Annotated in this window: 50 protein-coding genes (1 of these 50 running past the window's edge); 31 read left to right on the top strand and 19 right to left on the bottom strand. The window is 67.4% G+C overall.

The genetic code is table 11. The features are described 5' to 3' along the window. Positions 1-260, top strand: partial view of an LD-carboxypeptidase gene (locus tag PMI02_RS24300; RefSeq protein ID WP_007688018.1) — the 3' end only. The gene continues 817 nt to the left of window position 1, outside the view; 260 of the gene's 1,077 nt are visible here — the last part of the coding sequence; its start codon lies off the left edge, out of view; it ends in the stop codon at positions 258-260. A gap of 4 nt (positions 261-264) precedes the next feature. Here PMI02_RS24300 and PMI02_RS24295 read toward each other — a convergent pair whose 3' ends face one another. Beyond that, a complete protein-coding gene (locus PMI02_RS24295) occupies positions 265-654 on the bottom strand; it encodes a hypothetical protein (protein WP_007688015.1) in 390 nt (129 codons plus the stop codon). A 324-nt stretch (positions 655-978) separates the two neighbouring features. On the opposite strand from PMI02_RS24295, the gene PMI02_RS24290 reads away from it, so the two are divergent. From PMI02_RS24290 to PMI02_RS24265, 6 genes are read left to right on the top strand one after another with little or no spacing between them, the layout of a single operon-like run. Further along, positions 979-1,347: a hypothetical protein gene (locus tag PMI02_RS24290; RefSeq protein WP_007688014.1), complete on the top strand. Its 369-nt coding sequence runs from the start codon at positions 979-981 to the stop codon at positions 1,345-1,347. After that, the gene (locus PMI02_RS24285; RefSeq protein WP_007688012.1) at positions 1,347-2,099 is read left to right on the top strand and encodes a cellulose synthase operon protein YhjQ/BcsQ; all 753 of its coding nucleotides are present in this window, start codon (positions 1,347-1,349) and stop codon (positions 2,097-2,099) included. Before PMI02_RS24290 ends, PMI02_RS24285 begins: the two co-directional genes overlap by 1 nt. Beyond that, a complete protein-coding gene (gene bcsA / locus PMI02_RS24280; protein ID WP_007688011.1) occupies positions 2,096-6,544 on the top strand; it encodes a UDP-forming cellulose synthase catalytic subunit in 4,449 nt (1,482 codons plus the stop codon). Before PMI02_RS24285 ends, bcsA begins: the two co-directional genes overlap by 4 nt. Next, positions 6,541-10,071, top strand: coding sequence for a cellulose biosynthesis protein BcsC (locus PMI02_RS24275; RefSeq protein ID WP_007688010.1), 3,531 nt, complete (start codon positions 6,541-6,543; stop codon positions 10,069-10,071). Before bcsA ends, PMI02_RS24275 begins: the two co-directional genes overlap by 4 nt. Then, positions 10,068-10,529 (top strand): hypothetical protein, encoded by a 462-nt coding sequence (locus PMI02_RS24270; protein WP_007688009.1) that lies wholly within the window; start codon positions 10,068-10,070, stop codon positions 10,527-10,529. The genes PMI02_RS24275 and PMI02_RS24270 overlap by 4 nt, the downstream gene beginning before the upstream one ends. Next, a complete protein-coding gene (locus PMI02_RS24265; RefSeq protein WP_007688008.1) occupies positions 10,519-11,553 on the top strand; it encodes a glycosyl hydrolase family 8 in 1,035 nt (344 codons plus the stop codon). Before PMI02_RS24270 ends, PMI02_RS24265 begins: the two co-directional genes overlap by 11 nt. A gap of 40 nt (positions 11,554-11,593) precedes the next feature. On the opposite strand, the gene PMI02_RS24260 is transcribed toward PMI02_RS24265, so the two are convergent. Both PMI02_RS24260 and PMI02_RS24255 read right to left on the bottom strand, forming a co-directional pair. Next, entirely contained in the window at positions 11,594-12,850 is a 1,257-nt protein-coding gene (locus PMI02_RS24260; RefSeq protein WP_036505335.1) for an MFS transporter, read from the bottom strand. 112 nt (positions 12,851-12,962) lie between these two features. After that, on the bottom strand, positions 12,963-13,694 hold the full coding sequence (locus PMI02_RS24255) for a tRNA (guanosine(46)-N(7))-methyltransferase TrmB (protein ID WP_036505333.1): 732 nt from the start codon (positions 13,692-13,694) through the stop codon (positions 12,963-12,965). Positions 13,695-13,831: 137 nt separating this feature from the next. Here PMI02_RS24255 and PMI02_RS24250 point away from each other — a divergent pair, with 137 nt between their 5' ends. Further along, complete coding sequence (locus PMI02_RS24250; RefSeq protein ID WP_007688005.1) at positions 13,832-14,188, top strand: CidA/LrgA family protein; 357 nt, start codon at positions 13,832-13,834, stop codon at positions 14,186-14,188. Positions 14,189-14,199: 11 nt separating this feature from the next. Then, positions 14,200-14,883, top strand: a complete 684-nt coding sequence (locus PMI02_RS24245; RefSeq protein ID WP_007688004.1) for an LrgB family protein — start codon at positions 14,200-14,202, stop codon at positions 14,881-14,883. 79 nt (positions 14,884-14,962) lie between these two features. Here the strand turns inward: PMI02_RS24245 and ctrA are convergent, their stop codons facing one another. The 3 genes from ctrA to PMI02_RS24230 all read right to left on the bottom strand — a co-directional run bounded on the left by ctrA (position 14,963) and on the right by PMI02_RS24230 (position 17,510). Beyond that, entirely contained in the window at positions 14,963-15,658 is a 696-nt protein-coding gene (gene ctrA / locus PMI02_RS24240) for a response regulator transcription factor CtrA (RefSeq protein ID WP_007688003.1), read from the bottom strand. A gap of 276 nt (positions 15,659-15,934) precedes the next feature. Beyond that, positions 15,935-17,302, bottom strand: coding sequence for a putative O-glycosylation ligase, exosortase A system-associated (locus tag PMI02_RS24235; protein WP_007688002.1), 1,368 nt, complete (start codon positions 17,300-17,302; stop codon positions 15,935-15,937). Next, positions 17,295-17,510, bottom strand: a complete 216-nt coding sequence (locus PMI02_RS24230; RefSeq protein ID WP_007688001.1) for a hypothetical protein — start codon at positions 17,508-17,510, stop codon at positions 17,295-17,297. The genes PMI02_RS24235 and PMI02_RS24230 overlap by 8 nt, the downstream gene beginning before the upstream one ends. A gap of 66 nt (positions 17,511-17,576) precedes the next feature. On the opposite strand from PMI02_RS24230, the gene PMI02_RS24225 reads away from it, so the two are divergent. From PMI02_RS24225 to PMI02_RS24205, 5 genes are all read left to right on the top strand, one after another. Further along, positions 17,577-18,824: a TIGR04063 family PEP-CTERM/XrtA system glycosyltransferase gene (locus PMI02_RS24225; RefSeq protein ID WP_007688000.1), complete on the top strand. Its 1,248-nt coding sequence runs from the start codon at positions 17,577-17,579 to the stop codon at positions 18,822-18,824. 38 nt (positions 18,825-18,862) lie between these two features. Further along, the gene (locus PMI02_RS24220; protein ID WP_007687999.1) at positions 18,863-20,722 is read left to right on the top strand and encodes a hypothetical protein; all 1,860 of its coding nucleotides are present in this window, start codon (positions 18,863-18,865) and stop codon (positions 20,720-20,722) included. A gap of 276 nt (positions 20,723-20,998) precedes the next feature. Continuing rightward, the gene (gene gltB, locus PMI02_RS24215; RefSeq protein ID WP_007687998.1) at positions 20,999-25,636 is read left to right on the top strand and encodes a glutamate synthase large subunit; all 4,638 of its coding nucleotides are present in this window, start codon (positions 20,999-21,001) and stop codon (positions 25,634-25,636) included. Between the two features lie 18 nt (positions 25,637-25,654). Further along, positions 25,655-27,088 carry a glutamate synthase subunit beta gene (locus PMI02_RS24210; RefSeq protein WP_007687997.1) on the top strand — a complete coding sequence of 478 codons (1,434 nt, stop codon included), beginning with the start codon at positions 25,655-25,657 and terminating at the stop codon, positions 27,086-27,088. Positions 27,089-27,233: 145 nt separating this feature from the next. Beyond that, on the top strand, positions 27,234-27,542 hold the full coding sequence (locus PMI02_RS24205) for a putative quinol monooxygenase (protein WP_007687996.1): 309 nt from the start codon (positions 27,234-27,236) through the stop codon (positions 27,540-27,542). Positions 27,543-27,641: 99 nt separating this feature from the next. Here PMI02_RS24205 and ung read toward each other — a convergent pair whose 3' ends face one another. Beyond that, the gene (ung, locus tag PMI02_RS24200; RefSeq protein WP_007687995.1) at positions 27,642-28,331 is read right to left on the bottom strand and encodes a uracil-DNA glycosylase; all 690 of its coding nucleotides are present in this window, start codon (positions 28,329-28,331) and stop codon (positions 27,642-27,644) included. 83 nt (positions 28,332-28,414) lie between these two features. Here ung and PMI02_RS24195 point away from each other — a divergent pair, with 83 nt between their 5' ends. From PMI02_RS24195 to PMI02_RS24185, 3 genes are read left to right on the top strand one after another with little or no spacing between them, the layout of a single operon-like run. After that, positions 28,415-29,038 (top strand): ribonuclease D, encoded by a 624-nt coding sequence (locus tag PMI02_RS24195; RefSeq protein WP_007687993.1) that lies wholly within the window; start codon positions 28,415-28,417, stop codon positions 29,036-29,038. Between the two features lie 28 nt (positions 29,039-29,066). Next, complete coding sequence (gene lptC / locus PMI02_RS24190; RefSeq protein WP_007687991.1) at positions 29,067-29,714, top strand: LPS export ABC transporter periplasmic protein LptC; 648 nt, start codon at positions 29,067-29,069, stop codon at positions 29,712-29,714. Then, entirely contained in the window at positions 29,711-30,238 is a 528-nt protein-coding gene (locus PMI02_RS24185) for an LptA/OstA family protein (RefSeq protein WP_007687989.1), read from the top strand. Before lptC ends, PMI02_RS24185 begins: the two co-directional genes overlap by 4 nt. Before the next feature lie 92 nt (positions 30,239-30,330). Here the strand turns inward: PMI02_RS24185 and PMI02_RS24180 are convergent, their stop codons facing one another. The 5 genes from PMI02_RS24180 to PMI02_RS24160 form a co-directional block, all read right to left on the bottom strand. Continuing rightward, positions 30,331-31,731, bottom strand: a complete 1,401-nt coding sequence (locus PMI02_RS24180; protein WP_007687986.1) for a sugar transferase — start codon at positions 31,729-31,731, stop codon at positions 30,331-30,333. Positions 31,732-31,873: 142 nt separating this feature from the next. Then, positions 31,874-32,929 (bottom strand): DNA polymerase III subunit delta, encoded by a 1,056-nt coding sequence (holA, locus tag PMI02_RS24175; RefSeq protein ID WP_007687985.1) that lies wholly within the window; start codon positions 32,927-32,929, stop codon positions 31,874-31,876. 6 nt (positions 32,930-32,935) lie between these two features. Then, positions 32,936-33,448, bottom strand: coding sequence for an LPS assembly lipoprotein LptE (lptE, locus tag PMI02_RS24170; RefSeq protein WP_007687983.1), 513 nt, complete (start codon positions 33,446-33,448; stop codon positions 32,936-32,938). Continuing rightward, positions 33,445-35,964, bottom strand: coding sequence for a leucine--tRNA ligase (gene leuS / locus PMI02_RS24165; RefSeq protein ID WP_007687981.1), 2,520 nt, complete (start codon positions 35,962-35,964; stop codon positions 33,445-33,447). Before leuS ends, lptE begins: the two co-directional genes overlap by 4 nt. Before the next feature lie 74 nt (positions 35,965-36,038). Continuing rightward, positions 36,039-36,506 carry a DUF3576 domain-containing protein gene (locus PMI02_RS24160; RefSeq protein WP_007687979.1) on the bottom strand — a complete coding sequence of 156 codons (468 nt, stop codon included), beginning with the start codon at positions 36,504-36,506 and terminating at the stop codon, positions 36,039-36,041. 313 nt (positions 36,507-36,819) lie between these two features. On the opposite strand from PMI02_RS24160, the gene PMI02_RS24155 reads away from it, so the two are divergent. The 3 genes from PMI02_RS24155 (at position 36,820) to PMI02_RS26680 (ending at position 39,947) form a co-directional block, all read left to right on the top strand. Further along, on the top strand, positions 36,820-37,569 hold the full coding sequence (locus PMI02_RS24155; protein WP_007687977.1) for a hypothetical protein: 750 nt from the start codon (positions 36,820-36,822) through the stop codon (positions 37,567-37,569). A 167-nt stretch (positions 37,570-37,736) separates the two neighbouring features. Continuing rightward, positions 37,737-38,459: an acetoacetyl-CoA reductase gene (gene phbB / locus PMI02_RS24150; protein ID WP_007687975.1), complete on the top strand. Its 723-nt coding sequence runs from the start codon at positions 37,737-37,739 to the stop codon at positions 38,457-38,459. 195 nt (positions 38,460-38,654) lie between these two features. After that, entirely contained in the window at positions 38,655-39,947 is a 1,293-nt protein-coding gene (locus tag PMI02_RS26680; protein WP_007687973.1) for a sulfatase-like hydrolase/transferase, read from the top strand. A gap of 561 nt (positions 39,948-40,508) precedes the next feature. On the opposite strand, the gene rpsI is transcribed toward PMI02_RS26680, so the two are convergent. From rpsI to PMI02_RS24130, 3 genes are all read right to left on the bottom strand, one after another. Next, complete coding sequence (rpsI, locus tag PMI02_RS24140; protein ID WP_007687969.1) at positions 40,509-41,033, bottom strand: 30S ribosomal protein S9; 525 nt, start codon at positions 41,031-41,033, stop codon at positions 40,509-40,511. Then, on the bottom strand, positions 41,033-41,512 hold the full coding sequence (gene rplM, locus PMI02_RS24135) for a 50S ribosomal protein L13 (protein ID WP_007687966.1): 480 nt from the start codon (positions 41,510-41,512) through the stop codon (positions 41,033-41,035). The genes rpsI and rplM overlap by 1 nt, the downstream gene beginning before the upstream one ends. Positions 41,513-41,665: 153 nt before the next feature. Further along, positions 41,666-42,736, bottom strand: a complete 1,071-nt coding sequence (locus PMI02_RS24130) for a COX15/CtaA family protein (protein WP_007687965.1) — start codon at positions 42,734-42,736, stop codon at positions 41,666-41,668. 132 nt (positions 42,737-42,868) lie between these two features. On the opposite strand from PMI02_RS24130, the gene PMI02_RS26675 reads away from it, so the two are divergent. The 4 genes from PMI02_RS26675 to PMI02_RS24110 all read left to right on the top strand — a co-directional run bounded on the left by PMI02_RS26675 (position 42,869) and on the right by PMI02_RS24110 (position 44,997). Then, on the top strand, positions 42,869-43,240 hold the full coding sequence (locus tag PMI02_RS26675) for a MerC domain-containing protein (RefSeq protein WP_007687963.1): 372 nt from the start codon (positions 42,869-42,871) through the stop codon (positions 43,238-43,240). An 18-nt stretch (positions 43,241-43,258) separates the two neighbouring features. After that, the gene (thiS, locus tag PMI02_RS28125; RefSeq protein WP_007687961.1) at positions 43,259-43,471 is read left to right on the top strand and encodes a sulfur carrier protein ThiS; all 213 of its coding nucleotides are present in this window, start codon (positions 43,259-43,261) and stop codon (positions 43,469-43,471) included. Positions 43,472-43,528: 57 nt separating this feature from the next. Further along, the gene (locus PMI02_RS24115) at positions 43,529-44,323 is read left to right on the top strand and encodes a bifunctional sulfur carrier protein/thiazole synthase protein (RefSeq protein ID WP_007687959.1); all 795 of its coding nucleotides are present in this window, start codon (positions 43,529-43,531) and stop codon (positions 44,321-44,323) included. Positions 44,324-44,469: 146 nt separating this feature from the next. Further along, positions 44,470-44,997, top strand: coding sequence for a hypothetical protein (locus tag PMI02_RS24110; protein WP_007687957.1), 528 nt, complete (start codon positions 44,470-44,472; stop codon positions 44,995-44,997). 3 nt (positions 44,998-45,000) lie between these two features. Here PMI02_RS24110 and PMI02_RS24105 read toward each other — a convergent pair whose 3' ends face one another. Then, complete coding sequence (locus PMI02_RS24105) at positions 45,001-46,113, bottom strand: putative zinc-binding metallopeptidase (RefSeq protein WP_007687956.1); 1,113 nt, start codon at positions 46,111-46,113, stop codon at positions 45,001-45,003. A 157-nt stretch (positions 46,114-46,270) separates the two neighbouring features. Here PMI02_RS24105 and PMI02_RS24100 point away from each other — a divergent pair, with 157 nt between their 5' ends. Then, on the top strand, positions 46,271-47,377 hold the full coding sequence (locus PMI02_RS24100) for a calcium:proton antiporter (RefSeq protein ID WP_052025721.1): 1,107 nt from the start codon (positions 46,271-46,273) through the stop codon (positions 47,375-47,377). Between the two features lie 7 nt (positions 47,378-47,384). Here the strand turns inward: PMI02_RS24100 and PMI02_RS24095 are convergent, their stop codons facing one another. From PMI02_RS24095 to PMI02_RS24085, 3 genes are all read right to left on the bottom strand, one after another. Beyond that, on the bottom strand, positions 47,385-49,205 hold the full coding sequence (locus tag PMI02_RS24095) for a long-chain fatty acid--CoA ligase (protein WP_007687954.1): 1,821 nt from the start codon (positions 49,203-49,205) through the stop codon (positions 47,385-47,387). Positions 49,206-49,290: 85 nt separating this feature from the next. Then, positions 49,291-51,006: a gamma-glutamyltransferase gene (gene ggt, locus PMI02_RS24090; RefSeq protein ID WP_007687953.1), complete on the bottom strand. Its 1,716-nt coding sequence runs from the start codon at positions 51,004-51,006 to the stop codon at positions 49,291-49,293. Between the two features lie 11 nt (positions 51,007-51,017). After that, positions 51,018-52,076: a quinone-dependent dihydroorotate dehydrogenase gene (locus tag PMI02_RS24085; protein WP_007687952.1), complete on the bottom strand. Its 1,059-nt coding sequence runs from the start codon at positions 52,074-52,076 to the stop codon at positions 51,018-51,020. A 426-nt stretch (positions 52,077-52,502) separates the two neighbouring features. On the opposite strand from PMI02_RS24085, the gene PMI02_RS24080 reads away from it, so the two are divergent. The 6 genes from PMI02_RS24080 to PMI02_RS24055 form a co-directional block, all read left to right on the top strand. Next, complete coding sequence (locus PMI02_RS24080) at positions 52,503-52,955, top strand: Rrf2 family transcriptional regulator (RefSeq protein WP_007687951.1); 453 nt, start codon at positions 52,503-52,505, stop codon at positions 52,953-52,955. 1 nt (position 52,956) lies between these two features. Next, positions 52,957-54,462 (top strand): Fe-S cluster assembly protein SufB, encoded by a 1,506-nt coding sequence (sufB, locus tag PMI02_RS24075; protein ID WP_007687950.1) that lies wholly within the window; start codon positions 52,957-52,959, stop codon positions 54,460-54,462. A gap of 44 nt (positions 54,463-54,506) precedes the next feature. Continuing rightward, positions 54,507-55,001, top strand: a complete 495-nt coding sequence (locus PMI02_RS24070) for an endonuclease domain-containing protein (protein WP_007687947.1) — start codon at positions 54,507-54,509, stop codon at positions 54,999-55,001. 7 nt (positions 55,002-55,008) lie between these two features. Beyond that, the gene (gene sufC / locus PMI02_RS24065; protein WP_036505343.1) at positions 55,009-55,761 is read left to right on the top strand and encodes a Fe-S cluster assembly ATPase SufC; all 753 of its coding nucleotides are present in this window, start codon (positions 55,009-55,011) and stop codon (positions 55,759-55,761) included. Beyond that, positions 55,758-56,495: a SufD family Fe-S cluster assembly protein gene (locus PMI02_RS24060; RefSeq protein ID WP_007687943.1), complete on the top strand. Its 738-nt coding sequence runs from the start codon at positions 55,758-55,760 to the stop codon at positions 56,493-56,495. The genes sufC and PMI02_RS24060 overlap by 4 nt, the downstream gene beginning before the upstream one ends. Next, positions 56,492-56,702: aminotransferase class V-fold PLP-dependent enzyme (locus PMI02_RS24055; RefSeq protein ID WP_007687941.1), on the top strand; the 211-nt coding region annotated here is incomplete at its 3' end. The genes PMI02_RS24060 and PMI02_RS24055, both read left to right, overlap by 4 nt.

Here is a 56,702-nt window from a genome sequence, read left to right as displayed (position 1 = left end):
TCGCGCAGGCTGGCGTTCTGGGCAAGCTGGCCGGAGTGGTCTTCGGGCAATGCACCCACTGCGAGAACCCGGAGGGCGGCTTCTCCAACTTCACCGTCTACGAAGTGCTCGACCGGCGTTTCGCAGGTCTGGGAGTCCCCGCGTTCCAAGGCGCGATGATCGGTCACATCGCGGGCCAGGTCAGCATCCCGGTGGGCGCCATGGCCGAGATCGATGCCGACGCCGGCACGATCCGCCTGCTGGAACCCGCGGTATCGTGAGCCGTCAGGTTGCAAGCTTCTCCCCGCTGAGGCCATAGCGGGCGACCAGCTCGGCGAACAGCGGACCCGCCAGCGGCTCGACGAACTCCAGCCCCGCGCAGTGCTCGTTGGCCCAGGCGACGAATGCCAGCGAGGGACGACAGCCGGGCAGCGAGAGGGTAACCATCTCGTCCACCTCCAGCGCGCCCACGCCTTCCACCCGCGCGCCGAAGCGGGTGAGGTCCTTGAGCATGACGGTGGTGCTGGTGATGTCGCGCCGGAAACGCGCCATCATCTCCACCTGCTCGCGGTGGGTAAGGCGCTCGCCCGTCGTGGCCAGGCCGCCCGTCTGCGCGACCTCGACGGACGCCTGTGAAGACGCCCGTTCCTGCGGCTGAGGCGAAGGTTCAATCATGCCGCGAATCCTTCGTCGGTATTAACCGGTTCCATTGAGCAAGGGTTTTACGCGGCCATTCCTTGCCGCTCCGCCCAGCAATGCTTTCCGTATTTCACCTGATTCGCAGGTTTCGACCTGTTATTTGACGGTTACATCGTGTGACAAATATGCAAAGGATTGCACGCTTCACCATCGCGCCAAGCCGCCGCGGTGGCGGAAATCCGCCGAATTGGTGGATTTTCAGCACTCGCGCGGGCCTTCAATCGGCGAGCCGTTTTTGTGTCGGCAATGCTTTCTTAACCATTGTTTGTGCACAAAATACGTGTTGATACGGGGGTTCCTATGCGCATCGATGCCCGAAATCTGCTCGACCGACTTGGCAGGAATGATTTTGCCTACAAGGAATTCGAGGACCGCTTTACCGAGCTCGAGCTGTGGCCGATCCTCGAGGCTCTGTTGCGCGATCCGCGCATGCAGGCGATCGACCAGGCCGAGGCCGCGCAGCTCGAAGCCGCCGCTGCCGACCTGGCGGCGCCGGTCGAGACGGCGATGACCGGCCCCGCCGCCGCCGAACCGCTCAGCGCACTGTTCAGCCGCTACGGGGGTGAGCCTGTCGCCGCCCCGGCGCCCGTCGACCGGCGCACCGCGCCGCAGGACGTGCGAGCCATGCTGCGCCACTTGTCCGATCTCGGCTCGCGGGGAGAAATCTGATGGCCGTCATCGTCTGCCACGGGCTCAAGGGCGGAGCCGGCATCACCTTCACGTCGGCGCACATCGCCATGGCCCTGTCCGAGGCCGGAGCCGAAGTCACCGTGCTGACCGTCGCCCCGCGCGACAGCATGCCGCTCCACTTCGGCCTGCAACCCTCGATCACGCTGCCTTCGCTGTTCGCGCCCGCCGAGGACGCCGTCCTCGCCAGCGGGATCAACCTGCGCAGCCACGTCAGGGCGGTCGACGATCCCGACTTCGTGCCCACCCTGCTCGACCTCGGCTATCTCGAGGCCGGAGCCGACCGGGTCATGGTGATCGACGTTCCCGCCCACGAATTCGCCTTCGCCCGCCGCATCATTCCCCACGCCAGCGCCAACCTGTGCGTGCTCAACGCCGCTCCCGACACCCTGGCACTGCTTCCCCAGGCGCTGGGCGAGGCCAGCCCCGAGAACATCGCGCGCACCACCTTCGCGATCAACGCGCTGGACGAGACGCGCCGCCTCTCGCGCCACGCCTCCGCCTTCATCCGCGAACTGGTGGGCCCGCGCCTGCTCGGCCGCATCCGCCTCGACGAGGCCGTGCCCGAGGCGATGGCCATGCTCCAGCCGCTCGAGCGCTACGCCCCCTCCAGCGCCGCGCTCAGCGACGTGCGCGCCATCGGCGCCGCCCTCGTCCCCGCGCTCGAGACGCCGGGCCGCCCCTGGGTGGCGCGCGGGCAGCAGAGCGCGCCTTCGACGAGCCGCGCCGCATGATCGCCAACCTCACCTCGACCAAGGCCTTCCGCTACGCGGCGATCGTGCCCATCGTTCTGATCGCCGCGCTGGTGATCGGCGTGCCGCTGGACGGCAAGGCACAGTGGGTCTGCGCCGGGGTGACCATGGTGGGCGCGCTCGTGCTCAAGCGCTGGAAGGGCCGCAAGGGCGCCCTCGCGCTCGGCGTCCTCGCGATCCTGGTGTCGACCCGCTACATCTTCTGGCGCACCACCCAGACGCTCTCGTTCGGCACCTTGCCCGAGTTCGCGTTCGGGGGCGGGCTCTACCTGGCCGAGCTCTACGCCTGGGTCATCCTCATGCTCGGCTTCCTCCAGACCAGCTGGCCGCTCGAGCGCCCGGTCATCGAGCCCGAGGGCACGCCCGACACCTGGCCCACCGTCGACATCTACATCCCGACCTACAACGAGAGCCTCGAGATCGTGCGCAACACGGTCTTCGCCGCGCAGGACCTTGACTACCCGGTCGACCGCTACCGGGTGTTCATCCTCGACGACGGCAAGCGCGCGGAATTCCGCGCCTTCGCCAAAGAGGCGGGCTGCGGCTACATCACCCGCGACAACAACCTGCACGCCAAGGCGGGCAACCTCAACGCGGCGATGAAGAAGACCGACGGCGAGCTGATCGCCATCTTCGACTGCGACCACGTGCCGACCCGCGCCTTCCTCCAGCTCAGCGTCGGCTGGTTCCAGCAGGACGCGCGCCTGGCCCTGATCCAGACCCCGCACCACATGTATTCGCCCGATCCGGTGCAGCGTAACCTCGCTTCCACCATGGGCGACATGGCGGGCGAGGGCGACCTGTTCTACGGCGCCGTCCAGGGCGGCAACGACCTGTGGAACGCCACCTTCTTCTGCGGTTCCTGCGCGATCATCCGCCGCGAGGCGCTGATGGAGACCAACGGCTTCGCGGGCGAGACCGTGACCGAGGACGCCCACACCGCGCTCAAGCTGCAGCGCACCGGCTGGAACACCGCCTACATCAGCGCGCGCCTGTCCGCCGGCCTCGCCACCGAGCGCCTCGTCCTCCACGTCGGCCAGCGCATCCGCTGGGCGCGCGGCATGACGCAGATCCTGCGCATCGATAATCCGCTCAGGGGCCGCGGCCTGACCTGGCAGCAGCGCCTCTGCTACCTGAACGCGATGCTGCACTTCCAGTACCCGCTGCCGCGCATCGTGTTCCTGACCAGCCCGCTCGCCTATCTGATCTTCGGCCAGAACATCATCCAGGCCTCGGCCTCGCTGATCTTCGCCTATGCCATGCCGCACCTTTACTGCTCGGCCGTGGCCAACGAGCGCACGCAGGGCTCCGACCGCCCGCCGTTCTGGGGCGAGGTCTACGAGACGATCCTGTGCTTCCACCTCGTCAAGCCCACGGTCATGACCTGGTTCCAGCCGCGCAAGGGCAAGTTCAACGTGACCGACAAGGGCTCGCTGCTCGACAAGACCTACTTCGACTGGGGGATCGTCAAGCCGCACATCATCTGCATCGCGCTCGTCATCTTCGGGATCGCGCTGTCGGTCGTGAAATGGGCGTTCTTCCCTTACCTGTTCAACATCCAGACCGACACGCTGGTGCTGAACGTCGCCTGGGCCACCTTCAGCCTCATCATCCTGCTGGCCGCCGTCTCGGTCGCCCGCGAGACGAAGCAGGCGCGCGTCGACATCCGCATCCCGGTCGACCTGCCGGTCTCCGCGTACCTGACCTCGGGCCACGTGGTGCCCGCGCGCACGATCGACATCTCGATGGGCGGCGCCGCCCTGGCGCTCCCCGCCGAACTGCCGACCAAGGACCGCACCGTGCGCCACATCACCCTGGCAATGGGTGACGAGGTCCTGTCGATCCCGGTGGAGACGATGCGCACCAGCGGCGAAAATTCCTACGTGCGCTTCGAGAAGCTCGACATTCTCGCCGGCCGCCACCTCGTGCGCGCTGTCATGGGCCGCGCCGATGCGTGGCAGGCCGCCGGCCCTCGCAAGTCGGTTTCCGGCCTGCGCTCCCTTGCAGATATCATCCGGGTGGACATGGTGACGCTGAAGCGCATGCTGGGACTGAACTTCGCCGAACGCCGCGTGATGCGAAAGGTCGACGCCGCCCGCAAGGCCGCTGCCGAGGCGCAGGCAAAGGAGGCGGCCAAGGAAGCCGCGAAGGACGGCAAGTCCTGGGCCCCGACCGCCAAGGCCGCCGCGCTGGCCGCCGCCGTCGTGATCGGCGCCGCCGGGCTGATCCTGGGCACCGCCGAAGTCCACGCCCAGCCGGCCCGCGAAGCTGCCGCGCCCGCTGCAGCCACCGCCCCCCCCTCGGGCGGCGTGGCCGAGCGCCTGACGCTCAAGGACCTGCGCATTTCCCGCCCGATCCGCCTGCAGGGCACGCGCGGCGAGATCGGCATTCCCTTCGGCATGCGCCAGGACCGCGTCGTCACCGGCGCCGTGCTGCGCCTGCAGCTGGCCTGGTCGCCCTCGATGCTCGACGACCTCAGCCAGATGGTCGTGATCGTCAACGGCGAGGTCGTCCAGACCATCCGCCTGACCCGCGCCATGGCGGCCGGACAGGTCGTCGACGTGCCCGTCAACCCGGCGCTGTTCCTGCCCGGAGACAACCAAGTCAACCTGCGCCTGATCGGCCACTACGCCCGCGACTGCGAGGACCCGTTCCACTCCGCGCTCTGGGCGAACATCAGCAACACGCGCTCGTGGTTCGACTTCAACTATCAGCCGTTGCCCTACGGCCCGGACCTCGCACGCCTGCCGCTGCCCTTCTTCGACAAGGGCCAGAACGTGCCGCTGCGCATGCCCTTCGTCTTCGCCGGCCAGCCGCGCGCGGGTGAACTGCAGGCCGCCGCCGCGACCGCCAGCTGGCTCGGCTCGCTGGCCAGCTACCGCGGCTTCTCGTTCAAGCCGGTCGTCGGCCAGATCCCGCGCGGCAACGCCATCGTCTTCCTGAAGGGCGGACAGTCGATCCCGGGCCTCAACATCCCCGGCCCCTCGGGCGCCTCGGCCGCCGCCGTGCGCAACCCGAACGACCCCAACGGCACCCTGCTCGTCATCATGGGCCGCAACGACGAGGAACTGCGGACCGCCGCAGCCGCCGTCGCGCTCGGGCGCGGTGTGTTCGGCGGTCAGCGCATGTCCTTCGACGGCGTTCGCATCCCCGCCTGGCCGCGCTACGGCGCGCTGCGCTGGCTCTCGACCGAGAAGGCGGTCCAGCTCGGCTCGATCATGGAGCCGTACCAGATGCAGGGCATGGGCCTGCCGCCCGGCCCGCTCTCGACCCAGTTCCGCGTCTCGCCCGACCTGTTCTTCTGGCCGCGCGAGGGCGGCAAGCTCAACCTGACCTACCGCTACCCGATCGCGCAGTGGCTGGACCGCCGCGCGTCGCGCCTCGATGTCTCGATCAACGGCCAGTACCTCAAGACCCTGCCGCTCGGCGCCAAGTGGTGGAGCGGCCTGTTCAGTGCGACGGGCGCCAAGAGCTACGATTCGGACGCCTCGGTGATCCTCCCTCGCTACAACCTGTTCGGCCAGAACGAGTTGACGATGGACTACAACCTGATCATCGCCGACAAGAAGAAGTGCACCGGCACCCTGCCTGAGAACGTGCGCGTCTCGATCGACCCGACCAGCACGATCGACCTCACCAGCGCCTATCACGCGATCATGATGCCCGACCTCGCGACTTTCGCGGGCGCCGGCTTCCCCTTCACCGCGAGCCCCGACCTCGCGCAGACCACCGTGGTCGTCGCCGAGAACCCGTCGATGGCTTCGGTCGAAGCATTCCTGACGCTGATGGGCCGCTTCGGCGACTCCACCGGTGTGCCGGTGACGGCAGTGACGGTCACCTCCACGATCGACGCCGACCAGCTTTCCACGCAGGACGTGCTCGTCGTCGGCGGCACCGGCCTTGCGGGCGCGGACATGTTCGCCAACGCCCCCGTGCGCTGGGAGAACGGCCGCCTGCGCGTCGCCGAGCGCTCGCCGCTGCAGTACGTGACCTCGCTGTTCGGCGGCACCCAGGAGGACGACCCGATGGCCGCCGCCCCGCTCGTCTACGACGCGCGCGGCTTCTCGGGCATCATCAGCTTCCGCTCGCCCTATGCCTCCGACCGCACGGTCGTGGCGCTGCTGGCGGACGACGGCGGCGCGCTGCCCGACCTCGTGAACGGCCTCGCCGACACCAAGGTCAACGCCTCGGTGCAGGGCGACCTCGCCGTCACCCGCGGCGACGGCATGACCAGCTTCGAGATCACCGAGCGCTACTGGGTCGGATCGCTTCCGATCTGGATGAAGGTCGCGTACTGGACGAGCCAGCGCCCGATGCTGCTGGGCCTGTTCACCCTCGTGCTGGCAGCGATACTCGCCGGTCCGGCCTACCTCTACTTCCGCCGTCAGGCACAACGCCGCCTGGGCCGCAAGGACGACCACGCATGAGCAGTCCCTCCACCCTGAAGCGCCCCGGCAAGCTGGGCCTGGCCCTGTTGCTCTCGACGACCGCCACGGGCCTCGTGGCCACGGCGCTGCCGGTCAGCGCGCAGGCGCAAGGCGCGGGCGTGGAAGCCCTGGTCAAGCAGGCCCAATACTGGCGCTCGAAGGGCCGCGAGGATCTCGCCCAGCAGGCGCTGCGCCGCGCCCGCGCGCTCGATCCCAACCATCCGGCGCTGAAGAGCGCGGCGGCCCCTGCGCCGGCCCCGAAGGCCGCGCCCAAGCCTGCCCCGAAGCCCGTCGCGGCAAAGCCCGCTCCGGCGCCGACGCCCGCCCGCGTCGCGGTCGCTTCGCCGCGGCCCGCGGCGGCCAAGCCCGCCGCCCCCGCGCCGGTCTCGGCCTCCGACCGCGCCGGCCGCGCCCGCGTTTCCGGCTTCGACGCGCTGAACGACGGCAACCTCGCTTCCGCCGCCTCGCAGTTCCAGCGCGCGCTCGCCGTCAACCGCCGCGATGCCGACGCGCTCGGCGGCCTGGGCCTCGTGCGCCTGCGCGAAGGGCAGTTCGCCGAAGCCGCCAGCCTGCTCGAGCAGGCATCGCAGGCCGGCAAGGCCAGCCAGTGGGCCGAGGGACTCGCCTCCGCGCGCTTCTTCGCCGGAGCCGACGAAACCCGGAACCTGGTGGCCCAGAACCGCCTCGCCGATGCGCAGGTCAAGGCCGAGGCGCTCGTCCGCTCCGGCTACAAGGAGCCCGGCCCGGCGCTCGAACTGCTCGCCGACATCTACGAACGGCAGGGCCGCTACGCCGACGCCGCCGACCTCTACCGCCAGGCCGGCAGCGCCGGGGGCGGCAGCGCGGCGGACGACAAGCGCCTCCAGCTGCGCGCCACGCGCGGCCGCGCCCTCGCCGCCGCCGAGCGCGGCGACGACCTCGGCGCTACCCGCGAATTCCAGAGCGGCCTCGTCCTCGATCCGAGCGACCCCTGGATCCGCTACGAGTTCGCCCAGTTCCAGATCGAGCGCGGCCGCGTGCCCGAGGCGGAATCGCTGATCCGCTCGCTGGCGTCGAGCGGCCAGCCCGATTCGATCTACGCCGCCGCCCTCCTCAACAACGACCTCGGCCGCGCCGCCGAGGCCGATCGCCTGATCTCGATGATCCCCGAAGCGCAGCGCACCGCGCCGATGCGCAACCTGGCAATCAGCGTGAAGACCGATTCCGCCATCGCCCGCGCCCGCGCCATGGCGGCGAGCGGCCAGCAGGCGCAGGCGATCTCCGCGATGCGCCAGCTAGGCTCGATGGCCTCGGTCCCGGCCGGAAAGCAGGCCGCCGTCGCCAACGCCCTGTTCGACATGGGCGACACGCAGGGCGCCTCGCAAGTCGCCGAAGCGGCGATGAACGGCCGCATCGACACCGTCGACGACTACGAAGGCCTCATCGGCGTGCTCGCCCGCACCGGCCGCGACGACCTCGCCCAGCTGGCACTCCAGCGCGCGGGGCAGCTGGCGGGCACCTCGCCCGAGGGCCAGCGCGCCTATGCCCGGATCAGCGCCGGGCTCATGGTCAGCCAGGCCGACGCCGCGCGTACGGGCGGCCGCTATGCCGAAAGCTTCGACATCCTCCAGCAGGCTTACTCCGCCGCGCCGGACAACACCGAAATCCTCTCCGGGCTCGCCCGCCTCTACCAGACCGGCGGCATGCCCGCGAAGGCGGCGCAGAGCTACCAGCTCGTGCTGGCCCGCAAGCCCGGCGACAAGGACGCGCTGCTCGGCCTAGCCGACACCGCGCAGGCGGCAGGCGACAGCGACCTTTCCAAGCAGGCCCAGCGCCAGGTCCTCCAGTCCTACGGGCAGGACTACCGCGTCCACATGGCCCTCGCCAACGTCGAGCGCGCCCGCGGCAACGACCGCGCGGCGGTGAGCATGCTGAAGGAAGCGCGCGAACTCTACGCCCGCCAGAACGGGGCCGGCATGGCGATGGGCGGCAATCCCTTCGCCAACGCGACCGTGCAGGGCGGGGCCAACCCGTTCCGCAATCAAGCGCCTGCCGCCCCCGCGCAGGTCAATCCCTTCGCGCTCGGCGGCGGCACCCGCCTGCCCGCAGCTTATCCGCAGGCCGCCCCGACCTCGGGCTTCGGCTACGCGGCGCCGCAGGCGAGCTACGCCGCGCCTGCCCCCGCCCTCGCCGCAGCCCCCCTCCCCGGCGCGCAGAGCGGTTTCGGCGGCTATGGTGCCCAGCAGCAGACCTCGTTCTCGGCGCCCGACCGCTATGCCTCGCCCACCAGCATCGCCGCGGCCGCGCCCCCGCCGGCGCAGGTCGGGTTCCCGGTGAGCGGCGGCGGCTACGCCCCGCAGGTCCCGGTCGCCTATGCCGGCGATCCGGTGATGACGCAGATCCAGACCGAGATCGATAGCCTCGCCCACGACAGCGGCCCCCGCGTCGACGTGCAGACCGCCTACCGTTCCCGCTCGGGCGAAGAGGGCCTCTCGCAGCTCGACGAGATCAAGGGTTCGGCCAAGGTCTCGACCGGCGCGCTCCATGGCCGCGTCTTCGCCAAGGCCGAGGCCGTCGTCGTCGACGCCGGCCGCCCGACCGGCTCGGGCCTCGCGCGCTTCGGCCGCAACGGCACGATCGAGGCGCAGTCGATCGTCGACGCGGTGCCCTCGCCGCTCGTCAACGCCGACAGTCAGCAGGAATCGGGCGTCGCCTTCTCGGTCGGGTACGAGAGCGATGCCGTCCAGGTCGAGGCCGGCACCACGCCCGTCGGCATGGGCAAGACCAAGTTCGCCGGCCGCGCCTCGGTCAGTCCCGAACTGAGCCCGGGCCTGCGCGCCACCGCCTTCGCCGAACAGCGGCCGGTCACCGATTCGGTCGTCTCCTACGCCGGCACCCGCGATCCCGTCACGGGCGAGCGCTGGGGCCAGGTCATGCGCACCGGCGCCGGTATCGGCATGTCCTACGACGAGAACGGCAGCGGCGTGTACGGCGAAGGCCGCTACTACCGCTTCCGCGGCACCAACGTCGCCAAGAACGACGGCTTCGAGGCCAACGTCGGCGGCTACCTGCAGGCCTATCGCGGCGTCCACTCGGCGGTCACCGTGGGCCTCAACGTGAACTACCAGGGCTACGACAAGAGCCAGAACTACTTCACCTTCGGCAACGGCGGCTACTTCAGCCCGCAGAGCTTCATCTCGGTCGGCTTCCCGGTGAACTACACCATGAACGACGAGCGCTGGGACGCAGCCGCCTCGTTCACGCCCGGCTTCCAGAGCTACAAGGAAGACGCAAGCCCGCTCTACCCGACCGACCTGCTCGCGCAGGCCCAGCTCGACGCGCTCAAGGCCCAGAACGACGACGTGCGTTCCGAGTACGACAGCCTGAGCAAGACCGGCTTCGCTCTCTCGGCGCAGGGCTCCCTATATTACAAGCTGACCCCGGGCACCCGCATCGGCGGCGACCTGAGCTATAATACTTTCGGCAGTTACGACGAATTCCGCAGCATGCTCGGCGTCCGCCAGAGCTTCGGGAGCACCAGTAAATGAAGATGCAGGCATTCCCCCAGGCGCGCCAGGGCGCCGGCGACACCGGCGTGGGCGGTCTCGCGCTGATGGCGATCTCGATGGCGGCCGAAGTCTGCGAAGGCGTGCCCGCCGCGCAGGCGCACGGCTTCTTCCTCGCCATCGGCCGCCGCATGGCCGATCTGGAGCCGCTCGAGGGCGTCAACGACGCCTCGGTTCTGGCCGCGCGGATCAACGCGTTCTGGCAGGCGCTCGACTGGGGCGAGATCGAACTCGCACTCGGCAACGAGGCCATCGTCGTGCGCCACCGCGAGCTGCCCACCAAGATTGCCCCGGACCCTCAAGGCCACTGGGCACGGATGCTGCTCGGGGTGCTGGAAGGCGCCTACGACAGCTGGTTCCGCGTGCTCGGCAGCGGCCCGGCGCTGCGCACTACCGCAGAGTGGAAAGGGGACACGCTCGAGCTTCGTCATGGTCGTTGATAAAAGGAAGCTCCTGCCCGCCGTCGATCGCCGCACGTTCTCGCTGGGGATGCTGATGGCCCTCACTGCCGCCTGCAACACCGGCACCAGCCAGGGCCGCACCCAGCAGGCCGTCGATCCGTTCTGGACCCAGTGGCGCGACCGCTTCGTGGCGCCCGAAGGCCGCGTGGTGGATACCGGCAACGGCGGCATCAGCCACAGCGAGGGCCAGAGCTACGGCATGATCCTCGCCCTGCGCGCGGGCGACCGCGACGCTTTCGAGCGCATCGCCAAGTGGACGCAGGACACGCTCGGCCGGCAGGACATGGCGCTGCACTCGTGGCGCTACGACGCGCGCGAGGCGGTACCCGTCTCCGATCCCAACAACGCCACCGACGGCGACCTCGTGATCGCCTGGGCCCTCGCGCTTGCAGGGCAGCGCTGGTCGCAGTCGGCCTGGCTCGACCGCGCCGCGCAGATCCGCGCGGCGATCCACAGCCACTGCGTCGTCTCGCGCTTCGGGCGCCAGCTGCTGCTGCCGGGCATCGTCGGCTTCGACGAGCCGGGACAGATCACGCTCAACCCCTCGTACTTCGTGTGGCCCGCGCTCGACCATTTCGCCAAGCTCGACGGCGCGGGGGCTTGGGGCGGCGTGATCCGCGACTGCGAGGCGATCACCCAGCTCTCGCGCTTCGGCACGCACCACCTGCCCGCCGACTGGATCGAGTTGACCGGCAAGAACGACGTCGCGCCCGCCCCCGCCAAGCCGCCGCGCTTCGGCTACGATGCCATTCGCATTCCGCTCTACGCCGTCGTCGGCGGACGGGCAGGCCTGGTCCAGCCGGTGAGCGAGTGGTGGAAGTCGTGCATCGCGCAGCACCGCCCGATCCCCGCCTGGATCGACGTGGTGACGGGCGAGGAGGCCAACTACGCGCTGTCGAACGGCGGCGCGGCGATCGCCTCGCGGCTCGTGGGCGGTGCGGCGCCGGCGGTGTTGGACAGCGACTACTTCTCCGCCTCGCTGCAGATGCTGGCGCGCCTCTGACCTGATCGCATCGGCCCCGGCTGACCGGAGGGCGATGCGCTCAGTCCTTCACCCGGATCGCGAACAGACCCGCGAGGCTCAGCAGCGCCGCGCCCGAGATGTAGAGCCCCACGAACAGCACGCCGCCGCTGTCGGCCAGCCACTGCGCGATGGCGGGCGCGAAGCCGCCGCCGAAGATGCCGCCGACGTTGAAGGCGATCGAGGCGCCGGTATAGCGCACGCGCGCATCGAACAGGCGGGGCAGCAGCTCGGCGATCGGCCCGTAGACCAGTCCCATCGTGAACAGCGCGAGGCACAGGAACACGCCGATCATCGTCAGCGACCCGGCCGCGAACATCAGTCCCATGATGACGCCGATGACGATCGCGAGGAAGCACCCGACCATCAGCACCCCGCGCGAGGAATGGCGGTCGGCGGCGTACCCTGCGAAAATGATGCCCACCGCCATGAACAGGATCGCAAAAAGCTGGACGCTGAGGAAGGTTTGGCGGTCGTAGCCCAGTGTACCGGTGCCGTAGCCCAGCGCGAAGGTCGTCGCGAGGTAGTAGAGCGCGAAGCAGGCGATCACCGCCAGGGTGCCCACGATCGTCTCGCGCATATGGGTGCGGAACAGCTCGACGATGGGGATGGAGCGGTGGAGGTCCGCTTCGTTCTCGGCCTCGAACACCGGGCTCTCGCTCAGGCGGAAGCGTATCCACAAGCCAAGCCCCACCAGCACGGAGCTGAGCAGGAACGGGATGCGCCAGCCCCAGGCGATGAAGTCCGCCTCGCTCAGCAACGCGCTCAGGATCAGGAACAGGCCGTTGGCGGCGAAGAAGCCGACCGGCGCGCCCAATTGCGGGAACATGCCGAAGCGCGCCTCGTAACCTTTCGGGGCATTCTCCACCGCCAGCAGCGCCGCGCCGCCCCATTCTCCGCCAAGGCCGAGCCCCTGCGCGAAGCGCATCGTGCACAGCAGCAGCGGCGCCAGCCACCCGACCGAGGCGTAAGTCGGCAGCACGCCGATCAGCACCGTCGCGCCCCCCATCAGCAGCAGCGAGGCGACCAGCGTCGATTTGCGCCCCACCCGGTCGCCGAAGTGCCCGAAGAGCGTCGCGCCCACCGGCCGGGCGATGAAGGCAATGGCGAAGCTGGCATAGGCCGCCAGATGCTGCACCGTCGTCGAATCGGAGGGGAAGAACAGCGGCCCGAACACGAGCGCGGCGGCGGTCGCATAGATGTAGAAGTCGTAGAACTCGACGGCGGTGCCGACCAGGCTCGCCGTGAGTACGCGGGCATTCTGGCGGTAGACCTGCATGCCCCCGGCTCCGGCCGTCTTCGTCTGCACCACTTAGCGCCCTCCCTGCGGTCCCTTCGAGTGTCTGTCCTAACCACGGGTCCCGGTGATGGCGAGGGCTTGCGGGCGTCCCTTACCTGCGGCGGTAGCGGAAGTACCAGACCTCGTGGCCGTAGACGGTGCGGGCCTTGTTCTCGTAGCGGGTTTCCGGCCAGCCGCCGGGGCGGACCTGGAAGTCGCCGGGCTTGTCGCAGAGCCACTCGAACTGGTCGGTGTGGCGCTGCATCACCATCAGCGCATGGCGCAGGTAGACCGCATGGTCGGTGCCGAAACGGAACTCGCCGCCGGGCCTGAGCTTGGCGGCGATCATGTTGACCGGCCCCTCGTTCATCATCCGCCGCTTGGCATGGCGCGCCTTGGGCCAAGGGTCCGGGTGGAGGAGGTAGACGAACGACAGCGACCCATCCGGGATGCGCGCGAGCACTTCAAGCGCGTCGCCATGGTGGATGCGCACGTTGCCGATCGGCGGGTGCTCGCCCCCCCTTCCCTCGGGACTCCCGCCGCTGACGTGGAGCAGGGCCTGCGCCACGCCGTTGAGGAACGGTTCGGCGCCGATGAAGCCGTGGTCGGGCAGCATGTCCGCGCGCCCCGCCATGTGCTCGCCGCCGCCGAAGCCGATCTCGAAGTGCAGCGGGCGATCGTCGCCGAACAGCACCTGCGAAGTGATCGGGCCTTCCGCGGGCATCGCGATCTTCGGAAGCAGATCGTCGACCAGCCCCTGCTGTCCGGCGCGCAGGGGCTTGCCCTTGGAGCGGCCGTAGAGGCGGTTGAGCGTGGTCGGATCGCCGGGTTTGTGTGCCGTCATGGCGCGCGCCACTGACATTACCGCGCGCGCGGGTCAATGAATTGGTGGATTTAGGCGGAAGCCCGTAGTTGCGCGGCGCAACTTTGTTAACCTGAAACGGCATTGCCAGAAGGGGTGGCACCCTGCTTTATCCGCCGATGCTCCGCGCCATTCTCCTGCTCCTGTCGTGCCAGCTTGCGGGTGAGGTGATCCACCGACTGACCGGGCTTGCCCTGCCCGGCGCGGTCATCGGCATGGTCCTGCTGGTCGGCTGGCTGGCCCTCGTCCCGCGCGAGCGGCCGGGTCTGGTCGCCGTCTCCGGCTGGCTGACCGCGCACCTCGCGGTGATGTTCGTGCCGGCCGCGGTCGGGCTGGTCGACGAAGGTGCGGTGCTCTCGCGCTACGGGCTGGGGCTGGTGGCGGCGACGGTCGTGTCGACCGTGCTGACGCTGGTGGTGACCGCGTTGGTATTCCGCTGGGCACTGCTCCGATTCGCGCCCGGAGACGAGGCGTGAAGGAAGCCGGCATGCTCGCTGCCCCCTTGCTGTGGCTGACGCTGACGATCGGCGTGTTCGAGCTGTTCGACACCGCCTCGCGCCGCAGCGGGCGGCATCCACTGTTCCATCCCGTCCTGTGGTCGACCCCGGTGCTGATCGGCCTGCTGCTGGCGACCGGCACGCCTTATGCGATCTACAAGGCAGCGACCCTGCCACTGAGCTTCCTGCTCGGCCCGGCGGTAGTCGGCCTCGCCGTGCCGATCTGGGCGGAGCGCGTCCGCATCCGCCGGCTGGCCGTGCCGATCGCGCTGGCGCTCGGCGCCGGGGCCGTGACCTCGATCGTCAGCGCGGTGGGCATCATGGCGCTGCTGGGCGCCCCGCACGACATCCTCGCCTCGATCGCCCCGCGTGCGACGACAACCCCGGTCGCCATGGCGGTGGCGGGGCAACTGGGCGGCATTCCGGCGCTGGCAGCGGTGATCGTGCTGTTCGCGGGCGTGGTCGGCGCGATGATCGCGACGCCGCTGCTCGATGCGCTGCGCCTGCGCGACTACCGCGTACGCGGCTTTGCCCTCGGCGTCGCGGCTCACGGCATCGGCGCGGCGCGGGCGTTCCAGGTGGACCCCGTCGCTGGGGCCATGGCGAGCCTGGGCATGGCCCTCAATGCGGTGGTGACGGCAGCGCTGCTTTCCGTGGTGGCGGCGTTCACCTGACGTCCCCAAAAACAAACGGCCCGCCCCTCGTGAGGGCAGGCCGCCTATCGTCCTGCAAGGGGTGCAGGGTAGGAGGAGATCAGGCCGCTTCGGCAGCCTCGTCCGGATCGCGCAGCACGTAGCCGCGGCCCCAGACGGTCTCGATGTAGTTGGCGCCCCCGCAGGCATGCGCGAGCTTCTTGCGCAGCTTGCAGATGAAGACGTCGATGATCTTCAGCTCGGGCTCGTCCATGCCGCCGTAAAGGTGGTTGAGGAACATTTCCTTGGTCAGCGTGGTGCCCTTGCGCAAGCTGAGCAGTTCCAGCATCGCGTATTCCTTGCCGGTCAGGTGCACGCGGGCGCCATCGACTTCGACGGTCTTGGCGTCGAGGTTGACCACCAGCTTGCCGGTGCGGATGACCGACTGCGAATGGCCCTTCGAACGGCGCACGACGGCGTGGATGCGGGCGATCAGTTCCTCGCGGTGGAACGGCTTGGTGACGTAGTCGTCCGCGCCGAAGCCGAACGAGCGGACCTTGCTGTCCATCTCCGAGATGCCCGACAGGATCAGCACCGGCGTCTGCACCTTGGCGACACGCAGTTTCTTGAGCACGTCGTAGCCGTGCATGTCCGGCAGGTTCAGGTCGAGCAGGATGATGTCGTAATCGTACAGCTTACCCAGATCGAGGCCTTCCTCGCCAAGATCGGTCGAATAGACGTTGAAGCCTTCCGCGGTCAGCATGAGCTCGATAGCCCGGGCCGTGGTCGGTTCATCCTCGATCAGCAGCACTCGCATGGGTCGGTAGTCCCTTCTTGCCCCTAGATGCCCGCTGGCCGCTTTCGCTCGCCGTTTACGGACATTGCCGTGTATTAACCATATGACCAATGATGGTTAAAGGTTAATTTGCCGTAAACACAGGAAAGTCCCCTAGGTGCTTCGTCCGTAACGAAAACCTCGGGTCGCCTGCGCCGTGGCGCGCGATCCGCGCCATTGCAGATGATAACGGCGGGTTCTGGTTAATGTTAAGGATGCCCGGCACAATTTTGCAAACGATTTTGGCGGCAGCGATGCTTAGCCCGCGGAGGCTGTGCGGACCTGCATCGTGCGAGCAGCCTTGCGCGCTGCGGGGGCGGGCGCCGAGATGCGCTTGAGGTAGCTCCACAGGCCGCACTGCAGCCCGATCAGCATCAGGATGAACGGCTGGAAGGCGATCCCGACGAACAGCGAGCCGATCAGGTAGACCACCTGTGCCAGCTGCAGCGCGACCGCGAGCGGGGCCGCCCAGGCTTCATCCGGGCCGGTGCGCTTCCTCCAGCGGCGGCGGATCGCCTCCATCTGGATCAGGCCCGAGACCTGCAGCACCAGCCACAGCGCGAGGCCGGGATAGCCCTGCTCGCCCAGCATCTCGAAGTAGCTGGAGTGGAAGGCGCGGCCTTCCTCGACCACCTTGATACGCGTGACCGTGGCGTTGCCGCCGTCCTTCTGGGTGGAGACGGTGTCGTAGGACACCTTGCTCGACATGTAGACTTCGAAGCCGCCGCCCATCGGGTGGTCCTTCGCGTAGCCCATGGTCCATTTCCAGACGCCCAGGCGGGTGCTGGCGGACTGGTCGGACTGGTGGTCCTCGATCGTGTTCATGCGCGCCAGGAACGACTGAGGCAGGAACGGCGTCGCGATGACGAGCGCCAGCGCCATGCCGCCGGAGATCAGGATGCGGTGCTTCGCGGTCCTGAGATACAGTACGCAGAGGATGCCGAGGCACACGAGGCCGGTGCGCGCCTGCGTCCCCACCGGGATCAGCGCGCAGGCGAAGATCAGCGCGGCGGTGAAGCTCCAGACGCGCCAGTCGGGCGGGAAGATCGTGCCGTATTTCGCCAGCCAGAGCGCCAGAGGGATGATCGCGATCGCCACGCACGACAGGATCGAGCCCTCATAGAGCCCGGTATTGTTCTCCACGAAGATGCGCAGCGCGCCGTAGCCGCCGCCACCCATCGCGGTCTTGATGCCACCGTCGATGATCAGCGCGCTCGCCGAGAGCACCATGGCGAGCGCCACCGCCTCGATTCGCAGGCGGGTGCGCAGGGTGAGCGGCAGGAACATCGCGAAGACCAGCGCCTTCCACACCCAGGCCCACTTTGTCAGCGCCTCGACCGGATAGTCGGCTGTCAGTGTGGTCACGCCGCAATAGAGCAGCAGCGCCCCCAGCAGGCCCTGCCGCCAGGTGAAGCGCGCGTCGCGCTTGTCGTCGAACACCAGCCAGCCGAGGAACGCCGCCGCGAAGGCGATCAGCGAGGTCGGCATCCGGGTGAGGAAGCCCCACGAGATGATCTGCGGCGCGACGATGTCGATATAGAGGTAGCACAGCACCCACAGGAACGGCCGCTTGAAGCCGAGCACGATGAGAGCGACGAAGAATCCGGTGAGCGCGAGATTAAGCATCGGCGCCCGATTCGCTGCCGGGCTCGGGGGACGGTTCGCGGCCCGTCCGCATCACCCGTCTCCCGCCGCGAATCGGAGGCGGCGTGGCTGCGGGCGTCTCCGCCGGCTCGCCGCGCACTTCCATGTCGAGTTCAGGACGCGACAGCAGGCGCCATGCGGCGAGCAGCAGCAGTCCGTGCGACAGGGAAAGGGCGAGGATGTCGACCATGGGGCTGCGCTGGTAGCAAGGCCGGGTTGACGGCGCGTTAAGCGTTCGCAAGCTAGGAAACGCGTCATGACCCGCATTCTCCACGTCCTCGACCACTCGCTGCCGATCCACAGCGGCTACACCTTCCGCACCCGCGCCATCCTCAAGGCACAGGCGGCGCTTGGGCTTGAGGTGCGCAGCGTCACCGGCCCGCGCTACAATGCGGACGAGGGCGAGGTTGAGGAGCACGACGGGCTGATCTTCCACCGCGCCGGCGGGAAATCCGGGAAATCCGGGGTCACCGGACTGCCGGGCCTGCGCGAATGGCGCGAGATCGCCCTGTTCGCCGAAGGGATCGAGCGGGTGGTCCGGGAATGGCGGCCCGACGTGATCCACGCCCATTCCCCGGTCCTCTGCGGTCAGGCTGCGCTGCGCGTGGCGCGGCGGCACGGCATCCCGCTGGTCTACGAGATCCGCGCCTTCTGGGAGGACGCGGCGGTCGGCAACGGCACCGGCACCGAGGGATCGCTTAAGTACCGGCTGACCCGGATGCTCGAAAGCCATGTGGTGCGCTCGGCCGACGCGGTGGTGACGATCTGCGAGGGCCTGCGCCGCGATCTCGCCGCGCGCGGCACGCCCGAATCCAAGATCACCGTCATGCCCAACGGCGTCGACCTCGACCTGTTCGGCACGCCTCCCGCCCCCGACCCCGATTTGGCACGCGAGCTGGGCTTCGGCCCGTCCGACCCGGTGATCGGCTTCATCGGCAGCTTCTACGACTACGAGGGCCTCGACGTGCTGATCGAGGCGATGCCCGCGCTCGTCGCCCGCCAGCCGCAGGCGCGGCTGCTCATGGTCGGCGGTGGCCCTCGCGAGGAGGCGCTGCGAGCTCAGGCGGCTGCGTCACCGGCGGCCGAGGCGATTCGCTTCGTCGGCCGGGTGCCCCACCACGAGGTCGACCGCTACTACGCGCTGTGCGACATCATGGCCTACCCCCGCAAGCGCAGCCGGCTCACCGACCTCGTCACCCCGCTGAAACCGCTGGAGGCGATGGCGCAGGGCAAGCTCGTCGCCGCCAGCGACGTCGGCGGCCACCGCGAACTGGTAACCGACGGCGAGACCGGCGTCCTCTTCGCGCCCGACGACGCGGCGGCCTGCGCCGATGCCCTCGCCCGGCTGCTGGAGCAGCGCGAAGGCTGGGACGCCTACCGCAGCGCCGGGCGCAAGCATGTGGAAACGCGCCATGACTGGGCGTACAATGCCAAGCGTTATCCTCTCGTTTACCAAATGCTGGCACCACAGACCGCTCAAAGCGGGCTCGAAGCCGCCGCCTGACACAGCGGCGTAACGGCAAGACAATACGAGGTAATTCAGTGGCCGAGCAAAAACGCAGGAACGCAGGCGCAGAGCCGATCAGCCGTCACCCGCTGTTCCCCGCGATCGTGGCGCTCTGGATCGGTGCCCTGTTCGGACTCGGCAGCATCGCCGTCAGCCCCGCGGTGATCGAGCATCTGGTGCTGGCGACCGGCATCGACCGGGTGATCCCGATGGCCGCACCGCCGCTGGGCACCACTACCCGCATCCTTCTCGCGCTGGCGGCGACGGGCCTCGGCGCGCTGGTCGGCTTCGTCGCCGCCCGCCGCATCGGCCAGCCCGCCGCCGCGATAGAGAGCCGTGCCGACACTGCCCAAGGCACAGAATCGGTCGATTTCGCTCCTGCCGACGAGGTCGAACCTTCCACGCCAGGCCGCATCGCCGGCCGCCGCCGCGCGCTCGCCCTCCATACCCAGGACGACCTTCCCGCCTACGACGACCGCGCGCCGATCCCCGGCCATGAGCCGGTGAGCCGCGATCCGCAGATCCTGAACGTCGCCGAGTTCGATCTCGACGGCTTCGACGAGGACGAGCCGGTCCAGCCCGCCTTCCGCCCGCACATCCCCGCTGTCGAGATCGACGAGGCCGAAGCCGAAGCCGCGCTTCCCGCCTGGCTCGACGCCGAATCGGCCTGGCACGAGCCCACGCCCGCCTGGGCCGAGCCCGAATCGGAGTGGGCCGAGCCCGAAGAAGCCGAACCGGACTTCGCAGCCCCTGTGGCCGAAGCCGTGCCATTCACCCCCCCGGGCGCCCAGATTTTCCAGAAGGTGTTCCAGGCGCAGCTCGACAAGGACGCCGCTTCCGCGCCAGCGCCCGGCTTCAAGCTGCTCCCGCGCCTCCACTCGGCTGAAGACCTCGAAGGGCAAGCTGTCGAAGCCGATGCCCCCGAGGCCGTCATCACCAAACCCGAAACTCTCCTGGACCTCGAAGTTCACGACGAGATCGCGGAGCCGCTCGAGGCCGAGGTCGAAGACGTCTCCGAAACCGAAGTGCCCGATGGACCCGCAGAGCTCGTCCTCGAATCGCACTCCGCCCGCCGCATCGCCGAGGCCGACCTCGACGACCTGTCGCCGGTCGAACTGCTCGAGCGCCTCGCCCTTGCCATGGCCGAGCGCCGCGAACAGGCCCGGCTCGCCGCCGAGGCTGCCGAGATCGCGGCCAAACCAGTCGCGGTCGAATTCACGCCGCTGCGCGAGGTTCCGCCGTCGCCCGCTCCTTACGCCCCGAAGTTCGAACGCCTTGCGCCCGCGCCGTTCGCCGCCCCGGCGCCTTTCGCGACGCCGGTGATCGACAGCGAACTCGGCACGCAGGACACCATTGCCGCGCCCTCCGGTGACGCTCGCGACGAGTCCTCGTTCATCCCCGCCGGCCTGCGCCCCGTCGCCTTCGACGATGACGCCGCCGATGAAGAGCTGGTGGCAGGCTACGTCCCGCCGCGTGCCCTCGGCCTGACCGCCGTGGATACCCTGGCAGAGTTCGCGCCCTTCCCCGCCAGTCCCTTCGCCGAGGAGGATGCCGACGCGCAAGAGGACACGGCGCTCGCACAGGGCTATTCCTCGCTGCTCAACCTCTCGCGCCACGCCGGGCCGCGTCAGAACCTCGCGCGCGCCATCCAGTTCGAGCATGCGGACGAGAGCGAAGAAGACGAACCCGCTTCTGATATCCTAGGTGAGCAGGCGCGCGATGCCGTGCCGTTCGGTCGCCCGACGCTGGCCCCCGCGCCCCAGTCCTCGACCCCCGTTTCGCCCAACCGCATGTTCGACGCACCGGGCGGCGGCGAGGCCCCCGACCAGGAGGCCACCGAACGCGCCCTCCGCGCCGCGCTCGCCACCCTCCAGCGCATGAGCGGAGCCGCCTGAGCGAGTCTTCCGCGACATAATCCGGGTCCCATCCTGTCCAGAACCCCCTCCGGAGAATATCCGGGCGGGGTTTCCTGATAATAAAATGCCGCGAATTCCGGCATTCACGCGCGCAATCCTGCGCAGGTGGCCTCATCGCAGTTGCAAAACCGTCCCCCAATCGTCATGGGGACCGTGGGGTCACTATGCCGCGTGGGGTCGATGCACGATTCGTGCGCGTCTGCGGGCATGCCAGGTGAACCCCGGCCAAAAAAATGACAGGATGGGTTTTTATCGATGGGATTTCCTAAGCCCCAGGGCCTCTATGACGCGCGCAATGAACACGATTCCTGCGGTGTGGGCTTCGTAGCCCATATCAAGGGCCAGAAAACGCATGCGATCATTACCCAGGCGCTGGAGATTCTGAAAAACATCGACCACCGCGGCGCGGTAGGCGCCGACCCCCTGCTGGGTGACGGCGCCGGCATCCTGACCCAGCTTCCCGACCAGCTGCTGCGCACCTGGGCCGCCGAGACGGGCGTCGAGCTGCCCAAGGCCGGCGACTACGCCGTCGCGATGTGCTTCCTGCCGCAGGACGAAGCCGCGCGCGACATGATCGTCTCGATCTTCGAGAAGTTCATCAACAAGGAAGGCCAGCACCTGATCGGCTGGCGCGACGTGCCCGTCACGCTCGACGGCCTCGGCAAGACCGTGCTCGAATCGATGCCGGTGATCCGCCAGTGCATCGTCGGCCGCGGCGAAAGCTGCGCCGACCAGGACGCGTTCGAGCGCAAGATCCTGGCGATCCGCAAGCAGACCCAGAACCCGCTGGCGGCGCTGGCCGAAAAGCATGACCTGCCCGGCCTGACCGAGCTGTACATGCCCAGCTTCTCCAGCCGGACGATCGTCTACAAGGGCCTGTTGCTGGCGACCCAGGTCGGCTCGTTCTACGACGACCTGCGCAACCCCGAGTTCGTCTCGGCGCTCGGCCTCGTGCACCAGCGCTTCTCGACCAACACCTTCCCGAGCTGGAAGCTGGCGCACCCGTTCCGCTTCATGGCGCACAACGGCGAGATCAACACGGTTCGCGGCAACGTGAACTGGATGAACGCCCGCCGCCGCACCATGGAATCCGAGCTGCTCGGCGCCGACCTCGACAAGATGTGGCCGCTGATCCCGCACGGCCAGTCGGACACCGCCTGCCTCGACAACGCCTTCGAGCTGCTGCTCGCGGGCGGGTACAGCCTTGCCCACGCCATGATGATCCTCATCCCCGAGGCATGGACGGGCAACCCGCTGATGACGGCCGAGCGCCGCGCGTTCTACGAGTACCACGCCGCGCTGATGGAGCCGTGGGACGGCCCCGCCGCCGTCGCCTTCACCGACGGCCGCCAGATCGGCGCCACCCTCGACCGCAACGGCCTTCGCCCCGCGCGCTTCCTCGTCACCGACGACGACCTGTGCGTCATGGCGTCGGAGAGCGGCGTCCTTCCGATCAAGGAAGACAACATCGTGCGCAAGTGGCGTCTCCAGCCCGGCCGCATGCTGCTGATCGACTTCGAGGAAGGCCGCATCATCGAGGACGAGGAGATCAAGACCAAGCTGGCCGAGGCCGAGCCCTATGAAAAGTGGCTCACCCAGGCGCAGTACAAGCTTGCCGACCTCGACGTGATCGAGCCCGACCTCGCCACCCTGCCGATGGCGATGGGCACGCTGCTCGATCGCCAGCAGGCGTTCGGCTACACGCAGGAAGACGTCTCGCGCTTCCTCGAGCCGATGGCGCTGAACGCCGACGATCCGCTCGGTTCGATGGGCACCGACACGCCGATCCCGGTGCTGTCGTCGAAGTCGCGCCTGCTCTACGACTACTTCAAGCAGAACTTCGCCCAGGTCACCAACCCGCCGATCGATCCGATCCGCGAGGAGCTGGTGATGAGCCTCGTCACCATGATCGGCCCGCGCCCCAACCTGCTCGGCCATGACGCCGGCACGCACAAGCGCCTGGAAGTCAGCCAGCCGATCCTGACCGACCTCGGCCTGGCCAAGATCCGCTCGGTGGAAGCCGCGCTCGACGGCGCGTTCCGCACCGGCACCATCGACATGACCTGGGACGCCAAGAGCGGCGCCGAGGGCCTGGAGATGGCGATCAAGGAGATGTGCTGGGCCGCGACCGAAGCGGTGCTGGCGGACAAGAACATCCTCGTCCTGTCCGACCGCGCGCAGGGTCCGGGCCGCATCCCGATGCCGGCGCTGCTGGCCACTGCTGCCGTCCACCACCACCTCGTCCGCCAAGGCCTGCGCATGCAGACCGGCCTCGTCGTGGAAACCGGCGAAGCGCGCGAGGTGCACCACTTCTGCGCGCTCGCGGGCTACGGCGCGGAGGCGATCAACCCCTACCTCGCGCTCGAGACGATCGAGGCGCTGCGCGTGCGCAAGAACCTGCCGGTGACCGCCGAGCAGGCCGCGAAGAACTACGTCTACGCCATCGGCAAGGGCATCCGTAAGGTCATGTCCAAGATGGGCATCTCGACCTACCAGTCGTACTGCGGCGCGCAGATCTTCGACGCGGTCGGCCTGTCCACCGCCTTCGTCGAGAAGTACTTCACCGGCACCGCCACCACCATCGAGGGTGCGGGCCTTGCCGAGATCGCGGAAGAGACCGTGCGCCGCCACCAGGCCGCCTACGGCGACGATCCGATCTACAAGTCGATGCTTGACGTCGGCGGCATCTACGGCGCGCGCGTGCGCGGCGAGGAGCACGCCTGGACCAGCGAGAACATCGGTCTGCTCCAGCATGCCGTGCGCGGCAACGTGCCCGAGAAGTACAAGCTCTTCGCCCAGACCATCAACGACCAGTCGGAGCGCATGCTCACGATCCGGGGCCTGATGGACTTCGTGCCGGGCGAATCGATCCCGATCGACGAGGTCGAGCCGGCCACCGACATCGTCAAGCGCTTCGCCACCGGCGCGATGAGCTACGGCTCGATCTCGTGGGAAGCGCATACCACGCTGGCCGTGGCGATGAACCGCATCGGCGGCAAGTCGAACACGGGTGAAGGCGGCGAGGACCCGCGCCGCTTCAAGCCGATGGACAACGGCGACACCATGCGCTCGTCGATCAAGCAGGTCGCTTCAGGCCGCTTCGGCGTCACCACCGAGTACCTCGTCAACGCCGACGACATCCAGATCAAGATGGCCCAAGGCGCCAAGCCTGGCGAGGGCGGCCAGTTGCCCGGCGACAAGGTCGACCGCACCATCGGCGCGACCCGTCACTCGACGCCGGGCGTGGGCCTCATCAGCCCGCCGCCGCACCATGACATCTACTCGATCGAGGACATCGCCCAGCTCATCCACGATCTCAAGAACGTGAACCCCAAGGCGCGCGTTTCGGTCAAGCTGGTCTCCGAAGTCGGCGTCGGCACGGTCGCGGCGGGCGTCTCCAAGGCGCGCGCGGACCACATCACCATCGCCGGCTACGAGGGCGGCACCGGCGCGTCGCCGCTGACCTCGCTGACCCACGCGGGCTCCCCGTGGGAGATCGGCCTCGCCGAGACGCAGCAGACGCTGCTGCTCAACAACCTGCGCAGCCGCGTGGTGGTGCAGGCCGACGGCGGCCTGCGCACCGGGCGCGACGTCGCCATCGCCGCGCTGCTGGGCGCCGACGAGTTCGGCTTCGCGACCGCGCCGCTGATCGCGGCGGGCTGCATCATGATGCGCAAGTGCCACCTCAACACCTGCCCGGTCGGCGTCGCCACCCAGGACCCCGTCCTGCGCGCCCGCTTCACCGGCCAGCCCGAGCACGTGATCAACTACTTCTTCTTCGTCGCCGAGGAACTGCGCGCGATCATGGCCGAGCTGGGCTTCCGCACCATCCCCGAGATGGTCGGCCGCGTCGATCGCCTGAACACGAAGAAGGCGATCACCCACTGGAAGGCCAAGGGCGTCGATCTGTCGAAGCTGCTCTATCAGGCCCCGCTGGGCGACGGTCCGTCGCTCAACTGGTCGCAGACGCAGGACCATGGCCTCGAGAACGCGCTCGACAACGCGCTGATCGAAGCCTCGACCGACGCGCTCGACCACCGCGAGGCGGTCCGCATCGAAAAGCCGATCATCAACGTCAACCGCACGGTGGGCGCGATGCTCTCGGGTGAAGTGGCCAAGCGCTACGGCCATGCCGGCCTGCCCGACAACACGATCAACGTGAAGCTCACCGGCGTCGCCGGCCAGAGCTTCGGCGCCTGGCTTGCCCACGGCGTCACGCTCGACCTGACCGGCGATGCCAACGACTACGTCGGCAAGGGCCTGTCGGGCGGCCGCGTGATCGTGCGCCAGCCCGGTCACGTCGACCGCGATCCGCTCAAGAACATCATCGTCGGCAACACCGTGCTCTACGGCGCGATCTCGGGCGAGGCGTTCTTCAACGGCGTCGGCGGCGAGCGTTTCGCCGTGCGCAACTCGGGCGCCATCGCGGTGGTCGAAGGCTGCGGCGACCATGGCTGCGAGTACATGACCGGCGGCGTCGTGCTGGTGCTGGGCAAGACCGGCCGCAACTTCGCGGCGGGCATGTCCGGCGGCATCGCCTACGTCTACGACGCGGACGGCCAGTTCGACAAACTGGTCAACGGCGCGATGGTCGACCTGCTTCCGATCTCGGCGGATGCCGACGAAGATGAGGGCACCGGCCGTCCGCAGCAGCGCACGTCCTCGGTCACCGACCTGGGCATGGGCGACCCGCTACGCCACGACGCGGAGCGCCTGCGCATCCTCCTCGAACGCCACCACCTGCACACCGGCTCGAAACAGGCCCGCGCATTGCTCGACGACTGGTCGAACACGCTGGGCAAGTTCCTCAAGGTGATGCCGCGCGACTACGCCAAGGCTCTGCGCCAGCAGGAGGCCGAGCGCCTCGAAGCCGCCTCGGTCGCAGCAGAATAAGATTTAGGATCGCATAGCATGGGCAAGGAAACCGGCTTTCTCGAACTCGACCGCCAGGACCGCACGTATGGTCCGGTCGATGCGCGGCTGAAGAACTACAACGAATTCGTCATCCCGCTCGCCCCGCAGGCGCTCAAGGACCAGGCGTCGCGCTGCATGAACTGCGGCGTGCCGCACTGCCATACCGGCTGTCCGGTCAACAACATCATCCCGGACTGGAACCACCTGGTCTACGAGGACGACTTCCGCAACGCGCTGGACGTGCTCCACTCGACCAACAACTTCCCGGAATTCACCGGCCGCATCTGCCCCGCCCCGTGCGAGGCGGCCTGCACGCTCAACATCATCGACGAGCCGGTGACCATCAAGTCGATCGAATGCGCGATCGTCGACAAAGGGTGGGCCGAGGGCTGGATCACGCCGCAGGCGCCGGTGCGGCGCACCGGCAAGTCCATCGCGGTGGTGGGTTCCGGCCCGGCGGGCCTCGCCTGCGCGCAGCAGCTGGCGCGCGCCGGCCACTCGGTCACGGTGTTCGAGAAGAACGACCGTGTCGGCGGGCTGATGCGTTACGGCATCCCCGACTTCAAGATGGAGAAGCACCTCATCAACCGCCGCGCGGCGCAGATGGAAGCCGAGGGCGTGGTGTTCAAGACCTCCACCGAAGTGGGCGTGACCGTTTCGGTCGCTTCGCTGAAGGAGAACTTCGACGCGGTGGTCTTCGCGGGCGGTTCCGAGGAAGCGCGCCGGCTCGACATCCCCGGCTCCGAACTGCCCGGCGTGCGCCTGGCGATGGAATTCCTGACCCAGCAGAACAAGCGCAATGCCGGCGACGACGAACTGCGCGCCGCCCCGCGCGGCACCGTCTCGGCCACCGGCAAGCACGTCATCGTCATCGGCGGCGGTGACACCGGCTCGGACTGCGTGGGCACTTCCAACCGGCAGGGCGCGGCATCGGTCACCCAGCTGGAGATCATGCCCAAGCCCCCCGTTATGGAGGACAAGGCGATGTCGTGGCCGTTCTGGCCGCTCAAGCTGCGCACCTCGTCCAGCCACGAGGAAGGCGCCGACCGCGACTGGTCGATCCTGACCAAGCGCGTCGTCGGCGACAACGACGTGCGCGGCCTCGAATGCGTGCGCGTCGAGTGGGTCGGCGGCAAGATGCAGGAGATCGAAGGCAGCGAGTTCACGCTGCAGGCGGACCTGATCTTCCTAGCCATGGGCTTCACCGGCCCGCGCAAGCCCGGCATGATCAATCAGTCGGGCGTCGAGCTGGACCCGCGCGGCAACGTCAAGGCCGACGTGCTCAAGTACCAGACCACCGACGAGCAGATCTTCGCCTGCGGCGACATGCGCCGGGGCCAGTCTCTGGTCGTCTGGGCGATCCGTGAAGGCCGCCAGTGCGCCCGCTCGGTCGACCAGGTACTGATGGGCTCGAGCCAGCTCCCGCGCTGATCGGATTCGCTATCGAATGAGAGGGGGCGTGCCGCGAGGCGCGCCCCTTTTTCGTTTCCCGCTCCCGCCAAGGCGATCACTTCCCGCCCTCGCTTGACCAAGCCCGCCCGGGCCGGTTCATTGCCCCCTGAGAGGGAGAACACCGATGCTGCTGGAAATCGCCGAGATCGAAGTGCGCCCGGGCGCCGAGGACGAGTTCGCCAGGGCCATGCGCGAAACCGGCGTGCCCCACCTCGCCGCCTGCGAGGGCGTGGTAAGTGCCCGCTTCGGGCGCGGGGTGGAGAACCCCTCGAAGTTCACTTTCAACGTCGTGTGGACCTCGATGGAAGCCCACCAGGCCGTCCGCGACCTCGAGGATTTCGGCAAGTTCCGCGCCGCCTTCGGCGACCTCACCATCGGCGGCGCCATGAGCCACTACGAGATGGACGAGGCGCTGGCTGGTCCGTCAGCCTGAGGCCGAGTTCACGCCTCACCTCGGTCCACGCTCCTCGTGGGTCATCACCCTCGAAGGTCGGGGGCAAAGCGACTGGCCGTGGCCGACTGGCCGCATCGCCTACCAGTCGATCGTCCCCCGTCCGTGCGCGGCCAGGAAGGCATTGGCCTTGCTGAAGGGGCGGCTGCCGAAGAATCCGGCGTAGGCCGACAGCGGGCTCGGATGCGGGGCGGTCAGCACGAGGTGGTGGCTCTGCGCCAGCCCGGGCACGCGCATCGCCTTCTTCTTGGCGTGGTTGCCCCAGAGCAAGAACACGCAGGGCTCCTCCTTCGCGGCCACGGCGGCGACGGCAGCGTCGGTGACGGCTTCCCAGCCCCGGTTCTGGTGCGAGCCGGCCTGGCCCTCCTCCACCGTCAGCGCGTTGTTGAGCAGCAGCACGCCCTGCCGCGCCCAGTGTTCGAGGTTGCCGTGGCCGGGCGCGGTGACGCCGCAGTCGGTCGCCAGTTCCTTGTACATATTGACCAGCGAGGGCGGCACCCGCACACCCTCCTGCACCGAGAAGGCGAGGCCATGCGCCTGCCCGGTGCCATGGTAGGGGTCCTGCCCCAGGATCACCACGCGCACTTCGTCGAGAGGGGTCAGTTCGAAGGCCCGAAGCCGAGTCCCGCGCGGCGGGAAGATACGCTTGCCCGCCGCTTCCTCGGCCTTGAGCCAGCCGCCCAGCTTGCGCGCCTCGGGCGCGGCGAGCACGGGAGCGAGCGCCGCGGCCCAGCTTTCGGGGATATCCTGAACATCGTGTGTTGCGGTCATGTCCCCGCCTCTTCCGAAAAACTGGCGCACCGGTTCAGCCGGCATTGCGCAACACCGGCCCAGTCCCTAAGCATTTCCGGACTATGGCTGTCCATCTCCACGAAGAAGATCTCCCCGAAGGCGTGCTCGCGCCGGGGCCCGTCGCTATCGACACCGAAACGATGGGGCTCATCACCCCTCGCGACCGGCTCTGCCTGGTGCAGATTTCGGACGGCAAGGGGGACGAGCACCTCGTGCGCTTCGGCCCGGGCAGCACGTTCGACGCACCGAACCTCAAGGCGGTGCTGGCCGATCCGGCGCGCCTCAAGCTCTATCACTTCGCGCGCTTCGACCTTGCCGCCGTGGAGCACTACCTCGGCGTCACCGCCGCGCCTGTGTTCTGCACCAAGATCGCCAGCAAGCTGGTGCGCACCTATACCGACCGCCATGGCCTCAAGGACCTCGTGCGCGAACTGCTCGGCAAGGAAGTGTCCAAGCAGCAGCAGTCGAGCGACTGGGGCGCGCCCGAGCTGACCGAGGCGCAGAAGGATTACGCCGCGTCCGACGTGCGCTACCTCCACGCCATGCATACCATCCTGGTCGAGCGCCTCGCCCGCGAGCACCGGACCGAACTGGCGCAGGCCTGCTTCGACTTCCTGCCCGCCCGCGCCCGCCTCGACCTCGCCGGGTGGCCCGACCACGACATCTTCAGCCACGAAGCAGCCTGATCGACCTCCGGGAGTTTCCTGAACCGCCATGTCCGTAGAAGCCGTAGAGATCCGCAACCGCCGCCGGCACTTCGCCGCGCCCGGCGGCTCGCACGACCGGCTCGTCGGCTTTCTTGCCAAGGCCTTGCCGGCGGGCATCGGCGTGGTCGCGGCGGTGATGATCCTGGTGCCGCTGTCCCCGCGCGGCGAGATCAGCTTCCTGCTCGACCGCAACAAGGTCGCCGTGACCAACGAGCGCCTGCGCGTCGCCGACGCCGCCTATCGCGGCAAGGACAACAAGCAGCGCGGCTTCGTGGTCACCGCCGGCACCGCCGTACAGCAGAGCGCGACGACGCCGGTGGTGCAGATGGACAAGCTCAAGGCGCTGATGAGCCTGAACGACGGTCCTGCCCAGATCGTCGCGCCCAACGGCGCCTACAACTACGACACTGAGCAGATCGCGGTGAACGGCCCGGTGAACTTCGCCGCGCCCGACGGCTACAAGATGACCACCAGCAAGGTCGCCATCGACGTGAAGTCTCAAGTCGCGGTTGGATCGGGCGGTGTCGACGGGACCGTGCCCACCGGCGTGTTCCGCGCCGATTCGATGAAGGCGGACCTTGAAAACCGCACCGTGACGCTCGAAGGCAATGCCCGGCTGCGCATGACGCCCGGCAAGCTGAGGATACCGCAATGATCGCCGCCCCCAAGACACTTTTCCGCGTTGCGCTGGCCGTCCCGGTGCTCGGGCTGGCCGCCCTCGCCGGATCGCCACAGATCGACGCGCAGGTGCTCTCGGGCCACAATTCGGACGCGCCTGTCGACTATGCCGCCGACCGCATAGAGTTGCAGGACAGGCAGGACCGCGTCGTCCTCTCGGGCAACGTCGACGTCAAACAGGCCGAACTGCGCCTGCGCGCGGCCCGCACGGTGGTGAACTTCACCAACACCGGATCGATGCAGATCCAGCGCATCACCGCGAGCGGCGGCGTGGTCGTCACCCGCCCTAACGAGACCGCGACCGGGGACGTGGGCATCTACGACTTCAACCAGCGGATCATCACGATGACCGGCAACGCCACGATCAAGCGTCTCAACGGCGACACGCTGCGCGGTGGCCGCCTTGTGGTCGATCTCAACAGCGGCGTGTCGTCGGCTTCGGGCGGCCCTGGCGGCCGCGTCTCGGGCACGTTCTCGGTTCCCAAACAGAAGGGCAACTGAGAGCCGGAAACTGCCGGGCAATACCTCCGGCGTCCCTATCTCACAAATATCCTACGTCCAGCGTATGGAGCCGGGCGGCCGGGCGTTAGCCCTCAGAACGCCCGGTCGTGGACCAGAACGCGCATGGTCAGCAGGATGATCTGGATGTCGCGCATGATCGTCCAGCCTTCCAGATACTCGAGGTCGGCCTGGAGGCGGTTGACGAGGTCGGATTCGTGGTCGGTGGCTCCGCGGAAGCCGCGCACCTGTGCCAGCCCCGACAGACCGGGCTTGAGCGAGTGGCGCTGCCAGTAGCGCAGGTCGACTTCCCAGAACAACTTGTCGCCCGCCAGCGAGCCGGTGGCGTGCGGACGCGGGCCGACGAGGCTCATATCGCCCAGCAGCACGTTGAACAGCTGCGGCAGCTCGTCGATGCTGGTCTTGCGGATGAAGCTGCCGACGCGCGTGATGCGCTTGTCGTCCTTCGAGGCGGAGACGTTGCCGTCGGTGTCGCAGAGCGTCTGCGTCATGGACCGGAACTTGTACATGTTGAAGAAGCGGTTGCCGCGGCCCATGCGTCGCTGGGTGAAGAACACCGAGCCGCCGTCCTGGATCTTGACCGCCAGTGCCACCGTGATCAGCAGCGGCGACAGCGCGAGGATGGCCCCGCCCGCGAAGGCGACGTCGAACAGGCGCTTGATCGCGCGGTCACGAAGGCCCAGCGGCCCCGCCGAGACCAGCAGCAGCCCGTGCTTGCCGACCACACGCGCGCCTTGCGCGCCGAGGCGGGCGACCTCGTCGTCCAGCACTTCGCCATCGACGTTGGCGCCCTTGAGCATCATCGCCCACTCGGCGCGGCGCCCCGAGGGGCAGCTCACCACCACACGGTCGATGTTGCGCAGGATGAGACCGATGCGGTCGAGCGCATTGGGGTCATTGAGATTGGGGCGCAGGCCCATCGCGGCGGCTGATATCCGGATCGCGCCGCGCAGGTTCACCTGCGGGCCGCCGTCGTCGATGATGAGCTCGTTGAGCACGTTCTCGCCGCAGCGCCAGCGCACGAAGCTGCGAAGCTGCAGGCGCGTCCAGGCGATGACGAACATCGCGCAGATCGCGCCGCCGTTGAAGGCCCAGCGCGAAACGTCGGCGTCCGGGCGGATCAGGAACTGGACGAAGACCACCACCACAACCGCGATGACGATCGCCACCATCGCGCGGCACACCCCGGTCCAGCCCTGCTGCAGCGCGCTGGTGGAGTACGAGCCGTTGTAGAGCGCGAGGGTCAGGTAGATCGGCAGGATCAGCTGGGCGTGGACGAGACTCTCGGGAAAACCCTGGGTGCCCGAAAGAAGGTAGCCGGTAAGGCTGAAGCCGATGAAGATTGCGCAGATGTCGGCGACGACGAGGGCAAGGTAGCATTGGAGGCGGCGGCGTTCGCGAGACGGCGCGACCAGCAAGTCGTCGAACTCCGTCCCCTCCTTCAGGAGCGGGCGTGCGGCGAAAGGCGCGTTCATCGGCCCGGCACTCCTGGTTGCGAACTCACGCCGACGATTCCCTCACACAGATGTTATCGGCGCACGCTGCATGGCGGGCATGCTGCGGCGCAATAGGTATACGCCCGTATGAACATGCGAGGCAACCGGAAAAGAGTATTCGTCAGGACGTGTGAATAGTCCGGTGTCTGGATTCGGGACGGGCCGACCGAGCTATTGTCAACAAGCCATTGGCCAACAATAATTCTGCGTCCTGACTGTTGATCATCAACGCCTGGTGCAAGCCGACGAGTCGCGCCACCAGACGCTCCAGCTTGTGGCCGCGCCACACCTGCAACTGGGCCGTAAGCGCCGGCTGGTCCTTCCAGAACACGCGCCTGGCGCCTGCTTCCGCCTTGAGGAAGCCGGCGACGTCCCGGACATCCCCCAGCCTTGCGGCGAGGCCGGCCAGCTGCGCCGCGCGGCGCTCGAAGGCGAGCAGCAGACCGACCGGGTTCATCCCCTGCTCGCGCATCCGCCGCAGTTCCGGCCCGATCGCCTCGCGCCGCCCGCCCAGCACCGCGTCGACGAGCGAGCCGAAGCCCTCGTCCTCCGTCGAGGCGCCCACGGCGTCCAGGTCCGCCATCGAAACGGCCCGCGGCGTCTCAGGCGAAGCATCAAGGTAAAGCGCGAGCTTGGTCACTTCCGATCGGGCGATCCGGGTGTCGAGCCCGGCGCCGCGCGCGATCCGCTCGGCGATCTCGCTGCCGATCTTGACGCCTGCGGTGTTGGCCATGGTACGCACGGCTGCTGTCACCGCGCCGAGGTCGGGCGGGTAGAACATCGCCACGAGCCCGTCCGGCCTGGCGGCGAGCAGCTTGGCGGTGCGCGACTTGTCGGTGGCGCCGGTGGCGACGATCACGACCGGGCAGCCCTCGATGTCGTTTTCGAGCAAAGTCTGTACCGCGTCGTGCGCCTCGTCGCCCGCCGCGCGGACCCAGATGTGGCGCGCCCCGCCGAACAGCGAGTTGGACCGGGCCTCGTCGCCCAGCTTCACGGGATCACGGCGCAGCTCCGCGCCGGCCATCTCGATGCGCTCGCCCGGGTCGGGCAGGAGCGAGACGATGTGGGCGGCGGCGTCGAAGGCGCTCGATTCGTCGGGGCCGCAGAAGAAGAACACGCGCGCCTCGCGGGCGGCGCGGGCGGCGAGCCCGGGAAATTCCTTCTGGCTGGCCTTCACGGCCTCTTACTGGCGCGTGTCGCCGCGCAGGCGGAGCGCGACATTGGTGACGATGCGGGTCGCCACGTCCTTGGCCATGTTCTCCAGCGCTGTCTGTTCGGCGGCGATCGTCGCATAGTCGGACGAGACGACGTCGATGCCCGCGTCGGCGCCGGCCGTGGCGTCGAGGACGATCTCGCCACTGCCGGCGTCGACCAGCTGGTAGCGGGCGCGCAGGGTACGACGTTCACGGCCGACCGTGTCGTTCGACAGCAGCGCGAAGCTTTCCAGCTTGTCGTCGAGGCGGACATCGAGACGGTAGCGCGGAGCCACGCCCTTCTGGCCCGACATACCGAGTTCGTCGACCAGCGCGTTGCGCACCAGCCAACCGGCCCGGCCGTCGATCGCGGAGACCTGCACGCCGGCCAGACCCTGCGCGACGGCGGCGTTGCCGCCGCCCGCATACATCGGCGAAAGGCCGCAACCGGCGAGTGCCACGGTGCCGACCATGGCGCCGAAAAGGGCCGCTAAAGCCTTCATGCGACGAGATTTACCAGACGGTCGGGCACCACGATCACCTTGCGCACTTGAGCTCCATCGAGGGCACGCTGCACCTTCTCGCTGGCGAGGGCAAGCGCCTCGAGGTCCTCCTTCGAGGTGCCCTTGGCGACGGTCAGGGTATCGCGCAGCTTGCCCTTGACCTGGACGGCGACCGTCACTTCGTCATCGACCAGCAGCGCGGGGTCGACGTCAGGCCAGGCGGCGTCAGCGACAAGACCCTCTCCGATGGTGGTCCAGGCCTCCTCGGCGAGGTGCGGCATCATCGGCGCGACCAGCAGCAGCAGCGTGCGGATCGCGGCCGAGCGGCTGGCGGAGGGCGCGGCCTTCTCGATCGCGCCGGTCAGTTCGTAGATGCGCGCGACGGTCTTGTTGAAGCCGAGCGATTCGATGTCGCGCGCTGCGGCATCGACGGTCTGGTGGGCCTTGCGGTCGAGCGCCTTGTCCTCGCCGGTGGCGGCGGCGTCGTACTGGCCGAACAGGCGCCACAGGCGCTGGACGAAGCGGCCGCAGCCCTCGATCCCGGCCTCGGACCACGGCAGGTCGCGCTCGGGCGGGCTGTCGGACAGCATGAACCAGCGGATCGCGTCGGCGCCGTAAGTCGCGACGATCTCGTCGGGATCGACCACGTTCTTCCTCGACTTCGACATCTTGATCACGCGGCCGACCTCGACCGGCGCGCCGTCCGCCTTGAGGCGGGCGGATTCTGAGCTGCGCTCGACTTCACCGGGTGTGAAGTAGACCGGCTGGCCGTTGGCGTCGTTGATGCGGAAGTAGGTTTCGTGCGTGACCATGCCTTGCGTGAACAGGCTGCCGAACGGCTCCTTGACGTCGATCTTGCCGATCCGGGCCAGCGCGCGGGTCCAGAAGCGGGCGTAGAGCAGGTGCAGGATCGCGTGCTCGATGCCGCCGATGTACTGCTCGACCGGCAGCCACTCGGCAATTTTTGCCGGGTCGAACGGACGGTCGCCGGGCTGGCTGGCGAAGCGCAGGAAATACCACGAGCTGTCGACGAAGGTGTCGAGCGTGTCGGTCTCGCGGCGGGCGGGGGCGCCGCACTGCGGGCAGTCGACGTGCTTCCAGGTCGGGTGGCGCACCAGCGGGTTGCCGGGGGTCTGGAAATCGACGTCCTCGGGCAGGACGACGGGCAGGTGCTTCTTGGGCACCGGCACGACGCCGCAGACCTCGCAGTGGATGAACGGGATCGGCGTGCCCCAGTAGCGCTGGCGCGAGACGCCCCAGTCGCGCAGGCGCCACACGGTCTTGCCCTCGCCCCAGCCTTCGCTTTCGGCCCGGGCGATGACCTGCGCCTTGGCGTCGGCAACGCTCATGCCGTCGAGGATGCCCGAGTTGACGAGCACGCCGTCACCAGCTTCGGATTCGCCGTCGAACGGCTTGTCGGCATCTGCCGCGCTGGCGGCGACGACGCGCAGGATCGGCAGCTGGTACTTGGTGGCGAATTCGAAGTCGCGCTGGTCGTGGCCGGGGACGGCCATGACGGCGCCGGTGCCGTAGTCCATCAGCACGAAGTTGGCGATGAACACCGGCAGGTCGGCGCCGGTGAACGGGTGCTTCGCGGTGATCCCGGTGTCGAAGCCGAGCTTCTCGGCGGTTTCCAGCTCGGCGGCGGTGGTGCCGCCCTGCTTGCACAGCGCGATGAAGTCCTGGACCTCAGGACGGCCCACGGCGGCGGCCTGCGCGATCGGGTGATCGGCGGCGACGGCGACGAAACTGGCGCCGAAGATGGTGTCGGGGCGGGTCGAGTAGACCTCGACGCTGCCGCCGGTCGACAGGTCGAACTTGAACTGCAGGCCCTGCGACTTGCCGATCCAGTTCTCCTGCATCGTGCGGACCTTTTCAGGCCACTTGTCGAGGGTGGAGAGGCCCTCGAGCAGCTCGTCCGCGAAGTCTGTGATCTTGAGGAACCACTGCGAGAGCTTGCGCTTCTCGACCAGCGCGCCGGAACGCCACCCGCGCCCGTCGATGACCTGCTCGTTGGCGAGCACGGTCTGGTCGACCGGGTCCCAGTTGACCGCCGATTCCTTGCGGTAGACGAGGTCGTGTGCGTAGAGGTCGAGGAACAGCGCCTGCTCGTGGCCGTAGTAGTCCGGCTCGCAGGTGGCGATCTCGCGGCTCCAGTCGAGCGCGAAGCCGAGGCGCTTGAGCTGGGCCTTCATGTTGGCGATGTTCTCGCGCGTCCAGCCGCCGGGGTGGACGCCCTTTTCCATCGCCGCGTTCTCGGCGGGCATGCCGAACGCATCCCAGCCCATCGGGTGGAGGACCTCGAAGCCCTTCATCCGCTTGTAGCGCGCCAGCACGTCGCCCATCGTGTAGTTGCGCACGTGGCCGATGTGGATGCGCCCCGAGGGATAGGGGAACATCTCAAGCACGTAGCTGCGGGGCTTGGAGGACGTGTCGTCGGCGCGGAAGCTCTGCGCTTCGTCCCACGCAGCCTGCCAGCGCGTGTCGGCCTGAGCCGGATCGAACCGCTCGGTCATCTTTGTCTAAACTCCTGCGGGCAAACGGGCCCGCCTAAATGATCCGGGCGGCGCTATCGGCCGCCCGGCAAATCTCAACCGCCGATCGAATCGCGGCGCAGGTCGCGGGCACGGGTGAGGATGATGTCCTCGAGCTTCTGCACGGTCGCGGCCTGGACCGGAGCCGGAGCCCAGCCGCCGCCCTGCGAAACTTCGCGCACCGCCGTCACCTTCAGCGCGTCGGCGCGCAGGTTCTGGTCGAGGATCATGATCGAGACCTTCACGCGCTCGGTCGGGGTCTTGGGGTTCACGTACCAGTCGGTGATGATGACGCCGCCGGCGCTGTCCGACTGGAGCAGCGGCATGAACGACACCGAATCGAGGCTGGCGCGCCACAGGTAGCTGTTCACGCCGATCGTGGTCACCTGCGAGGGTGCCAGCGTGGCCTTCTTGGACTCGCGACCGCCGCCGCAACCGGCCAGCGCAAGCGCCGCCACGGCGCAGAAACCTGCGGTTGCGACATTGCGCAGGGTAAGAAGGCCGGTATCGGTGCTGCCTGTCATTGTCATTCCCAGTTTCGTGCCGGGCCCTGCCTGTCCGCAAAACAAAGCGGACGCGGGCCGGACCCATCGTCAAAAGCCTCTATAACCGCCGCTGGCCGGGCGGCAAGTGCGCCCGAAGGGATTGCCGGCCCGTAACGGAGGCACTCGCCCGTCCTTGACGCGGCACGCTGAGCGGGGGCTGAACGTGTCGCCCTCTTTCCCAAGGCACTCAGGACGTGTTAATCTGGCACGGCCGATATGGAGCCGGGCCCCTGCAGCGATTCTTTCGCAAGGTATGCCCCGGCGAAATAGCGCGAAATGACAGGGCCTGAACATGAGTACCGAGCGGGGCACCGCGGCGAGAAGCGGCATGAAGGGCAGCCTGCTCCTGGCGGGCTGCGTAAGCCTGCTCGCCCTGCCGAGCGCGGTGCTGGCCTTTTCCACCAACTTCCAGTCGCATGCCGGTCCCGAGCATATCGAATCGCTCGATCCCGAGGCGACTCCGGAAAACCTCTCGCGCGCCATCGCCATGCGCTCGCTCGCCAAGGGACAGCTGTTTCCCTTTACCCCGGCGGGCACGCCTGACCGGCAGGACCGCGCGGTGACGGTCGCGGTGCGCGTCGATCCCGAGGCGGCGCAGGCGATCATCGTCCACGGCCGCGCCCCGATGGCGCAGGCACCGCAGGATGCGCGCCTGCGTATCGCGCCGACCGCTTTCAATCTGGGCGTATCGCGCGGCTACCAGAACTTCGCGCAGAACCTGGTGCCGCAGGCCCCGGCCAAACCGATGGCGGAGCTACCGGACCTCAAGAAGTTCAGCCTTGCGCCCGGCTCCGCCGCGAAGGACGAATCGCGCTTCTCCCCGCGCATTTCGATCGACGAGAAGCGCCCTGCCGGGCGCGCGCCGCATACGTTCGCCGGAGAAGCGGGCGAAGTCGACCTCGGCGGCGCCTACCGCGTGACCGAGAACCTCGATGTCACCGCAGGCGTGCGTTACTCGCAGGAGCGCGAGCGGCTCGTCCCGCTGACCGACGGCAAGCAGGACAGCCAGGCCGTCTACGTAGGCACCCAGTTCCACTTCTGATCGGTGCACCATGACGCGCCCGATTCCCAAACCGCAATCATGATTGCGGTTTCCGCAACCAAAACTCCTCATTACAAGCGCGTTTAGGTCAATAGTCGGCCTTGCCGCGGTCATATTGATTTCATAGCACTGTCGCTGGTGGATGCTCACATAGCGAAAGGCTTGATATGGCTCGCGTTGCAATTGTTACCGGGGGAACCCGGGGTATCGGTAAGGCTGTCTCGCTCGCCCTGCAGGAGCGCGGTCACACGGTCGTTGCGAATTACGCAGGCAACGAGGAAAAGGCCAAGGCCTTCACCGAGGAAACCGGCATCCCCGCCTACAAGTGGGACGTGGGCGATCACGAGGCGACGCAGGAATACTGCGACCGCATCGCCAGCGAGGTCGGCCCGATCGACATCGTCATCAACAACGCCGGCATTACCCGCGACGGCGTGCTGCAGCGCATGAGCTTCGACGACTGGAACGACGTCATGCGCATCAACCTGGGCGGCTGCTTCAACACCGCGAAGGCGACTTTCGCGGGCATGCGCGAGCGTGGCTGGGGGCGGATCGTCAACATCGGCTCGATCAACGGCCAGGCCGGCCAGTACGGCCAGGTGAACTACGCGGCGGCCAAGAGCGGCATCCACGGCTTCACGAAAGCGCTGGCACAGGAAGGCGCCAAGTACGGCGTCACCGTCAACGCCATCGCGCCGGGCTACATCGACACCGACATGGTCGCCGCGGTGCCTGCGCCGGTGCTCGAGAAGATCGTCGCCAAGATCCCCGTCGGCCGCCTCGGCAGCGCCTACGAGATCGCGCGTGGCTGCGCCTTCCTGTGCTCGGAAAACGCCGCGTTCGTCACGGGCTCGACGCTGAGCATCAACGGCGGCCAGCACATGTACTGAAGATGGCGGGCGAACAGCGCAGCCGTTCAGCGACGGCGAGCTGGTCGCCGACGCCGCCGGAGGTGACAGCCATCGGCACCGGCCGGGTTCGGCGGACTATCGAGTCCGTTGGACCCGGCTCCCGCTCCCTTCCCGCATCCGGCACGGCCGACCGCGCGCGGATGAGCGCTTTCGCAGCTGCCGGTCCGCACCGGCATGACCACGATCGGCATCCCGGGTTCTCCGCGCGGCATCCAGAAGGAAGACCCGACCCTTGCCGAAGTGCTGAAGGTCGCCGGCTACAAGACCGGCCAGTTCGGCAAGAACCACCTCGGCGACCGCAACGACTTCCTGCCCACCGTCCACGGATTCGACGAATGGTTCGGCAACCTCTACCACCTCAACGCCGAGGAAGAACCCGAGGAGCTGGACTATCCGGGCCAGAAGAACCCTGAATACCTCAAGAAGTACGGGCCTCGCGGCGTACTCCACGCCTGGGCGACCGACGAGTTCGACGAGACCGACGACGGCGTTTTCGGCAAGCGCGGCAAGCAGAAGATCGAGAACACGGGCCCTCTCACCCGCAAGCGGATGGAGACCTTCGACGGCGACGTGGTCGACAAGACGATCGACTGGCTGGAACGCAACAAGGAAGGCCCGTTCTTCTGCTGGTTCAACACCACCGCGATCCACATCCACTCGCACCCTCAGAAGAAGTACGTGCAGATGGCCGTCGACGAGGGCCGCGCCGAGGAAGACGTGGTGCGCGCCAAGATGATCGAGCATGACGAACAGGTCGGCGTGCTGCTCAAGTGGCTCGACGACAACGACCTCGCCGACGACACCATCGTCATCTACTCGACCGACAACGGCAACGAAATGATGCTTTGGCCCGACGGCGGCTATGCACCCTTCCGCGGCGAGAAGGGCACCACCTGGGAAGGCGGCGTGCGCGTGCCGATGCTGGCGCGCTGGCCGGGCAACATTCCGGCGGGAAGCTGGTGCAACGGCGTCCAGAACCACGAGGACGTCTACGTGACGCTCGCGGCGGCGGCCGGATTGCCAGACATAAAGGAAGCTGCTCGAAGGCACCAAGCTGGCGGGCGAGCTGACCTACAAGGTCCATCTCGACGGCTTCAACCAGCTCGACATGTGGAAGGGCGCCAGCAAGGTCTCGGCGCGCAGGGCCTACTTCTATTACGACGAGACCGAGCTGACCGCGATCCGGGTGAACAACTGGAAGATGCACATCGGCGTCAAGAAGGAGGGCAGCTGGTTCAACGACAAGACTTATCCTTCCGTGCCGTACCTGTTCCACCTGCGCATGTACCCGATGGAGAAGATGGACCCGGAAAGCCACGAATGGGGCTACATCGGCCGCAAGTTCTTCGCCAACAAGCTCTGGGCGCCGACCGCCGGCACCCCCTTCATCGCCGAGCACCTTGCCAGCCTGAAGGCCTATCCCCCGCGCCAGGCGGCGGATACGCTGAGCATGCACAAGGCGCTTGAAGCCGCGATGGCCAAGCTGGACAACCCGGCCGCCAGCAGCAACTGACCAAGCACGGACCGGCTTTATTCATTTCAGGGCGCCAACAATCACCGCTTCCGATGCATAAAATACGCTTAACTTGAAACCCTCGCCCAAAAAGCGTAGATTGCCGCAGCAAACGATGCTGGCCTTGGCCATCCGATCAAACCCCCGCCGCTGCAAACGGCGGGGGTTTATCGTTCGGGGGACACGCTGCAACGCATCCCCCGCCCGTTGCCTACTTCCGGCCCTTCACCTCCACCACCTTCAGTACGAGGGTGGCGAACGCGAACAGGACGCCCAGAAGGAGGCACACGTCAGCAAACGACACTGGCTTTTCCTTCATCGGATCGACGGCAGAATTACCGCCGACGACTCTCATATAGGAAAAATCCTAGATGTTCCATATTTGTTCTTTTGTGGAAATGCGCGCCAAGCGTGATGATGCCAAGGCTCGAGATGCGACACCGGCGAGGCTCCAAAACAAAAAAAGGGCCGCGGTTGCCCGCGACCCCTTTTTCGTAAGCCGAAGCTCTGGAAGCTTAGCGCTTCGAGAACTGGAAGCTCTTGCGTGCCTTGGCACGGCCGTACTTCTTACGCTCGACGACGCGCGGGTCGCGGGTAAGGAAGCCGGCGGCCTTGACGGAGGCGCGCAGCGCAGGCTCGTACTTCGACAGGGCCTGGGCGATACCGTGCTTCACGGCGCCGGCCTGGCCCGAGAGACCACCACCCTTGACGGTGCAGACAACGTCGTACTGGTCTTCGCGGCCAGCGACCTGGAAGGTCTGGTTGATGACCAGACGCAGGGTCGGACGGGCGAAGTAGACTTCCTGGTCACGGCCATTGACGGTGATCTTGCCCGAGCCGGGCTTGATCCACACGCGGGCAACGGCGTCCTTGCGGCGGCCGGTGGCGTAGGCGCGGCCCTGGGCGTCGATCTGCTGCTCGCGCAGCGGAGCGTTCGACACCTTGGGGACGAAGGTTTCGCCTGCATCGTCGGCCACGGTCACGTCGCCGGTGATGTCCTTGAGGTCGGACAGGCTCTGAACGGTTTCGTTTTCGGACATTATGCGCCCACCTTGTTCTTGCGGTTCATCGAAGCGACGTCGAGCGCTTCGGGCTGGGTGCCACCGTGCGGGTGCTCGGTACCTGCATAGAGGTGCAGGGCGCGCATCTGGTCGCGGCCGAGCGGACCACGGGGAACCATACGCTCGACAGCCTTCTCGAGCACGCGCTCGGGGAAGCGGCCCGCGAGGACCTTGTCCGCGGTGATTTCCTTGATGCCGCCGGCGTAGCCGGTGTGCTTGTAGTAGGTCTGCTGCTTCAGCTTGTTGCCGGTGAAGCGAACCTTCTCCGCGTTGATGACGACGACGTGGTCGCCGCAGTCAACGTGCGGGGTGTAGCTCGGCTTGTGCTTGCCGCGCAGCAGGTCGGCGATGATGACGGCGAGACGGCCAACCACCAGACCTTCGGCATCGATAAGATGCCACTTCTTCTCCACCTCGGCCGGCTTGATCGACCGGGTGACCTTCGTGAGAGCCTTCATGGCTGGTCTATCCCTATGTGTTTCGTTCGCGGCTGCCGGAAGCGAATCCCCGGCGAGCTGCGGAAGGCGGCCAATTCGTCGAAACAGGGGATAAAGTCAAGCAAACCGCGGGATTGCCGGGAGGTAAAATAATACCGCCCCGACTTTTCCCGCTCAGGTGCGGCGTCCCAGCGAGTGGGCGCCCCACACGGTCGCTGCCACCAGCAGCGCGCCGCAGAGCTGGTGCGCCACCGCGATCCACAGCGTCACGCCCGACCAGACGGTGAAGATGCCGAGCAGCACCTGCGTCCCGAAGGCGGCATGAACCGCGACCGAGACCATCCGGTAATGCTTGGCCTTGAGCCTGCGGCCCATCACGATCAGCACCGCGACCACGGCCCAGGCCCACCAGCGGTGGACGAAGTGCGTGAGGTAGGGGTCGTTCACCAAAGCATGCAGCGCGCCCTTCGCCCACTCGACCCCGTCCGGGAAGAAGCTGCCCTGCATCAGCGGCCAGGCGTCCCAGTTCAGCCAGCCGCCGCCCGCGACCACGCCCGAGCGCAGCCCTGCGACCATCGCGCCCATGAACAGCTGCACCGCCAGCATACCCAGCGCCAGCGCGCCGAAGCCCGTCAGCCGCGCCCGGGGCTCACCCTTGCCGAGCGCCCGAAGGTCGAGTGCGGTCCAGACGAGGCCGCCCAGCGTGAACAGTGCCACCAGCAGGTGGGCGGCAAGTCGGAAGTGGCTCACCCGGTCGAGCGCCTCGGCGCTGAGGCCGGAGGAGACCATCCACCAGCCGACCACGCCCTGCAGGCCGCCCAGCGCCAGCAGCGCCAGCAGCCGGTGCTTGTAGCCGCCGGGGATCGTCCGCTTGTACCAGAACCACGCCAGCGGCACCGCGAAGACCAGGCCGATCACGCGAGCGAGCAGGCGGTGGACCCACTCCCAGAAGTAGATGAACTTGTACTGCGCCAGCGTCATCCCCGCCGGCCCGTTGACCTCGAGATACTGCGGGATGCGCTTGTATCCGGCGAACTCGGCCTGCCACTGCGCGTCGGTGAGAGGCGGGATCGCGCCGGTCAGCGGCTTCCACTGGGTGATGGAAAGGCCCGACTCGGTCAGACGGGTGATCCCGCCGACGACCACGATCAGCACCACCAGAACGGCAACGGTGAGCAGCCAGCGCACCATCGGGGCGATATCGTCACTCGTCCCGATGATCGGGCGGCCGTCGTTCACTCTCATGCGTCGAATTCTTTTTTCATGGCGCGTTCCTCTGCGTTTCCGCGGAGATTTGCGCAAGACCCACGTAGACGGGACGTGTCATCGCACTGCTGGGGGTTGATTGATGATACAACATTACATATCTGCCCTCGCATGCGCACTGCCATCATCGCGATTCGAAACCGCCTCGACCGTGTCGGGATCATTCTGAGCGGCCTATGTGCGGTTCATTGCGTGTTAGGTGTCGTTCTGGTCGGGGTACTGGGACTTGGCGGCGAAGTACTGCTTTCGCCCGAAATCCACCGCATCGGGCTCGCCATGGCGCTGGGAATCGGCGTTGCATCGCTCGGTTTCGGGGTTCTTCGCCATGGCCGGATCGCACCCCTCGTCATCGGCGGATTCGGTCTCGCCCTGATGGCGGCGGCGCTGTTCGTCGGGCATGGAACGCCCGAGGCCGTGCTCACCATCCTGGGCGTCGGCCTCGTCGCCTTCGCACACATTCGGAACTTGCACGCCGCCTGCTGAGCGCTATTGCCCGGCGGCATGGCTGACGAACTCCTGCTTACCGTCAACGGCGAACCTCGCCGCATCGCGCCCGGCTCCAGCATCGCCGACCTCGTGGCGAGCCTCGGCCTCGACCCCAAGAAGGTCGCCGTGGAGCGCAATGCCGAGATCGCGCCGCGCTCGACGCTTGCCGAGGTGATCCTCGCCGATGGCGACGTGCTGGAGATCGTCCACTTCGTGGGCGGCGGCTGACCGTACTTTAGCCCGCCCGAACCCCAGCAAGTACCGCTCCCCGAAAGGACGCGCTTCGTGACCGACACCACCGCCGCCAACCCCGCCGATACCTGGACCGTCGCCGGTCGTACCTTCACCTCGCGCCTGATCGTGGGCACGGGCAAGTACAAGGACTTCGAGCAGAACGCGGCGGCGGTAGAGGCTTCGGGCGCGGAGATCGTCACCGTGGCGGTGCGCAGGGTCAACGTATCGGACCGCAACGCGCCGATGCTGACCGACTTCATCGATCCAAAGAAAATCACCTACCTGCCCAACACCGCCGGCTGCTTCACCGCCGACGACGCCATCCGCACCCTGCGCCTGGCGCGGGAGGCGGGCGGCTGGGACCTCGTTAAGCTCGAAGTGCTGGGCGAGGCGCGCACGCTCTACCCGGACATGCGCGAGACGCTCAAGGCCACCGAGATCCTTGCCAAGGAGGGCTTCCTGCCGATGGTCTACTGCGTCGACGACCCGATCGCAGCGAAGCAGCTCGAGGAAGTCGGCGCCGTGGCGGTGATGCCGCTGGGCGCCCCGATCGGCTCGGGGCTCGGCATCCAGAACAAGGTGACCATCCGCCTCATCGTCGAGGGTGCGAAAGTGCCGGTTCTGGTCGATGCAGGCGTGGGCACAGCCTCGGAAGCGGCGGTCGCCATGGAACTGGGCTGCGACGGCGTGCTGATGAACACCGCTATCGCCGAGGCCAGGGACCCGATCCGCATGGCCCGCGCGATGAAGCTAGCGGTCATGGCCGGGCGCGACGCCTACCTCGCCGGCCGCATGAAGACCCGCCGCTACGCCGACCCGTCGAGCCCGCTCGCCGGCCTCATCTGACGAGCAGACTACCACCCGTTCTTCCGCCGACCATTTCCAACCGCCTCGGTGTACAAACGATTGTGCGGTAAATCGTATGGAAAGGAAGCCAGTGATTAACTGCCGTTCGTGCAGGGATTGGCCCTTGCCGCACGGAACCACGCTTCATGGACCATGCAGGTACGACAAGTCTGACGATCGGCGAACTGCGCGAGTTCGCCGGCTTCACTTCATGCGAACAGCGCTACATCCGCCGCAGCCTCGATATCGGCCTGGGCCGACGAGACGCTCTCGCCCTTTGGGCACGCGACGATGACGAGCGCGCCTCGATTCGCGGGCAATACTTCGCTTATCGCGAGCTCACGTTCCTGCGCGCCATGCATCCTGACGACATCGGCCTGATCGACGTAGAGCCGTTCATGGGTAAGCTTCTTAGCATGGCCGTTTACGACCTGTCGCAAGACCGCCTGCTCAGCTTCTCCGCTTTTCGCTTTCTCTACGAGCGCCTGCTCGGCGCCTGGGCGCGGCCATGGCTTCCTGGCGCTTTCTGCGGTGCTGCTGCGCTTCCGCAGATCGAGCCGGAGCGGCGCCGCACGCTCCTCCACTCGATCAGCGAAGCAGCCGCAACCGCGCCTGCCTGGTCCGACCGCGAGCCCAGCTTCTATCCCGATTTCATCGAAAAAGAAGCCGCCTGACCCTCAGGCCACCACCGCGGCCGCCGCCTTCTGCCCTTCCCGCGTCTTCGCGACCAGGTTTTGGACGTAGTCCAGCTTGACCACGATCGCGTCGGACAGGTGGAAGGGGTAGAGATCGGGCAGGCCCATCGAGCGGTTGATCGCGTTCACCGCGAAGGACAGCGGCGCCATCGCATCGGCCAGCGCCTGCGTGTCGGCTGTGTAGGGGTTGAAATCCAGTTCGACCTCCAATCCTTCCGCCTCCCCCGGCAGCGCAGCGAGGCTGAGGTCGAACCCGCCCGCCGCCGCCAGCACGTCGACGATGTGGAGATAGTGCGCAAAGGTCTCCGCAAAGTCTTCCCACGGATGCGAAGTGGCATAGAAGCTGACAAAAGCGTCGGTCCAGACCTTCGAGCCATCGTCTGCGTAGTGGGCCTGGAGGCTCTGCTGGTAGTCCGCGCGCTCGTCACCGAAAACCTTGCGGAACGCCTCCAGTTCGAATGGGTCGGTCTCGACCAGCCGCGACCAGTAGTGATGGCCGACTTCGTGCCGGAAATGCCCAAGAAGCGTTCGGTACGGCTCGCCCATGGCGTGGCGCATGCGCTCGCGCTCGGCGTCGTCGGCCTCGATCAGGTTGAGGGTTATGAGGCCGCCGTCGTGCCCGGTGGTGATCTTGGGCGTGCCGGCGCGCTCGGCGGCCGCGTCGTAAAGGAAATCGAAGGCGAGGCCCTGACCGCTTTTGCCAGCGGCCTCTTCCGCCTTGGTCTCCAGCGGCAGGCCGAGCTTTATCAGGGAGTGGAACAGCCGCCGCTTGGCTGCCTCGATCTTGGCCCAGCGCGGCGGGACCGAAGGCTCCGAAAGGTCCGGGATCGTGCGGTTGTGGCGGCAGGCTCGGCACATCTTCGTCGTGTCGTCGGCGGCGACCAACCAGTTGCAGATCTGGTATGCGTTGTTGTTGGCGCAGACCACGACTTTAGCCGTGGCGCCCTTGGCATCGCGCCAGACCGTCGCCTTGTCCGCTAGGAAACGGAAGGCGTCCACCGCCGGGTCGTAGCCGAGCGTCGCCTTGCAACCGGGACAGACCCGGACCTCGAAGTGGTTGAGGCGGCGGCAGTTGGGGCAGGCGAAGGCGCGCATGGCTCTGGGGATTCCCGTGAGAGGTATTCGTGCGCACACAACGCCGAACAAGCCTACGCGTTTCCACAATACGACGATCAATTGCCCTTCATGCACAAAATCGCAACAACCGATGCCGCGCTATGGCCCTTCGGGGCCGCATCCCTATAGTCAGGTGATGACCCCATCCCCCCAGATCGCCGAGCCTGCCCGCTTCCCGACTTTCGGCCTCGCGCCGTGGTCGATCGCAGTGCCCCTGCTGGCGCTCGCCGCGCTGGCGCTGGGCAAGCCGAGCGGCGTCGCGCTGGTTGTGGTCGTCGCGCTGGTGCTCTGCGGTGCGATCGTGGCGGCGGTCTATCACGCCGAGGTGCTCGCCCACTATCTCGGTGAGCCGTTCGGTACGCTTCTCCTGGCCTTCGCGGTGACGGTGATCGAGACCTCGCTGATCGTCTCGATCATGCTGAGCGAGGGCAGCGGCGCGCAGGCGCTGGCGCGCGATACGTTGATCGCAGCGATCATGATCACCATCAACGGCATCATCGGCGTATGCCTGCTCGTCGGCGGCGGCCGGCACCACGAACAGAGCTACACGCAGAGCGGTGTAACCCACGGCCTGTCGATGCTGGCGACGCTCTCGGTCGTCACACTGGCGCTGCCGAACTTCACCACCAGCCAGAGCGGTGCTTTCTATTCCAGCGCACAGCTGATCTTCGTCGCGATCATCTCACTGATCATCTACGGCACTTTCGTGGTCGCCCAGACCATGCGCCACCGCGACCATTTCCTCCACCCGGAGGAAAGCGACCGCGCGCACGAGGCGCCCGTACCCCGTGCCCGGGCCGCGGCCTCGGCCGTCCTGCTCGCCTTCGCGCTGGTTGCAGTGGTCCTGCTCGCCAAGACGCTGTCGCCTTCGATCGAGGCGGGGGTGGCCGCGGTCGGCGCTCCCAAGGCGATGGTCGGCATCATCATCGCCGCGCTGGTGCTGGCGCCCGAAGGCTTCGCCGCCGTCCGCGCAGCCCGGGCGAACCGGGTCCAGACCAGCCTCAACCTCGCGATAGGTTCGGCCTTGGCGACGATCGGCCTGACCATCCCGGCCGTGGTGCTGACGGCGCTGGCGACCGGACTGGACCTCGAACTCGGCCTGTCGGCGCGCGGGATCGTTATGCTCGCCCTGACGCTGCTGGTGGCCTCCATGACGCTGGGTACGGGGCGTACCACCGTGGTCCAGGGTACCATCCACCTGGTGATCTTCGCCACCTACCTGTTCACCACGCTGGTGCCCTGAGGACCCTCTACACCTTGTAGAGCCCGTCCATCCGCGCGCCGTAGCGATCCTTGAGCTTATGGCGACGGATCTTGAGACTGGGCGTCATCTCCTCGTTCTCGATCGAGAACGGCTCGTCGGCGAAGGCGAACTGGCGGACCTTTTCGATCACCGAGAGGTCGGCGTTGACCCGGTCGATCGCGGCGCGGATCGCGGTGCGGAAGGCGGGAAGGTCCTGCAGCTTGCGAAAATCGAAATGCTCGCCGTTGTCGCGCGCCCATTCGAAGGCCCAGTCGGCATCGGGGACGACGAGCCCGACGATGTAGGGCCGCCGATCGCCCGAGACCATCGCCTGCGCAATCTCGGGCTGGAGCGTGAGCATCGATTCGATCTTCTGGGGCGAGACGTTGTCGCCCTTGTCGTTGACGATCATGTCCTTCTTGCGGTCGGTGATGGCGATGCGGCCCTTGCCGTCGAAGTGGCCGATGTCTCCGGTGTGGAGCCAGCCGTCCTTCAGGACGTTGGAACTGGCGGCCTCGTTCTGCCAGTAGCCGGCCATCACCAGCTCTCCGCGCACGAGGATCTCACCGTCCTCGGCGATGCGGACCTCGGCTCCGCGCAGCGGAGGGCCGACGGTGTCGAACTTCACCCCGGCAGCCGGACGGTTGCAGCTGATGATGGGACCCGCCTCGGTCTGGCCGTAGCCTTGCAGCAGCGTCAGCCCCATCGCGTCGAAGAACACGCCGATCTCGGGATTGAGCGGCGCCCCGCCCGAAACCAGCGCCTTGATCCGCCCGCCGAAGCGCGCGCGGACCTTGGGGCGCAGCGTGCGCTCGATCAGCATGTTCAGTGGATAATCCGTCAGCCGCCGCTTGCCGGACTGCTGGCGCAGGCCCCCGGCGACCGCCCAGTCCATCAGCCGTTCGGCGACAGCGCCCTGCTTCTCGATCTGGCGCATGATGCGCGTGCGCAGAACCTCGAACAGGCGCGGCACCACGACCATGACGGTGGGGCGCACTTCCTCGATATTCGCGGCCAGCTTGTCGAGGCCCTCGGAGTAGTAGATCTCGCCGCCCAGCCCGATCGGCAGAAGCTGGCCGCCAGTATGCTCATATGCATGGCTCAGCGGGAGGAACGACAGGAATATCTCGCGCTTCTCAGGGCCTTGGTCCCAGCCGAAGTCCTGGTCGATGACCTCGGCCGCGCCTGCCACGTTGGACAGCAGCATGCCGTGATGCTGGCGCACCCCGCGCGGGGCGCCGCCGGTGCCGCTGGTGTAGATGATGCAGGCCAGATCCTCGCGCCCGACCGCGGCCATGCGTGCATCGACCTCAAGACGCGCCGAGGCGGCGTCGCCGCCTTCGAGCAGTTCGTCCCACAAGTGCGTTTCGTAGGCCCCGCCCTGCATCGGCACGAGCGGTTCGAGTCCGATGACGTGCCGGCACATGTCGGTCTGGACGATGGCGGGCAGCAGTGCCTTGCCCAGCTTGGCGGTCGAGACAATCGCGGCGCGGGCGCCTGAATTCTCGAGGATGTGGATGTGGTCGCGCGTGGTGTTGGTGGTATAGGTCGGCACGGTCACGCAGCCCGCCGCCATGATCGCAAGGTCGGCGATGCACCATTCGGGCCGGTTCTCGGCTACGATCAGCACCCGCTCTCCGGGGTTCAGGCCCAGACGGCGCAGCGAGGCGGCGAGCAGGCTCACGCGCCGCGCGGCCTCGGCCCAGCTGATCGCGGTCCACTGCCCGCCCTGCTTGGCCCGGAGCATCGGCGCTTCGCCCAGCGCATCGGCGCGGGCCAGGAACAGCGAGACGACGTTCGCGCTCCTGTCGAAGTCGGCAATTTCCATGGCGTCCCGTAATCCTCTCAGCGTTCTGTTTGGACCAACGTCTAGGGCCGCTTTCGGGTTGCGACAACGGGTTTGCGGATAACCCCTATTGCGCCACTGCGACACCCTCAGATCGGGGGTCGCCGTCGCCGACAAGGTGGCCATCTACGACCATGACAGCGTTGGTCTTGAGCGGCATTTCGGCGACTTTCACGGCGTGGCCGAGCGCGGTGAGTGCGGGGATCATGGCCTCCAGCTTCGATCCTTTCTCGACGTTGACGGTGTCGGCGGGCGAGTACAGGACCGGCAGCGCCAGCGCCTTGTCGACCGGCAACTTCCAGTCGAGCACGCCGATCAGGGCGCGCGTGACCTGAACCGGGATGGTCGCGCCGCCCGCTGCACCCACCACGAACAGCAGCTTGCCGTCAGGGCCGTAGACCAGCGTCGGCGCCATCGAACTGCGCGGCCGCTTCCCGCCCTGCACGCGGTTGGCGACGATGGCGCCGTCCTTCTCGGGCACGAAGCTGAAGTCGGTAAGCTCGTTGTTAAGGTAGAAGCCCCCGACCATGATGCCCGATCCGAACGCGCTCTCGATGGTATTGGTCCACGAGGCGGCATTGCCCTGTCTGTCGATCACGACGAAGTGCGAGGTGCCGTGCTCCTCGGGGCCCTCGCCGCGCGCCAACTGGGGTGCAGGCAGGCCGGCGACGACCTTGGTCATGGTGCGATCCGCCAAGATCAACGCGCCCCGGCGGCGCAGATAGGCGGGGTCGAGCAGGGCATCGACCGGCACCGGCACGAAGTCCGGATCGCCGAGGAACAGCTCGCGGTCGGCATAGGCCAGCCGCTGCGATTCGGCGATGAGGTGCCAGGCGGCGGGGGAATCAGGGCCGAGCGCGCTGAGGTCGAAGCCCTCCAACTGCACCAGCGTCGCCAGTACCGTGGTCGCGCCGGAGGACGGCGGTCCCATGCTGCAGATCTTGTAGACCCGGTACTTCGCGCAGACGCCGGGGCGCTGCTTTGCGTCGAAGCCGGCGACGTCCGCCTCGGTCATCTTGCCGTCCGCTGGCGTTTCCGCGGCGACCTTGGTGGCTATCTCGCGGGCCAGTTCGCCCTTGTAGAAGCCGTCCGGACCCTTGGCCGCCAGCATTTCCATCGTGCTCGCGAGTTCGGGGTTGCGGATCGTGGTGCCGATCGGCAGCGCCTGACCGTCCGCGCCGTAGTAGATCGCGCGGGCCTCGGGATCGTGCGCGCCGGTTTCCGCCGAGCGAGCGAGCGAATCGTGGCCTCGCCTGGACAGCACGAAACCATCGCGAGCGAGCTTGATCGCGGGCTGGAACAGCGCGGCCCAAGACAATGTGCCGTGCGCGGCGTGGGCCTTGGCGGCGAGCGCGATGGCGCCGGGCACGCCGACACTGCGGCCACCGACGACGGCTGTGCGGAACGGCAGCGGCTGGCCAGAGGCGTCGACGAAGCGCGAAGGCGTAGCGGCCTGGGGCGCGGTTTCGCGGCCGTCCCACGATTCGACATTGCCTGCCTCATCCGCCAGCAGCAGGAACCCGCCGCCGCCGATGCCCGAACTCTGCGGCTCGACCACGGTAAGCGCGAGCATCGTCGCGATCGCGGCATCGGTAGCGCTGCCGCCCTGCCGCAGGATCTGCGCGCCGGCCTCCGCCGCGCGCGGATCGGCTGCACTGACCATGCCAGCGTCGAACACTGCGGGAGCCGGGGCAATCTTGGCTGGAAGGGTGGAGGTGGCGGCGCAGCCGGCAACCGTCAGGGCGAACGGGGCGAGCAACCCCAAGGTCAGGCTTCTGGACATCGAGAAACTGGTTATTCGGTTCCCACCGCGTCCGCAATCGATGCGAAGCCGTCGCGCTTCATCAATTCGCTCAGGCCCTTGCAGATGACGCGCGCAATAGTCGGTCCTTCGTAGACCATGGCACTGTAGAGCTGCACAAGGCTGGCGCCCGCTCGGATACGGGCCCAGGCGTCCTGCGCCGTGGCGATCCCGCCCACCCCAACGAGCGGCACGGCCCCGCCGGTCGCCTTGCGAAAATCGCGGAGGCGCTGCTGGGCGAGATCGCGCAGGGGCGCGCCCGACAGCCCGCCGGTCTCGCCTCCGTGCACCGAAACAAGGGTCGGACGCGATATCGTGGTATTCGAGACGATCAGCGCGCCGAGCCCCTTGTCGATGGCGATGCGCGCAATTGCGTCGATGTCGGCCGGTTCGAGGTCCGGCGCGACCTTCAGGAAAACCGGAGGACGTTTTCCCTCGGGGCAGGCGGCGTCGCGTGCTTCGATCACTGCATCGAGCAACCCGGTCAGCGCCGATTCGTCCTGCAAGGCACGCAGGCCCGGCGTGTTGGGGCTGGAGATGTTGACCGCGAGGTAGTTCGCCAGCGGCGCCATCAGCCTTGCCATGATGGCATAGTCCGCCACGCGATCGTTCGAATCCTTGTTCGCGCCGATGTTGATGCCGAGCACGCCGGGCTTTCCGAGCCGCGCCTCCAGACGGTCTACCGCCGCCTGCGCGCCGCCGTTGTTGAAACCCATGCGATTAATGACGGCGCGGTCCTCTACCAGCCGGAACAGGCGAGGCCGGGCGTTTCCCGACTGCGGGAGCGGCGTGATCGAGCCGACTTCCGCGAAGCCGAAACCCATGCCCAGCAAGGCGTCGGGCACTTCGCCGTCCTTGTCGAACCCGGCGGCCATGCCAACCGGATTGGGAAAAGCGAGGCCTGCCACCTGCGTCGCCAAAGCGGCCGGGCAGGTCGGCGCCCGTTTGGGTGCGGCGAGCTTCATCGCACGCAGCGCGAGGCCATGGGCCTGCTCGGCTTCGAGTCGGAAAAGGGCGGGTCTAATCAGGGAGTACAACACGTCCCGGCGCATAACGGCACACAGGGTGTTGCTCAAACGCTTCTTATCGCTGCGCGTGCGAGATGAAAAACCCCGTTAGGCCTTTCCACGGAGGGCGGCATGTCGCGTTTATACAATAAATCGCCCGGGTCGGGGCATACATGAGACCTGCGACCCGAAGGGCTCGTAGCGGGATGCGCTCGAGTTCTTTATTACCTTGATGGCGGCTGCCGGTTTCGACCGACAGCCGCCTTTTTTCATTGGAGACTACGCGGCGGTCCGTTGACGCAAGCGGAAATCTGCGGTTTGCGACTCTTTTGAGACAGGCTATGGGCTGGCGCCGCATGCATTCGTGTCGGCACGGAACGCACCAAACGCCCATTGAAACCGCGCGCCTCCTGCACTAGGTGAAATCGGAATAAATCGCTCCGATTTAGCTTCGGGTCTGGAAACACGACGATGCGCCTGTCCAGCATGGCCGACTATGCCGTGATCATAATGTCCGCCGCAGCGCGGCACTGCGGGACCTGCGCGCTCATCGAGCAGGCGGGCGGCCCGCCGATTCGGAGCCGTGCGCGGGTGTCGGCGGCGCAGCTGGCGGAAGAAACGGGCCTGCCGGTCCCGACCGTGCAGAAGCTGGTGAGCAAGCTCACCGCCGCCGGGCTCATGCGCTCGTCACGAGGCGTGGGCGGCGGGCTCAAGCTGGCCCGCCCACCGGCAACGATTTCGCTTGCCGACATCGTCGAGGCGGTAGAAGGGCCCATCGCCCTCACCTCCTGCCTCGATCGCGTGAAAAGCGACTGCACGCTGGAGGAAGGCTGCAACGTGAAGGGCCATTGGCCGCAGGTGAACGCTGCCGTGCGCGGCGCACTCGCCCAGGTGGTGCTGACCCAGCTCGTCGAGGAAGTTTGAGATGACCGAGGAAACGACACGCATGGCCGAACGCGATGCCCCCCTTCGCGACCAGGCCGCCCATGACGCTGCCGCCCGCGTGGCAGACTACGAGCATGGCTGGTCCTCCGACATCGAGCAGGAATACGGCCCGAAGGGCCTCTCGGAAGAGACCATCCGTTTCATCTCCGGCAAGAAGGATGAGCCGCAGTGGATGCTCGACTGGCGCCTTAAGGCTTATGCCCGCTGGCTGGAGATGACCCCGCCGGACTGGGCCAAGCTCAACGTGCCGCCGATCGACTACCAGGAATGCTACTACTGGGCCGCTCCCAAGAAGAAGGATCTGCTCGGCAGCCTCGACGAGGTCGATCCCGAGATCCTGCGCGTCTACGAAAAGCTGGGTATTCCGCTGGAGGAGCAGAAGGTGCTCGCCGGCGTCGAGGGCGCGCGCAAGATCGCGGTCGATGCCGTGTTCGATTCGGTTTCGGTCGCCACCACCTTCCGCAAGGAACTGGAGCAGGCCGGCGTCATCTTCCGCTCGATCTCCGAGGCGATTCGCGAATTTCCCGAGCTGGTGAAGAAGTGGCTCGGCCGCGTCGTGCCGGTGCAGGACAACTACTTTGCTGCGCTGAACTGCGCGGTCTTCTCGGACGGCACCTTCGTCTACATTCCCGAGGGCGTGCGCTGCCCGATGGAATTGAGCACCTATTTCCGCATAAATGCGGAGAACACAGGCCAGTTCGAGCGCACGCTCATCATCGCCGAGAAGGGTAGCTACGTCTCATATCTTGAGGGCTGCACCGCCCCCATGCGCGACGAGAACCAGCTCCACGCCGCCGTGGTCGAGCTGGTCGCGATGGAAGATGCCGAGATCAAGTACTCGACCGTGCAGAACTGGTATCCCGGCAACGCCGAGGGCAAGGGCGGCATCTACAACTTCGTGACCAAGCGCGGCCTGTGCCAAGGCGCGCGCAGCAAGATCAGCTGGACTCAGGTGGAAACCGGTTCCGCGATCACCTGGAAATACCCCTCTTGTGTCCTCAATGGCGAGGATTCGGTCGGCGAGTTCTACTCGGTCGCCGTCACCAACAACTACCAGCAGGCCGATACCGGCACCAAGATGATCCACAACGGCAAGGGCAGCCGCTCGACGATCATCTCCAAGGGCATTTCAGCCGGCAAGTCGAACAACACCTACCGCGGCCTCGTACGTGTCGCCGCCAACGCGGACGGCGTGCGCAACTTCACCCAGTGCGATTCGCTGCTGCTCGGCAAGGAGTGCGGCGCGCATACGGTCCCCTACATCGAGGTGCGCAACCCCACCGCGCAGATCGAGCATGAGGCGACCACCAGCAAGATCAGCGACGACCAGCTGTTCTACGCGCAGCAGCGCGGCCTCGACACCGAGAGCGCGGTGGCGCTGATCGTCAACGGCTTCGCCAAGGAAGTGCTGCAGCAGCTTCCCATGGAGTTCGCCGTCGAGGCCCAGAAACTGCTCGGAATTTCGCTGGAAGGGAGCGTGGGCTGACCGCCTGCCCCGACCAAACTTATAGATGACGAAGGACGTAATCCATGACCGCCGCCCGTAAAACCCTGGGCATCAGCCGCGCCGAGAGCGGCCCCAAGGCCGACGTGAAGGCCACCTTCGCGGTGACTGGCGCGCGCCTCGAAACGCTCAAGGAGCGCGCCAAGGAACAGCGCCGCAACCCGACCGAGGCGCAGAAGGCGCTATGGGCGCAACTGGGCGGCTCCCGGCTGGGCGGCGTGAAGTTCATCCGCCAGTCGATCGTCGGCTCGGCGATCGTCGACTTCGCCTGCCCCTCGCGCTGGATCGTGATCCAGCTCAGCGCCGAGGACTCCAACCCGGACGTTACGGAACTGCAGGACCGTAAGCTAACCGAAGTCGGCATCCGCGTGCTGCGCTTCTCCGAAGACGAAGTGGTCGCCAACGTCGACGCGGTGATCCGCGAGATCAACGTCGAACTGGCGGTGCCGTTCGACAAGCGCAGCGCGCGCAGGAAGTCCGCCGCGCCCGCCCCCGGCAATTACATGAGCGACGAAGGCTGAGATGACCATGCTCACGATCACCAACCTCCAGGCGACCGTCGCCGACAAGCCGATCCTCAAGGGTCTCTCGCTCACCATCAATCCGGGCGAAATCCATGCGATCATGGGTCCCAACGGCGCGGGCAAGTCGACGCTGGGCTACACGCTCGGCGGCAGGCCCGGCTATGAGGTTACCGGCGGTTCGGTCGATTTCGACGGCCAGGACCTGCTCGAACTCGAACCCTACGAGCGCGCCGCTGCCGGCCTGTTCCTGGGCTTCCAATACCCGGTCGAGATTCCCGGCGTCTCCTTCGTCCAGTTCCTGCGCGAGGCAGCCAACGCCCAGCGCAAGGGCCGGGGCGAGGAGCCGCTGTCGGGCGGCGAGTTCCTGAAACTCGCGCGCGAGAAGGCGGGCCTGCTGCGCATGGACATGGACATGCTCAAGCGCCCGGTGAACGTCGGTTTCTCCGGCGGCGAGAAGAAGCGCGCCGAGATGGTGCAGATGGGGATCCTGAACCCCAAGCTGGCGATCCTCGACGAGACCGACTCCGGCCTCGACATCGACGCGCTGCGCATCTGCGGCGAGGGCATCAACGCGATCATGCGTAGCGTAGACAAGGCGGTGCTGCTCATCACCCACTACCAGCGTCTGCTCGACTACGTGAAGCCCGACTTCGTCCACGTCCTCGCGGGTGGCCGCATCGTCAAGACCGGCGGCGCCGACCTCGCCCTGCGGCTTGAGGAAGAGGGCTACGAAGCGGTGGTGCAGGAGACGGCATGAACGTCGAACTGACCCTGCCCAGCCGTAAGCACGAGGATTTCCGGTACTCGGATATCGAGGCCCTGCGCGGTCTCTGGCCGATCCTGCCCGAGGAGATCGATGTCGCTGATGGCGAGGAAGCCTCGCACCAGATCGTCGAGACCGGCGCCGACGCAGTCGCGCGCCAGTTGACGATCACGCTCGGCAAGGGCGCGAAGTTCGACCTGCGCGTGCTGACCGCCGGCCCTGCCTTCGGTCGCATTGCCGTGGACGTGCGGCTTGGCGAAGGCGCCGACTTCACGCTCGGCGCGGCGCAGCTGGCGACAGGTTCGGAGACGCTGGAGATCGTCACCGAAGTCACCCACACCGCGCTCAACGCCACCTCTGCGCAGATCATTCGCACGGTGCTGGCGGGCCATTCGACCGGCACTTACCTCGGCCGCATCGCGGTGGAGCGCGGCGCGGAAGGCACCGACGCCGAACAGTCGGTTCGCGCCATGCTGCTCGATCGCACGGCGACCGCAAATGCGCGTCCCGAGCTGGAAATCTACGCCGACGACGTCAAGGCCGCGCACGGCTGCGCGGTGGGCGAACTCGACGCCAACGGACTGTTCTACCTGATGAGCCGCGGACTCACGCCGCCGCAGGCCAAGCGCCTGATGCTTCAGGCCTTCATCGCCGAAGCCTTCACCGGCGCGGCCGGCGAAGAGGCGCTGAGCGAAGCGGCGATCGCGCGACTGGAGGCTATCCTGTGACCCTGCAAACCGCAGAACTCGTCGTGAAGGACCAGTTCCCCGGGCTCGCCGGAGACTGGCACTACCTCGACACCGCGGCCACGGCGCAGAAGCCGCTGGCCGTGATCGACGCCACCGTGCGCGCGATGGGCGCGGACTACGCCACCGTCCACCGCGGCGTCTACGCCCGCTCGGCCGACATGACGCTGGCGTTCGAGGCGGCCCGCC

Origin of the sequence: Novosphingobium sp. AP12 (assembly GCF_000281975.1) — a bacterium.
In the GTDB taxonomy this organism is placed as follows: Bacteria; Pseudomonadota; Alphaproteobacteria; order Sphingomonadales; family Sphingomonadaceae; genus Novosphingobium.
Note: the sequence above shows the minus strand (reverse complement) of the source record. Positions and strands in the feature narration are given on the sequence as shown.

Excerpts from the sequence above, each read along its gene's own strand:
- PMI02_RS24100 (WP_052025721.1), top strand. The coding sequence starts at position 46,271 with ATGACCCCATCCCCCCAGATCGCCGAGCCTGCCCGCTTCCCGACTTTC.
- PMI02_RS24235 (WP_007688002.1), bottom strand. The coding sequence starts at position 17,302 with ATGCTTAATCTCGCGCTCACCGGATTCTTCGTCGCTCTCATCGTGCTC.
- gltB (WP_007687998.1), top strand. The coding sequence starts at position 20,999 with ATGGGATTTCCTAAGCCCCAGGGCCTCTATGACGCGCGCAATGAACAC.
- bcsA (WP_007688011.1), top strand. The coding sequence starts at position 2,096 with ATGATCGCCAACCTCACCTCGACCAAGGCCTTCCGCTACGCGGCGATC.
- ctrA (WP_007688003.1), bottom strand. The coding sequence starts at position 15,658 with ATGCGAGTGCTGCTGATCGAGGATGAACCGACCACGGCCCGGGCTATC.
- PMI02_RS26675 (WP_007687963.1), top strand. The coding sequence starts at position 42,869 with ATGCGCACTGCCATCATCGCGATTCGAAACCGCCTCGACCGTGTCGGG.
- sufC (WP_036505343.1), top strand. The coding sequence starts at position 55,009 with ATGCTCACGATCACCAACCTCCAGGCGACCGTCGCCGACAAGCCGATC.
- PMI02_RS24275 (WP_007688010.1), top strand. The coding sequence starts at position 6,541 with ATGAGCAGTCCCTCCACCCTGAAGCGCCCCGGCAAGCTGGGCCTGGCC.
- ggt (WP_007687953.1), bottom strand. The coding sequence starts at position 51,006 with ATGTCCAGAAGCCTGACCTTGGGGTTGCTCGCCCCGTTCGCCCTGACG.
- PMI02_RS24230 (WP_007688001.1), bottom strand. The coding sequence starts at position 17,510 with ATGGTCGACATCCTCGCCCTTTCCCTGTCGCACGGACTGCTGCTGCTC.
- ung (WP_007687995.1), bottom strand. The coding sequence starts at position 28,331 with ATGACCGCAACACACGATGTTCAGGATATCCCCGAAAGCTGGGCCGCG.
- PMI02_RS24255 (WP_036505333.1), bottom strand. The coding sequence starts at position 13,694 with ATGACGGCACACAAACCCGGCGATCCGACCACGCTCAACCGCCTCTAC.
- PMI02_RS24270 (WP_007688009.1), top strand. The coding sequence starts at position 10,068 with ATGAAGATGCAGGCATTCCCCCAGGCGCGCCAGGGCGCCGGCGACACC.
- rplM (WP_007687966.1), bottom strand. The coding sequence starts at position 41,512 with ATGAAGGCTCTCACGAAGGTCACCCGGTCGATCAAGCCGGCCGAGGTG.
- PMI02_RS24085 (WP_007687952.1), bottom strand. The coding sequence starts at position 52,076 with ATGCGCCGGGACGTGTTGTACTCCCTGATTAGACCCGCCCTTTTCCGA.
- PMI02_RS24070 (WP_007687947.1), top strand. The coding sequence starts at position 54,507 with ATGACCGCCGCCCGTAAAACCCTGGGCATCAGCCGCGCCGAGAGCGGC.
- PMI02_RS24205 (WP_007687996.1), top strand. The coding sequence starts at position 27,234 with ATGCTGCTGGAAATCGCCGAGATCGAAGTGCGCCCGGGCGCCGAGGAC.
- lptE (WP_007687983.1), bottom strand. The coding sequence starts at position 33,448 with ATGAAGGCTTTAGCGGCCCTTTTCGGCGCCATGGTCGGCACCGTGGCA.
- leuS (WP_007687981.1), bottom strand. The coding sequence starts at position 35,964 with ATGACCGAGCGGTTCGATCCGGCTCAGGCCGACACGCGCTGGCAGGCT.
- PMI02_RS24260 (WP_036505335.1), bottom strand. The coding sequence starts at position 12,850 with ATGCAGGTCTACCGCCAGAATGCCCGCGTACTCACGGCGAGCCTGGTC.
- PMI02_RS24210 (WP_007687997.1), top strand. The coding sequence starts at position 25,655 with ATGGGCAAGGAAACCGGCTTTCTCGAACTCGACCGCCAGGACCGCACG.
- PMI02_RS24265 (WP_007688008.1), top strand. The coding sequence starts at position 10,519 with ATGGTCGTTGATAAAAGGAAGCTCCTGCCCGCCGTCGATCGCCGCACG.
- PMI02_RS24225 (WP_007688000.1), top strand. The coding sequence starts at position 17,577 with ATGACCCGCATTCTCCACGTCCTCGACCACTCGCTGCCGATCCACAGC.
- PMI02_RS24105 (WP_007687956.1), bottom strand. The coding sequence starts at position 46,113 with ATGCGCGCCTTCGCCTGCCCCAACTGCCGCCGCCTCAACCACTTCGAG.
- phbB (WP_007687975.1), top strand. The coding sequence starts at position 37,737 with ATGGCTCGCGTTGCAATTGTTACCGGGGGAACCCGGGGTATCGGTAAG.
- PMI02_RS24155 (WP_007687977.1), top strand. The coding sequence starts at position 36,820 with ATGAGTACCGAGCGGGGCACCGCGGCGAGAAGCGGCATGAAGGGCAGC.
- rpsI (WP_007687969.1), bottom strand. The coding sequence starts at position 41,033 with ATGTCCGAAAACGAAACCGTTCAGAGCCTGTCCGACCTCAAGGACATC.
- PMI02_RS24130 (WP_007687965.1), bottom strand. The coding sequence starts at position 42,736 with ATGAGAGTGAACGACGGCCGCCCGATCATCGGGACGAGTGACGATATC.
- PMI02_RS24250 (WP_007688005.1), top strand. The coding sequence starts at position 13,832 with ATGCTCCGCGCCATTCTCCTGCTCCTGTCGTGCCAGCTTGCGGGTGAG.
- PMI02_RS24195 (WP_007687993.1), top strand. The coding sequence starts at position 28,415 with ATGGCTGTCCATCTCCACGAAGAAGATCTCCCCGAAGGCGTGCTCGCG.
- thiS (WP_007687961.1), top strand. The coding sequence starts at position 43,259 with ATGGCTGACGAACTCCTGCTTACCGTCAACGGCGAACCTCGCCGCATC.
- sufB (WP_007687950.1), top strand. The coding sequence starts at position 52,957 with ATGACCGAGGAAACGACACGCATGGCCGAACGCGATGCCCCCCTTCGC.
- PMI02_RS24060 (WP_007687943.1), top strand. The coding sequence starts at position 55,758 with ATGAACGTCGAACTGACCCTGCCCAGCCGTAAGCACGAGGATTTCCGG.
- PMI02_RS24095 (WP_007687954.1), bottom strand. The coding sequence starts at position 49,205 with ATGGAAATTGCCGACTTCGACAGGAGCGCGAACGTCGTCTCGCTGTTC.
- PMI02_RS24160 (WP_007687979.1), bottom strand. The coding sequence starts at position 36,506 with ATGACAGGCAGCACCGATACCGGCCTTCTTACCCTGCGCAATGTCGCA.
- lptC (WP_007687991.1), top strand. The coding sequence starts at position 29,067 with ATGTCCGTAGAAGCCGTAGAGATCCGCAACCGCCGCCGGCACTTCGCC.
- PMI02_RS24185 (WP_007687989.1), top strand. The coding sequence starts at position 29,711 with ATGATCGCCGCCCCCAAGACACTTTTCCGCGTTGCGCTGGCCGTCCCG.
- PMI02_RS24290 (WP_007688014.1), top strand. The coding sequence starts at position 979 with ATGCGCATCGATGCCCGAAATCTGCTCGACCGACTTGGCAGGAATGAT.
- PMI02_RS26680 (WP_007687973.1), top strand. The coding sequence starts at position 38,655 with ATGACCACGATCGGCATCCCGGGTTCTCCGCGCGGCATCCAGAAGGAA.
- PMI02_RS24180 (WP_007687986.1), bottom strand. The coding sequence starts at position 31,731 with ATGAACGCGCCTTTCGCCGCACGCCCGCTCCTGAAGGAGGGGACGGAG.
- PMI02_RS24110 (WP_007687957.1), top strand. The coding sequence starts at position 44,470 with ATGGACCATGCAGGTACGACAAGTCTGACGATCGGCGAACTGCGCGAG.
- PMI02_RS24080 (WP_007687951.1), top strand. The coding sequence starts at position 52,503 with ATGCGCCTGTCCAGCATGGCCGACTATGCCGTGATCATAATGTCCGCC.
- PMI02_RS24295 (WP_007688015.1), bottom strand. The coding sequence starts at position 654 with ATGATTGAACCTTCGCCTCAGCCGCAGGAACGGGCGTCTTCACAGGCG.
- PMI02_RS24245 (WP_007688004.1), top strand. The coding sequence starts at position 14,200 with ATGCTCGCTGCCCCCTTGCTGTGGCTGACGCTGACGATCGGCGTGTTC.
- PMI02_RS24285 (WP_007688012.1), top strand. The coding sequence starts at position 1,347 with ATGGCCGTCATCGTCTGCCACGGGCTCAAGGGCGGAGCCGGCATCACC.